This window comes from Phaeobacter sp. NW0010-22 (assembly GCF_040365955.1).
Classification (GTDB): domain Bacteria; phylum Pseudomonadota; class Alphaproteobacteria; order Rhodobacterales; family Rhodobacteraceae; genus OMPR01.
The window spans coordinates 339,560-395,108 of record NZ_BAABWT010000003.1 but is presented as its reverse complement, the minus strand read 5'-3'; the positions used below and the strand labels follow the sequence as shown (position 1 = coordinate 395,108).

Below are 55,549 nucleotides of genomic sequence, written 5' to 3'. Positions count from 1 at the left end.
GCGCGGCGCTCAACGCTTGCCTCAAATGCTGTTCGAAGTCGTGCAACATCTGCTGCGTCTGCTCTTCGGTTGCGTGAGATTGGCTCTCGACCTTCGCTTGCAGGTTTTGCAGCAAAGTATTCATCTGCGGTCCAGTCTTCATGGAATATACGGTCCTCTAATCGGAGTGTATTTTGGCTGTCTGATGTTCCTGCAATCCGCATGGTGATGCGTGTATCGCGACGACGCGGCTTGCCGCCTTTGGCCTCAAGGGCATCGGCCTTGTTGCGTTTCTCAATCTGTTTTTCAGTCAGGGGTTTGAATTCGAAGTCATCCAGTTCGGCCAGGGCAGCACGAACATCAGCGTGGTTGCGGATTTCACCCGCTTCGATTTTCTGGGCGATTAAGATCTGGATGGCTTCTTTGATCTGTCTCCGGTCATCGAGATCAAACACCGGTTTGACCATCCGTTTGCGTCCCGGCTCTTCCGGACTGACCCAGCCTTCGCGCGCGTTCCAGTAGTCTCGAAAGGCGTTGAAGTACTTCTCAGATCCCGGAGGCGCAGGATTGAATGAGCGGTTGCCGTAAAGTTCCACGCGCGGGATCAGGAAGTGCAGTTCAACATTGCCCATGTGCTGGTGGCGGACCCAAAGGATATTGGCTTGATCCCCTGCCAATCCCGCAAAGGCGGCTTTCTCAAAGTCTTGCATGACTGCCGCCTGCTGGCTGTCAGTGGGATCATCATCCGCATGGAACGCCACCAAACCGGACGTGTACCTCCACTTCCGCGTATTGTTGTCGATCAGATGGCGGGTCAGGTTGGGATCACCGGCAAGCAGATCTGGCAGCACATCCCGCCGGACAGTTTGATTGGGAATACGCTTGCGGTCTTCGGTGTAGGCCGTGACTTCCGCCGCCAGCAAGTATTCCACCGCCGCAGCCCCAGAGCCATCCCCGTGATCGAAGAAGCGCACCATCATCGGGAATGATCCTCAACAATCGCAGCCAGCTGACGCGTGACCGCCAACAGAAGTGTGCGGACCGCAATCAGATCAATAGCGCGCCCTGCCTTGCGGTCTATGTTGAGCGCATGGGAGATTTGATTGAGGTTGCTCCCCACACGCCCGACCGCTGCCAGAAGCGTGGGGTCAACATCGGGTGGCTGCGCGCGCCGCCGCATGGGTTCAGAAGACAAAACATGACGGGTGTAGTCAGAGAGGGAACGCTCTTCAGCACGAGCTTTATGAAGCCAGCTGACACGTTCCTCTTCGGTGCACCGAACACGCAAAACAAGCTCACGTTTGATGTGTTTCTTGGGTTCGCGTCTAACCATGGCAACCACTTTCAGCGCGTCCACGCGCCGGGTTTGGGGTGAAGGGGAAAGGGCCTGCCCATTCCCTTCCAAGGTGCACGTGGCGTAGCCACACGCGTAACCTTGCTCCTCGAAGCATGGGCAACAGGTTTACGACCACTGTATTCATAGCGCGCTCCTCTCATTGGCCTCTTGCCTCACGTGCAATCTCACTGTTCAGTGTTGACGCCAAAGGGCGCAACGGCGTGACCGTTGCAGGAAGATGCGCGCCTGTGTTTTTATCTTTCTTGTTCTCTTTCTTTTGTGTGGGCACGGTGCCGACATGGTCCGGGGAAGGTGTTTGCACTGTGGGGCCACCGTGCTCCCCGATGCATTTGTCCAGCTTCAGCCCCCCGGATTCCGGGTGCAGAATGGCGAAGTCTTCTCTTACCTCGGGGGCATTTAGAGCAATTTCTGATCGAATTTCAGCAAGTAAGTCAGGGTACAGTATCTCCGCGTCAGTCACGCAAGTTTGCAGGTGAGCGTAGTAATTTGCGGTATGAGGCTTGTTGCGATCAAAGGATTTGGCCTTCACCAGCGAACCGACAACAAATTCAGAAACAGCGCGGGCTGACATCGCATTTCGCGGCAATGGATCTCGCAAGAAACTCTTCACGACTTTCGAAAGATGATCCGCGTTGCCAGGTACAAAGAACTTGTAAAACCACCCGACCAGCCGAACAAATTCGGTTTGATGATCATATTCAACCAGACCAACCCCAACCAACCGCTCCATTGACGATGTTGCTATCTCCCGGTCGATCCCGCTGTGTGAACACAGATGCTCAATCGGATAGAAGAAACAGCCTGTGTAGGTGGTCGACGGCGACGTCGTCATGACGAAATAGGCCAATCGAGCAATGTCGTTTTTCGGGAGGGAGCGGATTCTGGGGTCATTGTGAATGTCACTTTTGACCATTGTGAAGCTGACTTTTGACATAGGAGTTTCCTCGCCTCTCCGCGCTGGAACACGATTATTCTTCGCCTCCAGATACTGGGTGATTTGATGTGTCGAAGAACTGTTGGAACGTAGACGGCTACGCGGTTTCAGTGGTCACGGTTCTATTGGCCTCGACCCAATCATTGAGATCTCCACCTAGGTATTTCACAGCCCGACCAAATTTCACGAAAGGCGGGCCGACCCGGCGATGGCGCCATTGCGCGCGTTTATTGCGTGAGGCAATTAGATTCAGCTCTGCATCACGGTCATCATAAACGCGTTCGTTTTCAAATAGTTGTGGTGTCATTTCTTACTTCCCTCGAACGATTGCGAACTAAAACCAGATAAACGCAATCCAATTCTTGGGTCACGAACGGAACCCAACCAAACCGTGCCTATTTGTTCCGATCTGAATCCATCCCGTTGAGAAAATGCCGCGCCTCCACCAACAAATCGGCATCCTCAGACAGCTTCGCCGCTTCACCGGCGTAATGATAAAATCCGGCTTCAATTCCAAGCTTGTCAAAAACCTGCTCCAAGCAACGGCAAAACCGCCCGGTTGGGTTTAGGTTTTCGTCTTTCCCGGTCGTGACACGGACATTTGAGTGATGCTCAAAAATGGCTCTCAAACACACGGCAGTCCGCAGGGCGTGGAATTTCCCTTGAAACTGTTTGGCCTTGAGCGCCTCTGAGTAAAGTTCGAGCAAATGATCAATCAGGTTGATCAAAACCAGGTCATCACAACGATCGCGCGCCTGATTGAGATAAAGAGAAGCGATACAGTTCAGTTCAGACAAATTCTTGAGGGCGTAGGCCCGGTCTGATGCACTGGCTATTGGGTCTTTTTGCTCCGATTTTACTGATCTCAGTATCAGTTTTCTCGACGCCTTAAGGTGCTCAATGATCTTGCGACTTCGGCCCACCTTATACCCCGGGCCACCTGTGACCAGAATGGGGTCTTCGTAAAGGTTGCAAATCAGCCTGCCGGGCACACGTCGCCAATCAGATTGCAGATCGGTGCCCATCCAGAAATCAATCCCAGAGGTCAGGTCATCACACAGGCACACATGCATATAGTGAATGCGCTGTTCGGCCTGCGAGATGATCTGATGAAAGGGCAAACTCACTGGAGGCTCACCCAGCGACATGAGCACACCAGCTTTGCATCAGCTCTCGGCGTTTTTCCAGCAGATCCGAGCGTGCGTAAGCCCGCTCGACATCAGACCCGACTTGGTGCGCTAAACTCAATTCAGCAACTTCACGAGAAACGCCTGGTTGCTCAGCGGCCCAATCGCGGAACGTCGATCGAAACCCGTGAACCGTAATGCCCTCAACTTTCATGCGCCGCAGCAGCATGAGCATCGCCATATTGCTCATAGGCTTGTGGCGCTTCTGGCCCTCAAACACGACTTCAGAGCGCATCGCTTTGAGTGGCTCGATAATCGTCAACATTTCTGGGGTTAAGGGCACGCGGTGTTCTTGGTCGGCCTTCATCCGATCAGCCGGAACAATCCAAAGCTGTTGGTCAAAGTCAAACTCTTCCCAACGTGCGTGAAGCACCTCGCTTGTGCGGCTGGCAGTGAGGCAAGTGAACATAAGCGCCTTTGCGGCCATGGCATTTTTCGTCACCAGTTCCGCATAGAAGGTGGGCACATCCTGCCAATGCATGGCCTTGTGGTGCTGCACCTTGTGTTTGACCTGTGGTAGCACGCGTGCATCGCGGATGGTTGTGACGGGGTTTTCGCCATCCCTAAAGCCTTTGGATTTCGCGACGTCCAGCACAGCTTTCATCCGCTGTGCCAAACGCTTGGCTGTCTCGTGCTTTGTCGTCCACACGGGAAGCAGCACTTGAAGTACCTCGGGCTGACCAACCTCCGAAACCGGCAACCGTCCTATTTTGGGAAAAGCATACTCAGCCAAAGTGTTGATCCACTGCTGCCCGTGCTTTGGGTTCTTCCATGTCGGAAGACGCTCTATGTGAACTTGTCGGGCGATCTCTTCGAAGCAGGGGATTTCCTGCCGGCCGTTGTAGCGCGGGTTGATCCCTCGTTTTGCCAACCTTCGGTATTCCAACGCGCGGTCACGTGCTTCGTTCAATGTCACGACGTCAGCGCCGCCAAGCCCGAAATCGGTACGCAGAGGCTTGCCTTCGCGGTTGCGTTGGCCCTTCACTGTGACACGTACGATCCACCGCCTCGCGCCGGATAGATCGACCACGAGATACAGCCCGCTACCGTCGCCGTGGCGACCGGGGCCGAGGGTGCGAACCAAATTCTTCGTCAGCTTTCCGCTAAGTGCCGCCATTAAAATACCACGATTTATACCACGCAATGAATGAAAACGAGTCTAATCGAAGAGAAGTGAAAAGCAACAGCGAATACAGATAGATCAACAAAAACAGCCCCATAAGGGGTTGAATGAGTGCCAACAGAACTAAATGAAAATGGTGGGTGGCGGAGACGAAGGGATTCGAACCCTCGAGACCCTTCCGGGCCTACTCCCTTAGCAGGGGAGCGCCTTCGACCACTCGGCCACGTCTCCGCTGACGGGTATATCCGCGCAAGCAACGGATATTCAAGACCAATTTCACTCTGGCCGGAACTTTTTTCTAGAACGCGCAAACCCCTTGAAATCAAACGGAATAGCACTGATTGCCTCTTGATCAGAAAGGCGGGAACCAAAATTTGAGGCGTCATCCGAACGCTGGTCGGTTGGACAAACACTGAATCATTCGCAAAATGGGGGCAGGATCCGAACGCGCCCTCTCTGGGCAAGAGGCAGCGATCTTCGCGCAAGTGTGGGAGATGACAGCTGGTTGACCGCCTTTATTTCACCAGGGTTAATAGATCGCGTCGGCGGTCTATTAACCCTATCGAATTCAGGGACAAACATGCGGATTTTCTGGCTTTTAAAGCACCCTATCCCGGCCCAAAGGCGCGGGGGACTTTCCGCACAAACTTGTCAGAGACAGGGTTTGCGTTCAATATGGGGGCTATCGAGCATGCAAAACAGTGCTCATAGATTGCGAAAAACACGGTTCAGACGGTACTGTCGCGACGTGTCAAATAGGACATATACCGCAAGACCAAGTTCGCCTTTTTGGGGTGGTATTAGATGATTAAGTTTATCGGTGAATTTCCAACAACGCTTGTTTCAGTGTGCGTAATTGCAGGGATATCGGCAACGTCTGTCAATTCAGAATCAACAGTTCATGATGCCCATATCGCAATTGAAAACTCCGCCGTTCTGACAAAACAAGAAGCGAACCAGATCTATTTGGATCTCATGGATCGTATGCGCACTGGCTATGCGTCTGCGCAGTTAGATATTGTCTCGAATTATCAGGATTGGCCAAAATACAATGATGCCCCGTATATTTCCGCAACCCACGGCCAGAGGTATGTGAATAGCTACGCAAATAAAATGGCGCGTGATTACGGAACATTGAATGATGGGGATACTTTGCCCGCTGGATCGGTGCTGGCCAAAGACAGTATAACCGTTACTGATGAAGACCATATTTTCCCTGGTGCGCTCTTTGTTATGGAAAAACTACCAGACGGTGCGCACCCCCAAACCGGTGATTGGCGCTATGTCATGGTTATGCCCGATGGCTCTTTGTTTGGCGACACAATCGGCAGCCGAAGCCAAGAGATGGTCTATTGCCATGAATGCCACGAAGCCGTCGCAAGCCGGGATTATACGTTTTTTGTCCCGTCCGACCATCGTTTGACTAAGTAATTTTGGGGCGGCGCGAACCGTCAGAAACCGAGGCATCAATTTGTCTCGCTTTAGGGGCAATAGGTTGCCGCTGTGAGCTGGGTTTCGCGGGCAGAATGTTGAGCGTCGATTATATGGCTCAGAGGTGACCGTGATCGAAATAGAAGTCGGCCCAGATCGGGCCGACAACTGTTCAATTAGGCTTTTAACATGTCAAAAGTTGAGCGGTTTGATCCGGGTACCCTCAACCGTCCAGTTTGCCATCAGCCCTTTTTCGTCAAACACGAAGGCGACAGTGTCCGTCTTTAGGTTGGTGGTATCAGCTTCGGCCGTCAAACCGGCATTAAAGACAGCGATCGAGCCATCAACGCCCAGTTCATAGCCCTTGCTGTTGGTGAACTTGTTCAACGCGTCTTGATCCATGAACATCACCACATACCCATAAGTCTGCGCTCCGGCCTGGGCACCAAACGACAGGGAAGACGTGCGATAATACCCAAGCACATTTTCTTTGTCATAGAGCACACCATTGCCCCCTTCGCCTCCGACGCCAAGACCTACCTTGGTGATCTCAGGGAAAACCAAAGCGGCGAACGCATCTTCGGCATACCGCGCTGCCCGGTCATTGTCTGAGATGAGCGAGTTCCAACTTGCAACCGCGCCCATTTCCAATGAACTCTGTTGGGCGGCATCCGCCATGCCAACAGCCGCAAGGCTGTGCGCTTCGCAGTCGCGTGTCGCCGCCATCGCCTTCAGCGTTCCATCAAGGCTCAGCGCCAGTGGGTTGTCGCTATCCGGGTTAATCGTCAGCACGTACCGACGTGCCAACGCCTCACCAAAGGCTTCGTTGTTTGCCTCTGCGTAGCCACCACGAAAGCCACCTGATCTAAAGTCGCCCTTCGCGGTGCCGTAGAAACGCTCGCCATCAACGTCGAATGTGACATCCTTCGAGACGCCGCCGATCACGTTAACGTCTTTATCCTTGGTATAAACCGCAACATATCCGAATTCACTGCCTGCCTCTGTTTTCCCAATGCGGAACAGAAAACCATTTTCATTGACTTTTTCCATGACGCATCCGGAGCGTTCCACGTCGCGCAAAATGCTCCAGCCTTCGACGTTGTCAACATAGGCCTCATCTTCAGCAATTGCGGGTTGGGCAGCCAACGGCAGGCCAAGAACAAGCGCAATTGTTCGCATTGAAAACTTCATATTTTTTTCTCCTTGAGTATAGTCAATAATCGAAAGTACTGGATCTGATTAACCGCTGCGTACATTAGGGCGGTTGCACGGCTAAACAAGCGCTGCGAAAAAAAACAGACTGTATTTCTATGTCAGCCCCGGAACTCCTTTGAAAGTTATTTCCGGTTTAGAGGCTTTGAAATGTGCAGATACTGTTTTGAAAGGAGGCTGGAAATACTATCATTCAGCTCTGTTTATGGACGCTAAGATATTAATCAAAAAGGATATTAGGAAAAACGGAATCTGGTCAGTAATCTTCGATAATATTGACCGTATTAGACTTGGGGGAGATGAGAGAATGAGGCATTCTGTCAAAAGGTAATTTTTGACCTTAACACTGTTGGCCGGGACGCTGCTGGGACATCAGGTACAGGTCAAAGAGCCCACGCCGGGCTTCAATACAAAAATTCCCGAAGGCCTTTTAACTCCTGAAAAATCCACCACCAGAGCGAGAGATATCGAATTCTTCGATGGTATCCCCACCGCCTCGCTAGAGGCCATCCGTCGCAGCCAACAGGTCAATGGGGAGACCAACCCTTATCAGGTTCGAATTTTTGATCAGCTGATGGACAGCAATTCCCTATTTCTCACCGGCAATACTGACACGGTCTACATGAGCGCAGTTCTCGATCTGAAAAAGGATGGTGCAACAGAGAACACCCCCGCAATGACGTGGAAACGCGTCGGTAAAGGGTCGCAATATGCCTTGGGGGGTCTTGGACAAAAATGGCGATTATCTGGATGGCAGCAAAAGCTACAAGTTGACACTGCCTGCTGATCCCCCGCGAAAAATTTCGCCTTGATCGTGCTCTATGACCCGCAAACCCGATCTCAGCTTCAGACGAGCCAACCTTTCCCAAGCTACAACAGCGAAAAGCACAAAGACGTGTATGCCAAAAACGAAGATGGCTCGGTGGATATCTACTTCGGTCCTGAGCCGCCCGAGGGGAAAGAGTCCAATTGGCTCCAGACCATACCAGACAAGGGCTTCTTTACCATCCTGCGCCTCTACAGCCCCACAGAGCCGTGGTTCGATAAAACCTGGCGTCCAGGTGATATTGAGCTGCTAGAATAGTTGAAATGGCCTTAGGGCGCGGCTTTGTCTGCGCCCTAGGCCCGATCACTCCGGCAGGCGATGAATCTGTACAGACGGGCAGGCGGCTCTTGCGATGTCGCACACATGGGCATGGTGCGTCAGATAAATCACCTGACCCGTTTCGCTCATCTTTGCCAGCAACCCCACAGTTTCAGCGGCGCGCGCGTCATCAAAACTTTCCATGATGTCATCGGCAATGAACGGCACCGGTCCGTTGTTGCGCACAAATTCATGATAACCGGCAATCCGCAGCGCCAGATACAGTTGTGCGCGGGTGCCGTCTGACAGCTGTGTTGCTTCTTTCGACCCCCCCTCTGCAGCCACCGCCACAAGCACTTCGCGGGTGCCATCGGGCTGCGCAGCAAGGCCAGAATACCGACCCTGCGACATGGTTCTAAACGCATCGGACGCACGTTCTAACATCCCGCTGCGGTGGGTGTCGCGATACTGTTTCAACGCAGACTCAACGGCCAATAACCCCAGTCGTTGTTGCAGGTGTTGCTGCGCCCCGTCTTTCATTTCCAACAACAAGGTCTGGCGTTGTTCATCCAGCCGGGCAACGGCGCCGTCGCCGCCAACGTTTTCCAAATCATCCTCGGCCTTGCGAAAGGCGGTATGCGCCTCTTCCTGATTGGTCCGCAGGGTTCTAAGGTCTGTCTTTAAACTCTCGGCGCGTGCTTCCAGTGTGGTCTCATCCACATCCGTCAGGGTCTCCAATGCTTCGGCAATTGTGCCGGTGTGCATCTGGGCGCATAGATCCTCGGCGCAGGCCCGGCGGTCTGCCACCAACTTGGCCCGCTCCCCCGATTGGGTCAGTGCCTCTCGCGCCTGTTGCCACGTTTGAACATTGAAAAAACGGGCAAATTCCTGTGTTCGGGTCTGGTGAATCTTGGCGCGCTGCGCAAGATCAGTATGCCCTTGCCGTGCCGCTCCCAACCGCTTGTGCAGATCTGCGCACTGCGTCTGGTGGGTTTCAGCACTGCGCAATCGCTGCTTAATATCGCGCCACAGATCATCTGTGGGGCCGTCGCGTGTGGCCCCAAGGCGCACTGACAACGTCTGAACGGTTTGGGCAAACAGATCGCGATTGGCCTGCATCGCAACGATCCGCCGGTCCAGATCCGCCGCCCGGTCGAAATGACGGCGCAGTTGGTCCAGCTCGTCCAGAATGGCGCGCATCTCCGGCACGCCGGGTGGGGCGTCTGCCATCCAGGTTTTAGCACAGGTCGCCGCCCAATCTGCCTGCCAGACCTCCATCGTGGCCTGCGCATCACTCAGGGCTTTGTCACGCCGCGCCAGCTCTTGGCGGGCTTGCGTATCCGCTTCGCTGAACCCTTGGATTTGGGTGGCGCGGTCCAACAGGGATTGCGCCGTTTCAACCGCATAGGCCAGACCCACTGTGTCATCCATAACCCGCCCGACCTGCGTTAACGCAGCCATCAAACCCGCACGCGCGCGCTCCATTGCCTCTGTCGCCTGCACTACCCGACGCCCGGCCTCATCACGGGTGCGCAACGCGTCACGAGCGGCATCCAACCGGGTCAACCACGCCTGAAGCCCCGCGACCGTCATGTCCGCGGGCAACAACCGTGACACCTCCGACACCATCCGACCAAGCGTCTCTGCCAAACCATCAGAGTGCACCTGCACAGCCCTCAGACGCGCCTCGCTCGCCGCGATCCGGTCCTGCGTTTCGACCCGCACCCGTTCCGCATCTTGGGCCAGCTCGGCCCGTGCCCGCTGGTCGCCAACCGTGGCCGACATCTGATCATCCAGCCGCATCGCCGCCTCGAACTGATCTGCCGTCTCAGGGTTTAAAGCCGCACGATGCTGCGCCCAATCCGCCTCGCGTTGGGCTCGCACCTGTGCTGCGTCTTCCAAGGTGACAATCGGGCTGGCACTGGCCGCATCCTGACGCGCCTTGTGTTGCGTCATTTCCGCCTTCAGCCGCTCCAGCGTCTCTTGCTCCCGCTCGATCTGGCGGGCAGTCCCGGCGATCTCTTCGCCCAAGGTTTCAAGCTGCGCCCGATCCGGCGCAATCACTTCCGCAACCGTCGCATCCTCCTTAAACGCCGCCCCCAAAGCCGCGCGTTTTTCGTGCCAGACCGCCTCGGCCTCGGCCAGTGCGGCGCGCGCGCGATCACAGGCTCCCACGGGGTCATCGCGACGGATGCTCTGCACCAGCCCACCCAGACCGGCCAAATCTGTGGTCCCACCCCCGGCCGACTTCAGACGCTGCGCGGTGCGCTCTGTCTCTGCCTTGGCGCGCTCGTGTTCTTCGACCGCGCCGGAGCGTTTGGTCTCAAGACCGGAGTATTCCTCGATCAACCCACGCAATCTCCCAATCACCGCAACTTCGGGCAGGACCTGCGCAGGATCCCCGCCAGATTGCCCCAATCGCGCCAGACAATCGCGCACCGAACTTGTCTCGCCATCCCGTTCTTTTAAACGCTTTGGCAGGTCAGCGGATGCGGTGTCATAGGCCGATTTCAGAGGCTCCATAGCCACGATTTCGTCACTTAGATCCAAAATCTGCGGGTCTTGCGGTATCTTTTCCAAATCGCCCTGCAATGCAGCAACAGCCGCTGCGGCCGTCTCCAGCAGCGTCGCCATCTCTGTCTCTGCGCGATCCAAGGTGGGCAGCTCGGCCAACCAACCCTCGGGCGCCTCAGGCAAATCGCCAAAACCGGCAATCTGACTGTCCAACCGCTCCAAACGTCCCGCAACTGGCAACGCGCCCGACAGACGCTCGGTTTCAATGACCTTGGCTTGGGCCGCTTCGGCCTCTTTGCGCGCGGCTTGCCACGCGGCGCGCGCACCATCGCGGTCCTTGGCCAACCGGGCATATTCCGCCGCCGCCGTGTCCAACGCCTTCATCTGATCGCCCAGATCATCAAACTCGGCCCGCAGCGTGCGCAACCGCCCCTTGCGGCCCGTTGCGTTCAGGAATTCCAACGACCCTTCGCGCAGGGCATCCAGCTGCGTGCCCAGATCAGTCAACCCAGCGCTGGCCTGAAACAATAGCTCTCCCAGATCCCCCTCACTGGCTAAGATACTTTCCCCACCGGCGTCCAACGTCTGCCCATTCAGCGAAAACATCGCGGCATAGGCGGCGCGATCAAGACCGCGCAATCCACCCTGCAGCAGCGCCTCGGCCACCGGCGAGCCCTGCGCATCCAGCAAGGAATTGTCGCGTTTCTTGACTCGGATCAGCTGATGCAGGCCACCGTCAATTTCAAGCGTCGCGCCAAGCTGCATCGACGAAAACGGATGCAAAAAACCCATGGTACTGCGCACCGGGATCTGGAACAGCAGATCCAGCCACCCGGACAACAACGTTGATTTCCCGGCCTCGTTTGGGCCGTAAATGATATGCAGATCCGGTTTGCCAGCCTCGGGTGCGGCAAACGGCAGGCTCAGATCGGTGAATTTCCCATATCGGGTCAGGTCAAATTGGTTCAGACGCATGGCTTATTCCTCGGCCTCTTCCAGCCGGGCCAGCACATCTTTTGCCCCCTGTTTCATGGCCGTTTCCAAAGCGTGCGCAACCTCATCCTGACTGTCCCCAAGAAGCCCGCGCAATTCACGTGGCAAATGCTTGACGATCAAATCCATCTCGGCCTGAACACGCGGATCATCTGCACTCAACGTGCCCGCTGCAACCAGCGTGGCCATATCGCTGACGGCGCCACCCGTGGCGCGGGCCTCTCCGACCTGCAGATCAATTTCGATCTTATCAATCCAAAGCGTGCCGATCTGTTCCGCGAAATTCTGCGCCTCGTTGCGCAATAAATCCGCATCGCGATTGGTCCGCCATGCCAACGGAGATTGACCAACAAACATGGGACGCACGATCAGGTTTTCGCCATCATGTGCCTGCCGCGCCGCGCGCAATCCCTGTTTCAACGCCGCAACCAGATCGACCCAATCGGTGATCCCGGTGCATTCAATGGCAAGCCGTTCGAATTGCGCGACTGCCACCTCTTTCGTTTCCAAACGCACGTCGCCGGCGTCATCCACACAAACCAAGGTGACCGATTTCGCCCCTGCTTCGCCAATGTCACGCCCTTGCGGGATGCCGGGCATCACCACATGGGTCGGCCCCGGATAGACGGCGCGCTTGTGAATATGGCCCAAGGCCCAATAATCGAATCCTGTTTTCTGCAAATCCGCCAACGAACAGGGCGCATAGGGATCATGCCCAGATGCCCCGTCCAGACTGGTATGCAACAGCCCGATGTTAAAAGCCCCCGATACCGGCGGGGCGAAATTGTTCAACAGGCTTTCAGGGGCGTGGGGCAGTCGGAACGAAATGCCATGCACCGCAACCGCATGGCCATTCCACTCGGTCTCAACCACCTCTGCACGCCCGGCAAACACCTTGACCGTATCCGGCAACACCAGCTCACGTGAGATCTTCGACGACGCATCATGATTGCCCCGGATCAAAAACGCCGGAATATCCGCCGCCGCCAGCCGCTCCATCTCTTGCGCCAGAAACCGCGCGGTTTTCATCGAAGTCTGGCTGCCGTCATACAAGTCTCCGGCAATCACCAGCGCCTGAACGCTCTCAGAGATGCACAGATCCACAATCCGCGACAGGGTGGTGCGCGTGGCATTGCCAACCAGCTCGGCCAAGCCCGCATCCCGCAACGCCAGCGATTTCAGGGGCGAGTCGAGGTGAATGTCAGCGGTATGAACAAATTTGAAGGCCAAGAGCATGTCCCAAAAGAAATAGATTTGTGTCAGAGTGTGACGGCGCACAGACCCCTTGGTCAAGCTGGGAATACCCCAAAAATCAAACGCCTAGCGCAAGTGGAACGGTTTTAGTCACGGCAGCTCCTGCGGCAGGGCCAATTTGGACATGCTTTGCGAAACCTGCGCCAGAAACTGCTCGCCAATGGCGGAAATCGGACGCCCCCGCGCGGTCAGAATGACCACGTCCAACCGGATCTGTGGCTCAAACCGGCGCAGCAGATACCCCTGCCGATCATCACTGGACAGGGTGAATGGGTCCACCAAAGTGACGCCCAGCCCCTGTTTCACCATGTTCAGCGCATTGCGGAACAGATCCGTGTGGCAGCGCACCCGCATATTGGCTCCATCCCGCTGAAACGCCTCGCGGGCACGGCGATTGACCATGTGATCGGCGCCCATGACGATAAAGGGTTCATTGTCCAACAAGGCAGGTGTCAGCACATCGTGCTTGGCCAAAGGGCTGTCGTGGGGCAAGGCGCACATGATTTCAAAGAAAAACGGCACCTGATCCAACCCATCATGGCGCACGGGTAATTCGCATATCCCGATCTCGAACAATCCGGCCATGACCCACTCTTGGATCTTGGTGGAATATTGGGATTGGAACGACACCGTCAGGTTGGGTTTGCTCTGGGCAAAACGGGCGATTTCACCGGGCATGAACCCAAAGGCCATCGCATGGTTTGTCGCCACCTGCAGCTGTCCTGCCTTTTGGTTCTGTAAATCGACAACAGCCTGATTTACATGATCTAATCCACGAACAACCGTGTCGATTTCTTCGTACAGAACCATCGATTCCGGGGTCGGCAACAACCGTCCGCGGCTGCGTTCAAACAGCTTTAACTTGGTCTTACGCTCAAGTTGCCCCAACAGGTTGGAGATCGCGGGCTGTGACACCCCCAATTGTTCCGCTGCCCCGGTGACGGTGCCGGTTTCAATGATGGCGTGGAACGCCTGATAATGACGAAAGTAGGAGGACATATCAGGCTCTATATCATCAAAACTGATACCTTGGCAAAATATTAGTATTGGAAATGATGACCTGAGTTGCGCAAGCTTTGTCCAACGTCGCTTAGGGGGGACCATGACGGACCTATTGCAAACCATCACCGGATTCGATTTGTGGCACCTTGCCTTGCCGGTGGTTTCAGCCCGTGATCACGGCATTGGCCGGGTCGAAGGATCGTGTGAGATCGTCGTTTTGCGCCTGACCGCTGAGGGTGGCGCACAGGGATTTGGCGAGGCCTCGCCGTGGTCGGTGTTCACCGGCACGCCCGAAGCAACCTATGCCGCCCTTGATCGCTATATCCGCCCACTGGTCGTGGGCAAGCGGGTGGCCGACCGTGCCAAAATCATGGAACAGGCCAGCCGCGCCGTCGCCCATTGTACCGAGGCCAAGGCGGCGCTCGAGACGGCTCTGTTGGACCTGTCGGGTCACATTACCGCGCAACCGGTCTGGGCCTTTCTGGGCGGCAAAGCCCGCGATACCATCCCGCTCAGCTGTTCCATCGCCAACCCCGATTTCGACGCCGACATCGCCTTGATGCAACGGCTGCGTGACGACAATGTGGGTCTGATCAAGCTCAAAACCGGCTTCAAAGATCACGCCTTTGACGTCATGCGTCTGGAACGCATCGCGCAGGATTTCCCCGAATTCAACGTCCGGGTGGATTACAACCAAGGGCTGGAAATCGAACAGGCCATCCCGCAGGTGCTGGATGTGGCGCAGTTCAAACCCGATTTCATCGAACAACCCGTCCGCCATCACCATTATGACATGATGGCCCAGTTGCGCGGCATGATGGATATCCCACTCCTGGCGGACGAAAGCGTGTTCGGCCCCGAAGATATGACCCGCGCCGCCCGCGAAGGCATCTGTGACGGTGTCTCGATCAAAATCATGAAATCCGGTGGCCTGACGCGGGCCCAATCGGTGGCTCGCATCGCCGCCGCCAACGGTCTGATGGCCTATGGCGGGGACATGTTTGAGGCCGGACTGGCCCATCTTGCTGGCACTCACATGATCGCAGCTACACCGGAAATCACACTGGGGTGTGAGTTCTATCAAGCCAGCTATTTCCTGGTCGAAGACATTCTGGAAACCCCGTTCCACGTGGAAAACGGGCAGGTCATCGTGCCCGATGCACCGGGTCTGGGCCTGCGCCCTGATCTGTCAAAGCTGGATCACTACGCCAAGCAGAGGTCTTTCTGATGCGCGCTGTCTGGTCAATAGGCCGTCGCGGCGCGCGCCGCTTGGTCGTATTGGCCGGACATCAGCCGCAACAACCCCGAAATCCGGCCCAGCTGATCCGGGTCAATCCCGACCTCTTTCATGTTTTCCAACAGCAGCGTCTCACGGATTTCACGATAGGTTTCGCAGGCTTGCGCCCCTTTGCCCGTCGCCTCAACCGTTTTTTCCTTGCCCAAACGGCCCGCCGTAACCAACCCGGCTTTGGCCAGCTTTTTGATCGCATAGTTGACCGTGTGCGTGTCTTCGACGTTCAGAACCAAACAGATATCAGCCAGCTTTTTGGGGCGGTTCCGGTGGTGCACCGTATGCAGCACCAGAACGTCCAGCGACGACAGCTCAGGGTATCCGGCGGCGGCCATTGCCCGAACGGTCCATCGCTCAAAAGCATGGCTTGCAATGATCAGTCCGAATTCAAATTCAGACAGTTCAGGAATCTTTCCATCGGCCAGATGAGCCGAGGACACGATGGGACCAAGGGGAACGTTTGACATGATCCAAATCTACGGAACAATGATAAAATGTCAACATTTTGTTGACGTATCGCAAATGTGTGTCACTCTACGCGCCATGGAATCGCGTTTTCTGCCTGCACGCGCAGGCCAGGAGGGGAAATGACCCAAGAACCTAAAACCATAGCCATCATCGGGGCCGGGATTGTCGGTGTTTCAACTGCAATCTGGCTGCAACGCGATGGGCATAAGGTTGTCTTGATCGACCGCGCCGGCCCCGCCGAAGGGGCAAGCTATGGCAACGGGGGCGTTCTGGCCTCTTGTTCAATCGTGCCTGTGACCGGGCCGGGTCTGCTTGCCAAGGCCCCGAAAATGCTGCTTAGCCCCGATCAGCCGCTGTTTCTGAAATGGAGCTATGTGCCCAAACTGCTGCCGTGGTTGCGCAAATATATGAGCCACGCCAACGCCGCCGACACCACCCGGATCGCCAAAGCGTTGACGCCGATTGTGGGCGACGGCCTGAACGACCACCTCGCGCTGTCGGCGGGGACTGGGGCGGAAAAGTGGATCAAACCCTCCGATTATATGTTCATCTATGATGACCGCGCGCACTTTGAAACTGACGCATTCGGCTGGAAACTGCGCCGCGATAACGGCTTCACTTGGGAAGAGTTCGAAGGCCAGGCGTTCCACGACCTTGATCCCTCCTTTTCACCGGACCTGAATTTTGCCACCCGGCTCAAGGATCACGGGTTGATCGCGGATCCGGGGCAATACGTCAAAGACCTCGCCACCCATGTCGAATCTCAGGGCGGGACCTTCATGCGCGCCGACGTGACTGACATTGCCCGTGAAAACGGCCATGTCACTGGCGTGCGGGCAGGGGGCGAAACCATTGATTGCGATGCGGTTGTGGTGGCCACCGGCGTCTGGTCCGGACCTCTGGCCGACATTCTGGGTCTGGATGTCCCGCTCGAGGCCGAGCGCGGCTATCATCTGGAATTCTGGGAACCAAACATGATGCCCACAACCCCGGTCATGGTCGCGGGCGGTAAATTCGTCGCCACACCGATGGATGGCCGATTGCGTTTGGCTGGCGTTGTCGAATTCGGCGGGATCGAGGCCGGACCCTCCAAGGCTCCGCTGGATCTGCTGCGCCGGAATGCGGCCAAAGCCTTTCCCGGTTTGCGCGCCAAACATATCACTGAATGGATGGGCCATCGCCCCGCCACCAGCGATTCGATCCCCGTCATCGGCGAGGCTCCGGGCCTCAAAGGCGCATTTACAGGTTTCGGGCATCACCACATTGGCCTCACCGGAGGCCCAAAAACAGGGCGCTTGCTGGCCCAACTCATCTCGGGGCGGCAACCAAACGTTGACCTGAGCGCCTATTCACCGGCACGCTTCACGAAGGCCGGGCACTAAAGATCAGGCAATCCAACAGAACCCATAGGGAGAAGAACCATGAAAAAACTCACGAAATTGCTGGCCGCCACGGCCCTGACCGCTGCGATCGCATCGCCTGCGGCTGCCGAAGTCTGGGACATGCCGATGGCCTATTCGGCGTCCAACTTCCACTCGGCCACAGGCGCTGAATTTGCCCAGTGCGTCACCACCGGCACCGGCGGCGAAATCGAAATCAACACCCACCCGTCGGGCTCGCTGTTCAAAGGCGCCGACATCAAACGCGCGATCCAAACCGGTCAGGCCCCCATCGGCGAGCGTCTGCTCTCTGGTCACCAGAACGAAAACGCGCTGTTTGGCTTTGACTCGATCCCCTTCCTTGCGACCTCATTTGACGACAGCGACAAGCTGTGGAAAGCGGCCAAGCCTGCGATTGAAAAACTGCTGTCCGAGCAGAACCTGACCCTGCTTTATGCTGTGCCATGGCCTCCACAGGGTCTCTATTTCAAGGACGAAGTGACCTCGGTTGCCGAAATGAAAGGCATCAAGTTCCGCAGCTACAACAACGCAACGTCGCGTCTGGCTGAACTGACCGGCATGCTGCCCGTCACGATTGAGGCCGCTGAAATCAGCCAAGCCTTCGCCACAGGCGTTGCTGAATCCATGGTGTCGTCTGGCTCCACCGGCTATGACCGCAAAGTTTGGGAAAGCCTTGGCTTTTTCTACGAAGTGGACGCTTGGCTGCCCCGCAACTACGTGATGGTAAACTCGGAAAAATGGGCCGCAACGGCTGATGGCCACAAGAACGTCATCAAAGGCTGTGCGGAACTGGCAGAATACGCAGGCAACTGGCGTGCCAAAGAATACACCGGCTTCACGCTGCAAGGTCTGCGTGACGGTGGCATGAGCGTTGGTCCAGCATCTGACCAGATGACGGGCGAGCTGAAAGAAATCGGCGTGACCATGACCAACGAATGGCTCGAAGCCGCAGGTGACGAAGGCAAAGCCATCGTCGATGCCTTCAACGCAATGCAGTAATTAAAAGTCGTCGGGCGGCGCGTCACGTGCCGCCCGATTTGCATCCAATAGGAGGGTGACACAATGGGTGTCCTGCGCGGCCTACGGGCTGGACTCGACTTTATCTATCGCTTCGCTGAATTCCTCGCGGCCCTCTGCATGATCGCCATCCTTGGCTTGATCGTTTTGCAGATGCTGGCCCGATGGTCATCCGAGGTTTTCCCGGGCGCGCCAGAGTATGCGGCCTATTTCATGGCGGCAGCCTCTTTCATGGGCTTCGGCGCAGCACTGAACCGCGGGGCGCACATCCGCGTGTCCCTGTTGTTGAACGCGGTTGGGCCAAACGCCAAACGCTATGTCGATATCTGGTGTTTCACCGTTGCCGCGGCGACCATGTGGTACTTTTGCTGGCACGCCCGGCAATTCGTCTATTGGTCTTGGAAATTCAACGATGTCAGTCAGGCGCAGGACAAAACTGCGCTGTGGATACCGCAGTCGGTGATGATCATCGGCGGGGTCATTCTGGCCATCGCCCTGACAGATCATCTGTTGCACCTGATCTTCACAGGCAAGCATCGCATCCAAAACGACAACATCGAAACGCAGGAGGTCTGAGAAAATGGACTATGTCTTTCTTGTCCTGATCTTTCTGGGCGTTCTTTTCATGCTCTTGGGCAGCGGTGTCTGGGTCGGTATCGCCATGATGGGCGTGTCGTGGGTTGCGCTCGAGATGTTCTCGAACTCCACCACCATCGGCCAGGATATGGTCAGCCAGATCTGGTCTGCCTCCAAATCCTGGGAACTTGCGGCGCTGCCCATGTTCATCTGGATGGGGGAAATCCTGTTCCGTACTCGCCTGTCCGAGGACATGTTCAAAGGTCTATCCCCTTGGATGGCGAAACTGCCCGGCGGTCTTGTGCACGCCAATATCGTCGGCTGTACCGTCTTTGCCGCCGTCTCTGGCAGTTCGGCCGCGACACTGACCACCGTTGGCAAAATGTCGATCCCGGAACTGCGCAAGCGGAACTACCCCGAACAAATGACCATCGGCACGCTGGCCGGGGCCGCGACACTGGGCCTGATGATCCCGCCCTCGCTGACGCTGATCGTCTACGGTGTGACCATTGATGGCGTGTCGATCATCAAGCTGTTCTTCGCAGGCGTGATCCCGGGGCTCGTACTGGCGTCCATGTTCATGATCTACGTGGCGGTCTACTCCAAACTCTCCAAAAGCTGGAACCCCGACCAAGAAGACGGCATGTCCTTTATGGACAAGCTCAAGAACTCGCGCTTTCTGATCCCGGTGATCCTGCTGGTTCTGGTGGTGATCGGGTCGATGTACCTTGGCTTTGCCACCCCGACCGAGGCTGCTGCCATTGGTGTTGTCGGCGCGTGGACGCTGGCCCTGATCCAAGGCTCGCTGACTTGGACGACCTTCAAGGAAAGCACCATCGGCGCTGTTCGGACCTCGGCGATGATCGCTCTGATCCTTGCTGGCTCGGCCTTCCTGAAATTCGCGATGGCCAAAACCGGCCTGCCCAAGGAATTGGCCGAACTGATTGCCAGCTGGGAATTCTCCAAATTCTGGCTGCTGATGGTCCTCTTGGTGTTCTACATCATTCTGGGCTGTTTTCTGGACGGGATTTCCACCGTGGTGCTGACCATGGCGGTGCTGGAGCCGGTTGTGCGCAGCGCGGGCATCGATTTGATCTGGTTTGGTATCTTCATCGTGGTGGTCGTCGAAATGGCGCAGATCACTCCGCCGATCGGGTTCAACCTCTTTGTGATGCAAGGTATGACGCATCATGAAATGGGCTTTATCGCCCGGGCCGCATTCCCGATGTTCCTGATTATGGTTGTGATGGTCTTTGTCCTGATCGCCTTCCCGGAACTGGCTACATGGCTACCGGATAACCTCAGGTCCGGACCCAACGGGTGATTGGGTAAGGAGCGGATACCATGCACCTCGGACTGGCGTTTATCGCCCGTCATGGCAAGTTTGGCCTGATTATCGGGCTGGTGGCCGGGCTGTTATTGCCCGGCCTCGCCGCTGTGATGCGCCCGTGGATCCCGGAAATGGTGGCACTGCTGCTGTTTCTGACCGCCTTTCGCATCGGCCCGGTTGAGGCGGTCGAAAGCCTCGATGCCCTGACCCGCACCGCCGCAACCGCGCTGGTGCTGCAACTGGTTCTGCCGCTGGGGTTCATTGCCTGCCTCTGGTTGTTTGGCCTGTCGCTGACACCTCTGGCCATGGCGGCCGTACTGGTTCTGGCCGCGCCTTCGGTCACCGGATCGGCCAACTTTTCGATCCTTCTGGGCCATGATCCGGCCCCGGCGCTGCGCCTGTTGATCCTTGGAACAGCTATCCTGCCGCTGACCTGTATCCCTGTGTTCTTTTTCCTGCCCGAATTGGGTGGCGTGGGCGAAGTGCTGCGCGCCGCGGCCCGCTTGCTCAGTGTCATCCTGACCGCCGCTGTGTTGGGCTTTGCCCTGCGATACTGGGGCTTTCGCACTTTGTCAGACCGCAACCGCGCCTCGGTTGATGGGGTGACAGTGATCGCGCTGGCGGTGATCGTGATCGCCCTGATGTCCGCCATCCGCCCTGCATGGGACCGCGACCCGTGGGAGCTGGGCTTTTGGCTGCTTGCGGCCTTTGGCATCAATTTCGGCGCGCAGATCGTGACCTATCTGGGCCTCAGCGCGCTGGGCCGCCGCGACGCGGTGCCCGTCAGCATCGTATCGGGCAACCGCAACTTTGCCCTGTTCCTTGTGGCGCTGCCACCCGAGACGACCGAACCCCTTTTGGTTTTCCTTGGCTGCTATCAATTCCCAATGTACCTGACCCCAACACTCTTGCGGAGACTCTATGCCCCACGCCCCTCAGCCATCTGACTCCTATCCGCTGGTGCGCAATGTCGGGCTGGACGGCATGCTGGTCAGCTTTGCCGATACCATGACCGAACCCTCAAACCGCGCGGCCCTCGCGTTTCGCGGCGCGCTCGAGGGCGCAGGGTGGGACGGGGTGATCGAGACCTCAACCTCGCTGGCCTCGGCCTATATCCGGTTCGACCCGCTACAGATCCCCCATGCCGAAATTGCCTCTCGCCTGAACGCGCTGCTCGCCACCCGCGACTGGTCCGCCGAGGCGCTGCCCACCGGGCGCAAACTCTGGCGGGTGCCGACGGTCTATGGCACAGACCTTGCGCCCCAACTCGAAGATGCGGCTGCGGCCGCGGGCCTGTCGGCCTCTGACGCCATCACCCGGTTGGCGGCCTCCCGTGTCCGGGTGCTCACCATTGGGTTCGCGCCGGGTCAGCCGTACCTCGGGCCGCTGGGTCCCGAATTCAACATCCCCCGCCTGCAAGAGCTGAACCCGATGGTGCCCGAGGGCGCGCTGGTGTTGGCGATTTCGCAATTCGTGCTGTTCTCTGGTCCAACCCCCACAGGCTGGCGTCACGTGGGCCAAACCGCATTCCGTTGTTTCCGTCCGGAATTGGAGCAGAGCTTTGCGCTCAACCCCGGGGACGAGATGATGTTTCATCCCATCACCAAACCCGAACTGGAACAGATCCGCGCCAACAACGCAGACGGCACCGGCGGCGCGACGTGTGAGGAGATCACGACATGAGCTTGATCGTCCACCGCATCGGTCCCGCTTGCACCATTCAGGATCAGGGCCGCCAAGGGTATCTGGATCAGGGTCTGTCCCGATCTGGCGCAGCGGATCTGTTGGCCTTGTTTGAGGGCGCGGCCCTGCTGGGCCAAAGCCCGACATTTGCCGCGTTGGAAATGGCCGGAATGGGCGGCGAATTCGAGGCCAGCCAAGACACCGCCATCGCCCTGACCGGCGCCCCGATGCAGGCCAGCATCGACGGCAGTGCAATCGCGTGGAACGCCTCGCACCAACTGCTCAAAGGGCAGCGCCTGTCGCTGGGGGCTGTGCTCAAGGGGGGGTATGGCTATCTGCATCTGGCAGGTGGCATAGACACCCCCGTTGTTCTGGGATCGCGCGCCGTACACCTGACCGCCAAAGTGGGGCAGGGGGTGCAGGTCGGGGACAGGCTACCAGCAGGTGCTGAGACCGCGCGCACCGGCATGAAACTCACCCCCTCTGCGCGCCTGACAGGCGGCACGCTGCGGATCGTGCCCAGCTTTCAAACTGCGCTGTTTGCGCAAGAGACACTGGATCGGTTCGAGGCCACCGAATTCACCCGTGGCCCGCGCGCCAACCGCATGGGCATGCAGATGGAGAGCGCAGGCGAAGGCTTTGCCGCCGCCGGTCAGCTCAACATCCTATCCGAGGTCATCACCCAAGGGGACATCCAGATGACTGGCACCGGCAACCCCTTTATCCTGCTGCCCGAATGCCAGACCACCGGCGGATATCCAAGGATCGGCACCGTTCTCCCCTGCGATCTGCCCCGCGCCGCGCAAACGCCAGCGGGCGCGCCCATCCGGTTTCAGTTTGTCACGCTCGAAGATGCGGCCACCGCCCAAGCCAGCTTTGCCAAAGAGCTGACAAAACTGCCGGGCAAGGTCGAACCCCTGATCCGCGATCCCCATGACATTCCCGATTTGTTATCCTACCAATTGATAGGCGGGATGATCTCCGCGTCTGAAAAGGAAACCTGAGCCATGACATCCGTCGATCTGAACGCCGATATGGGCGAAAGCTTTGGCCCGTGGAATATGGGCGATGACTCCAGCCTGCTGAAAACCATCACCAGCGCCAATATCGCCTGCGGCTTTCACGCGGGCGACCCGGACGTGATGGCCAAAACCATGACGCTGGCCGCTGAAAACGGCGTCGGCATCGGTGCCCACCCCGGTTTCCCGGACCTGCAAGGGTTCGGCCGGCGCAATATGAAAGTGCCGCATGATACCCTACGCAACATGGTGCGGTATCAATTGGGCGCGGCGCAGGGCATGGCCGATGCGCTGGGCATTACGGTGCGCCACCTGAAACTGCACGGCGCACTGGCCAACATGTGTTCCGTGGACGCTGATATGGCGCGGGCATGCTATCAGGGCGCGCTGGACGTGGACCCGGACATCATAATCATGGTGCTGGCCGCCACCAAGCAAGAGGCCACCGTGCGCGACTTAGGTTGCAAATGGGTGGGCGAAATCTTTGCCGACCGCGCCTACAACGATGACGGCACACTGGTGGATCGATCCCTGCCCGGCGCGGTGATCCACGATCCGGCCATCGCCGGTCCGCGCATTCTGGAGATGGTGCGCGCCGGCGCAATCATCACCGAAAGCGGCAAACACATCGAAACCTCGATCGACACCATCTGCCTGCACGGCGACACCCCAACAGCGGTGCAACTGGCCAAATCCGTGCGCGACAGCCTGACAACAGGTGGAATTTCAGTCACCAAATTCGAACTCTAAATACATACCCGGCATTTCCCCCCCAAAGAAGTGCTGAATATGAGACTTAGACGATACAGAACACTCTGTTTTCTCGTTTCTCAGCCGGTTTCTGGTAATTTCCTTGCTTTTGGCAAGGGAGGGGTTTCGTATGTCACATCAAATGTAGCAATTTGAGATTAGTGATAACGACGGGATGACCCAAAAACCAAGCAATATGCCCCACCTGACAACTTTGATGTTTGGGGACGGAACGCCGCGTAAGGCGTTTTTGACTGCTTTGGGCGTGGGTACGTTATTGACAGTCATTAATCACGGGGACGTGCTTCTTTCGGGACAAGCTCCACCTTTGCACAAGGTGGTTTTGACATATTGTGTCCCGTATTGCGTCACGACTTGGGGTGCGGTGACAGGAAAACGCGCGCAGTTGGCCCGATTTGAGATGAGGCAACGTTAATAATCTTTGGGGGGAATGATTATAATGAATGCAGAACAGTTTTTTAGTGAAAAAAGTATCCTAGATTTAAGTTTTTTCAATTTCCGAAGCGCGATCACAGCAGCTTACTTTGCCAATCAAGATTTGGAAATTTTACGCGTGAACGATAACTTTAAATCGTTCTTCCCAATCTTGGGAAATGTCACAAACGCGTCTTTGCTGGATGTGCTTGAGCAATTGCACATTCCGGGCAAACAGATTGACACCTTCGTGACCGAATTGGAGGGCAAAGGGTTCGTTTTGTTGCCCGAAGTTCATGTCACCATTGAAGGGCAGGAAAAAATATACTCTTTGCTGTCAACACATACGAAGGATTTGGATTTTTCTTACCTAAACGGGGTTCAAGGTCAGTTCGTCGATCGCACTCTGGAATGGCAACTGAAAAAAGAACGCGAAGATTTGCTAGAGCAAAAACTTCGCGACCGGGAAATCATCGAAGAAAAAAGCCAACAGCTAGAGCACCTTGCCACGCGGTTGGCCAAGTATCTTTCGCCACAAATCTACAGCAGTATTTTCTCGCAATCTGATGACGTCGTAAATCGACATGCCCGTAAAAACCTGACACTTTTCTTTTCTGATATCGTCCAATTCACCGACCTGAGCGATACGCTGGAACCCGAACGCTTGGCATTGGTGATCAATTCCTATCTCTCCGAGATGACCAAGATCGCGATCGAATGTGGCGGGACGATCGACAAATTTATCGGTGACGCCGTTCTGGTCTTTTTTGGCGACCCCGAAAGCGAGGGCGAGGTCAAAGATGCGCTCAAATGCGTGGATATGGCCCTGCGCATGCAGGAACGGGCGGCAGAACTGCAAGGGTACTGGCGTAAACTCGGCGTGCCGAATGGTCTTCGGGTTCGCATGGGGATTGCGACAGGGTTTTGTACAGTTGGTAACTTCGGTTCGGATCAACGATTGGATTATACCGTTCTGGGCAGCCCGGTGAACCTCGCTGCGCGCTTACAGGGGGCGGCTGACCCCGATACGATATTGATGGATCAGAGCACCCAATCCCTGGTCTCGAATGCGGTGGATGCGACGTTCAAAGGTGAAATGACACCCCGAGGATTTTCCAGAACAGTCAGTTATTATGAGGTCGAAGGGCTCAAACCAAATTCCGACATTCGGACAACACAGGCGTTCAGCCATTTCGGGGAACACGTCGAAGTCAACGTGATCGACAGTTCCAATATCCGGGCGGCCATCGAAGAGTTGCGTCAAATTCAAACGCAGTTCGAAAAGCAACTGCAGAACACTTGAACATGACTTCAAGTACAAACGCAAAGTGGTCATGGCTCTGGCCTGTTTTCAGATCCTGTGAATGTCAGATCACAAGGCGGGTCATTTGTTCTGGTATTGATGCGCCTTCAGGTATCGGCTTTTGAGAGCAACCACTTTGAAAACACCCCCAATCCCTTGGGGCTGCGTCCCGGCACGGTCACGATATAATAACCCAGCCGTTCCTGTTTCAACGCGCAGATCCGCACCAGCGACCCGTTTTGTATTTCGCGCTCAACCAGCGACCGGGGCTGGACTGTGACGCCAAGCCCAGCGAGCGTGGCCGACATCACCAAGTCTCCGGTATTCAGTAGGGTCAGGTTCAAGGCGTCCATCGACACCCCCTCCTGCGCGATCAGCGCACTGCGTTCCAACATGAACGATTCCATGACCCACGGCAGGTCCTGCACGTCGCTCAAACAGGTGGTGGTACGCCCCTTCAGCAGATCGGGATGCGCCACCACCCAGAAATCCCCGTCGGTCAACAGCTCGATCTCCAATCCCGGCCAATCACCATCCCCATAGCGAATGGCCAGATCAAACCCGCCCCGGCGCATATCCACCAGATCGGTGCTGGGGTTGATGTTCAGCGTCACTTCAGGATGACGGGCCCAGAACTCTCCGATCTGGGGCATCAACCAGTGTGACGCGAACGAGGGCGTTACCGAGATATGCAGCGGCCGATCCTCTGTCAGGCGTCGCAGGTCCTCAACCCCATCTGAAATGGTTTCAAACCCAGCACTCAGGGCATCGGCCAACCGCTGGCCCTCAGGGCTAAGGATCAACCCACGCCCCTGTCGCACTACCAACGCTTCGCCGAACTCCGCCTCCAAGCTGCGCACATGCTGGGCAATGGCCGCATGGGTCACATTCAGCTCGCGCGCGGCTTTGCTAAAGCTCTGCCCGCGTGCTGTGGCTTCGAATGCGCGCAACGCGGCCAGTGAAGGGATCCGGGACCAGTTCATCTATATGATAGCTCACCTAACATTTCAGAAATCATACTGATTTGCCCCATCGGACATCAATCCCCTAATTTAAAGACAGACCATACCCCGAAGAAGGAGCTTCGATATGTTAGGAATTTTTGCATCCGTGATCAAAACCTCAACCGGTCAAGAGGCTTGGGATCCCCACCACACCCCCGCACCCCGCGCGCATCCTGTATTGGAACACGAACGTCGCAAAGGGCTGGAACTGCGCCGGTTTCTCAAAATTGACCGGACCCGCTGCAGCTGAGCACGCGGAAAAACCGCCGCGCACCCACGCCCCGTAGACAAAGAAAAAGGCCATGGCTTGGGACCATGGCCTATTTGCACGAGGTGGTAGGTGTCGGGTCTTAAGAGGGCCCGATCATGAAACAGGTGACATTGCGGGCTTTCAAACGACGGCAGGCCAGATCCGCTTGATCGCGCGTCATGCCCTGGAACGTGGCCTCAAACCCGCGATTGGATTGGCTGACCTTGCGCAGGGACCCATCCAAGGTGGACATTTCCGCCAAAGCCGTGCGCAACAGCACCTTTTCGGCCTGATAACGGTTGGTATATCGCCCAACATTGATGCCCCAAAGGTGACCGCCCGAGGTACTCAGCCGGGTCACGACCTCTTGCTCGGGTTCGGGCATAACCGCTTTGCCCTGACCTGTTGTCGACAACAGGGCTAGGTTTTCGGGCCGCATCGCAGGGCGTGTGCCTCCGCTTCCGGCCTCGGTTTGGGCAACAATGTCTGAATTCGCCATCGCTGCATCAATTCCGGCCTGAATGCGGTCTGTTTGCTTTGCTGCATTTGCGGCAACACTGTCAGCCACCAGAACCCCACCGGGGCGCAGCTTCGGGCGCAGGCTGGATTTCGGCGCACCAGCCACACGCACAGTCTTGCTGACCGTGGCGTTGGTGTTGCCCACATAAGCCGGGCGGTTCGGCTTGCTGATCGGTGCTCGGGACGGCGCGCGCCGGAACCCAAGATCCAACAATTCAGCCACCCGTGCGTTCCGGGACGATGTTGATTTGCCACCGAAAACCGTCGCAATCACCCGCTCATTCCCGCGCTTGGCAGAGGCAACCAGATTGAACCCGGCCGCTTGCGTGTAACCCGTCTTGATGCCATCCGCGCCCTGATAAGCAGCGAGCAGGCGCCGGTTGGTGTTGTTCACGGATTTGATGCCCGCATTGGTCGAACGCCGCGAGAACAAATTGTAATACTGTGGATAGTCATACAGCAGATGCCGCCCCAACGCGGTCATATCCCGCGCGGTACTCATATGGCCCTTTTCCGTCAGACCATGAGCGTTTTTGAACGTGGTCCGGGTCATGCCCAAGGCCTTGGCCGTGCGGGTCATCCGCCGGGCAAAGGCCGCCTCGGACCCCGAAATCGCAATGCCAATCGCGGTGGCGGCATCATTGGCGGATTTAACCGCTGCCGCCCGGATCAGATAGCGAAACGCGATCTTTTGACCGGCGCGCAATCCCAACTTCGACGGCGGCTCTGCCGCGGCGGCTTTAGGGATCCGTACCTTGGTGTCCAAGGTGATTTCACCATTCCGCACCGCCTCAAAGGCGATGTAGAGTGTCATCATTTTGGTCAGCGACGCGGGATGCAAACGGGTGTCGGCATTGCGTGCGTGCAAAACCTCGCCTGTTCTGGCGTCAATGACCATTGCCGCATAGGGGGCTGCCGATGCGCGTGACACGAGCATCAGACACAGCATAACTGCGGTGAGAATAAATAGGCCCAAACGGGCCGGCTGAATGCGCCGAACCTGCACGATGATTGCCTCTGTCTGCCTCTGGCCGCCGATTTTCCGGCTGACTCTGGAATTATTACCCACAGGCTAACACAGCATTTCCTCAAAATAAACCCGTAGGTTGTGGGCGTTTACGGAAAACTAGAGTTTCATATGTCTATATTTAGGGGGACGCCTAGCCTGACCCCCTAAACCGGCGATTGTGGCAAAACTGTGGCGTGACCTAGATCACACTTTAGGGTCGTGTTCGGTGGTCAGGTAAGACTCGGTCGTATACGTGATCCCCAACGAGAAAAAGCACTTCTGCGGGATCTGCGCCCGGATTGCAGTTTCCAGATCCGCCATCAGCTTTTGCGTAAATGCAGCATCACGATGGGCCTTGGTCAGCATCGAAATCGATACCAGCAAATGAGTGTGGTGATATTGCAGCGCCGGATACGCGCGGCCCTTGCACTCCCCCGATCCGCCATCGTTGCGCAGAATGACCTGCTCAATCTCGGCCAGAATGACGGGGGCATCAATCATCAGATCTTCGGAATATTTTATTTCCGCGTGGGGCATGAAATTCTCTCCTCTATGCTTGCGTGCCTATCGAACAACCCCACCGGGCCGCAAGTCACCCCAGATCCTGAACCAGATCCGCCAACCCGCCCAAATCGGCGAGTTCGTGATATTTCGGCGCACCAATGGGCGGCTCTGCATGCTCGATCTCCCAGACCAAACCATGGGGCACATAGACACCCCATCCCCCGGCGTTGATCGCAGGCACCACATCCGAACGCATCGAATTGCCCACCATCATCGCCCGGTCGGCCCCATCGCCGTGGCGCTCAAACACCGTCCGATACACCGCATCGGTCTTTTCTGACACGATCTCAACACCATCAAACAGATCACCCAAGCCAGACTGGGCCAGCTTGCGTTCCTGATCAATCAAATCGCCCTTGGTGACCAAAATCACCCGATGACTGTCCGCCACCGCTTCGACCGCTTGCTGGGCATGGGGCAGCAACTCAATCGGATGGGCGAGCATGTCCTGTCCCGCTTCGATCAACTCGCGGATCACGGCGGCAGGCACCCGGTCTTCGGTGACCTCGATAGCGGTTTCGATCATCGACAGAACGAACCCCTTCACCCCATACCCATAGTGCCCGATATTCTTGCGCTCTGCCGCCAGCAACCGCTCGGCCAGATGTTCGGGCGCGGCGTGATCCGCCAGCAATCCAGCGAACCGATCCTGCGTCAGACGAAAGAACCGTTCGTTGTGCCACAAGGTGTCATCTGCATCAAAGCCGACGGTGGTCAGATTACGTCCCATGCAATGCCTGTGCGCTTTCTCTTTTATATTCGCCCGCGAAGGCTATATAAGGCCCAAGATTAAACCAAAGTTCAAACCGGATATTTCTGCACGATGCTGCTACAGCCCCTCATGATGTCGGACAAATCGGACGACGACGGCGATACCTCTGTCATTACGGCGACGCGCCCCAAGACCCAGCGCCCGCCGCTGTACAAGGTCATGTTGCTCAACGACGATTACACCCCGATGGAGTTCGTGGTGCACGTTCTGGAACGGTTCTTTGGCCTGAATCACGCTGAATCTTTTGAAATTATGCTCGTCGTGCATAAAAAGGGTCTCGCTATTGTTGGCGTCTTCAGCCACGAAATCGCCGAAACCAAAGTGGGGCAGGTGATGGATTTCGCCCGTCGCCACCAGCACCCGCTACAATGCACCATGGAACGAGAAGAATAGGGGACACATGTCCGTCCGTCTGACACTGGCGCTCGATTCGGGCGACCTTCAGCTGTCCGGGGTTACCTCGGTCGTGCTGCCCACACCTGATCACGACCTCAGCGCCCTGCCCAAATCGGCAGAGGTGGTGCAGCCGTTCAAACCGTTCCACGACCATTTCGTGTCGCAGGGGTTTGAATGTGTGCCTGAAACAACCGCGCCCTGCGATACGGCGATTGTGTTCCTGCCCCGCGCCAAGGCACAGGCCCGCGCTGCTGTGGCTGCCGCCTGTCAGCGCTGTTCCGGTCTTGTGGTGATTGATGGTGCCAAAACTGACGGCATCGACAGCATCCTCAAGGAACTGCGCAAGCGCGTTGAAATCTTTGGCCCCATGTCCAAAGCGCATGGTAAGATTTTCTGGTTCCAATCGGCTCCAGAGATCGTGGCCGATTGGGTCGCGCCCAGCGAACAGATCGTTGATGGCTTTCATACCGCGCCCGGCGTGTTTTCCGCAGATGGCATTGACCCGGCATCCGCCCTGTTGATCGACTCCCTGCCGCAGAAACTCGGGACCCGCGTCGCTGATCTGGGCGCCGGCTGGGGCTTTCTGTCGGCGCGCCTGCTGCAAGATCCCAAAATCGAATCCGTCGATCTGGTCGAGGCAGATCATGCCGCCCTGACCTGCGCACAGACCAACATTACTGATGATCGCGCCCGCTTCCACTGGGCCGATGCCCTGACGTGGCAGCCCAAAGAGCAATTCAATACCGTGGTGATGAACCCGCCGTTCCACACCTCGCGTGCGGCTGAACCGACGCTGGGGCAGGGCTTTATCCAAACCGCCGCGCGCATTCTAACCACCTCGGGCACGCTCTGGTTGGTGGCCAATCGCCACCTGCCGTACGAAACGGTGTTGGGGCAACATTTCGCCTCTGTGCAAGAAACCGCCGGTGACAATCGGTTCAAGGTGCTGCGGGCGCAACGACCCACTCGCAAGCGTCGCTGATCCCCGCTAACCTGCGCGTCAACACAGGGAGTCTGCCATGTCTTTTTCCATCGCTGGCAAAACCGCCATCGTGACCGGGGCCGCCAATGGCATCGGCCTCGCCATTGGGCGTCACTTTGTCGAAAAAGGCGTGAATGTGATGTTCGCGGATATGGACGAAAAGCGTCTGATCGCTGAGCTGGGCGAACAGGCGGAAGAGGGCAATATCCGCTATTTCGCCGGGGATCTGCGCGAAAAGCTGACCATCGCCAACCTGTTGTCCGCCACCCTCGATGCCTTTGACGAAGTCGATATTCTGGTCAACGGATCGCGTCAGGTTGTGCCCTCTGATCCGCTGGATACCGATGACGACTCGGTGACCAAACTGCTGAACCAGAACCTGATGCCCGCCCTGCGCCTCAGTCAACTGGTGGCCAAGCGCATGATCAAACAAACCAAAGAAGACGAAGAGGATGCGCCTGCCGGGTCGATCATCAACCTCTCGTCCATTGCCGCGCGGCGCACGCATCCCGATCTGATGGCCTATTCCGTCTCAACGGCGGCACTGGATCAGATGACGCGCTCGCTGGCCGTGGCTCTGGCCCCCAAGCGCATCCGTGTCAATTCCATCGCGATCGGTTCGGTGATGAGCGCCTCGCTCAAATCCACGCTCAAAGACAACCGTGAATTTCGCACCGACATCGAAAACCACACGCCCCTGTCACGCATCGCATCGCCAACCGAGCTGACCGAAACCGCGCAGTTTCTGGCCTCGGACGCGTCGGGCTTTATGACTGGGCAGATCATGACACTGGACGGCGGTCGCACCCTGCTGGACCCCGTTGCCGCGCCAGCCCACTAATTTCCCACCAAAAGGACCGCTTATGACCGCGCCCATGGAAACCGAAAAAGCCACCGCCGCCGCATGGTTCCGCCAGCTGCGCGATGACATCGTGGCGTCGTTCGAAGCGCTCGAAGACAGCCATGCCACCGGCCCTCTGTCCGACGCAGAACCGGGCCGGTTCGAAGTCACAACAACCAAACGCGCCTCCGACGATGGCTCTGACGCAGGGGGCGGACTGATGTCCGTCATGCGCGGCGGCCGCGTGTTCGAAAAGGTCGGCGTGAACGTATCCGAGGTGCACGGCACCCTAGGCGAACGCGCCCAAAACGCTATGGCGGCGCGCAAGGGCATCCCCGGCATGAAAGACGACCCGCGCTTCTGGGCCTCGGGCATTTCGCTGGTGGCGCATATGCAGAACCCCCACGCCCCTGCGGTCCACATGAACACCCGCATGTTCTGGACCCCACATGCATGGTGGTTCGGCGGCGGCTCTGACCTGAACCCCTGCATCGAATACGACGAAGACACCGCGCATTTCCACGCCACGCAAAAATCCCACCTCGACCCGCACGGGCTGGCGCATTACCCGCGTCTCAAAGACTGGGCCGACGAATATTTCTACATCCCGCACCGCAATCGCGCGCGCGGCGTCGGTGGCATCTTCATGGATGACTACTGCACTGATGATTGGGCAAATGACTTTGCCCTGACGCAGGATATCGGCCGCGCCTTCTTGCCCGCCTTTGTCCCCCTGATCGAAAAACGCCGGGTTCAGGATTGGTCCGACGCCGACAAAGACGCGCAGCTGGTGCATCGCGGCCTCTACGCCGAATACAACCTCGTCTATGATCGCGGCACCAAATTCGGGCTCGAGACCGGCCACGACGCCAACGCCGTGTTGATGAGCCTGCCCCCCATGGCCAAGTGGGTCTAACCCCACCGCGCAGGCGCCCAAGCCTGCGCACTCCAACGTTCCTGTTTTCAACCCGTTTGCGCAACCGCGTCGGTGCAATCCGTGTGCCTTGGGACGGACAACCAACCGCGCCTGATCGCTGCGCAATTGTGTCCCTATTTACCTAAATGCATCCGCCGACAGGCTAGCGCCGCTCTACGCTTGTGCCTAGAATATAGGCAATTCCCTTTCCCCGAGCGGAGCTTTTCAAATGTCCATTAGAACCACCAACGGCCACAGCCACCGTTTTGACAGCGTGCTGGACACCATCGGCAACACCCCGACCATCCGGATCAACCGCATCGCGCCTGCGCATGTGAATGTCTTTGTGAAAACCGAATCCGCCAACCCCGGTGGCTCGGTCAAGGATCGCCTCGCTCTCAACATTATCGAAGCCGCCGAACGCGATGGCCGCCTGCGCCCCGGCCAAACCGTGGTCGAGGCAACGTCCGGCAACACCGGCATCGGCCTCGCTATGGTCTGCGCCGCCAAAGGCTATCCGCTGGTCATCACTATGGCCGACAGCTTTTCGATCGAACGCCGCCGCCTGATGCGCTTCTTCGGCGCCAAGGTCGTCCTGACCCCCAAGGCGCTCAAAGGCATGGGCATGTACAACAAGGCCAAAGAACTGGCCGAGGCCAACGGCTGGTTCCTCGCCAGTCAGTTCGAAACCACAGACAATGCCGACATTCACGAACACACCACCGCGCGCGAAATCCTTGCCGATTTCCAAGGCCAGCGGCTGGATTACTGGGTTACGGGCTATGGCACCGGCGGCACCGTCTCTGGCGTCGGTCGGGTGCTGAAACAAACCCGACCCGAGACCAAGATCATCCTAGCCGAACCCGGCAATGCGGGGTTGATCGCTTCGGGGCAAACCACCCCGCGCAACGACCAGAACCAAGCCACCGAAAGCCACCCGGCCTTTCAACCCCATCCGATCCAGGGCTGGACCCCGGATTTCATCCCCTATGTGTTGCAGGAAACGCTGGATCATGGCTATCACGACGCCTTGCTGCCCGTGCCCGGCCCTGATGGCATCGCATGGTCCAAACGTCTGGCCGCAGAAGAGGGGATCTTTACCGGCATCTCGGCCGGCGCCACCTTTGCCGCCGCCATGCAGATCGCTGAAACCGCCCCCGAAGGCGCGAACATTCTGGTGATGCTGCCCGACACCGGCGAACGCTACCTCTCCACTCCCCTGTTCGAAGACATCCCCGAGGACATGGACGACGAAGAGATGGCGATCTCCCTCTCAACCCCCTCGGCTCAACTCTGATCCGAGACGCGCAACGCCAGAAACCTTGCCTCGACAGAGGGGGGGCAGACCCCGATCACATGGCCGCGTCCTGCAACATTGATCCAAACCGGTCGCGAGCCACAATATCCAAGATCGCATGTGTGGGACGTTTCTGCCGTTTGCTGCGGTTATGGCAACGTCTGCTTTGGAGGGGTCTTAAACTTGGGCAGCCCAAGCAAAAAATGCCATGCTGGCAATGAAAACCCCCGTTGCCATCGGACAACGGGGGTTCGGTTTATTCAACATCAAGGGCTGAATTAGATCATCCTTCGCGTTCCAGCTTCTTGCGTGCCAGCTTGCGGGCACGACGGATCGCTTCTGCTTTCTGACGCGCGTTTTTCTCGGAAGGCTTCTCGAAATGTTGCTTGAGCTTCATTTCACGGAATACGCCTTCCTTTTGGAGCTTTTTCTTTAGAACTCGGAGGGCTTGATCGACATTGTTGTCGCGAACACTGACCTGCATGTGGTTTACACCAACTCTCTTGTTTGGGTTGCGGTGATTTGAATATATTGGCTAGGTAGCAATCTTAGACCGTCTTGTACAGCAAAGCTGGCTATGGGGATGAAACTACCAGTCTCTGGAATTGCGCCAAGGTCCGTTTAACTTATCATAAAAACATCATATCGCGTTGTTTTACCGATAATTTGGTGAGAGCATTTCTGAACGCCCTCAAGAGGAGCAGCCTTAGAGGGCCACTTTAGAACCACTCGTTTACGCGCATGTTTGATCGCCAATCGTACGAGATCAGCAGCGTCATCGTCGGAGCCGACGATCTCGCGGACTTGACGTAGCTCCTGCTTCACCAGTGCCGAATTTTTTCGTTCAGGATGCATCGGATCAATCAGAATTGCTTCGCCTGCCAGTTCTGGGATCAGATCCAGTGCGTCTCCCTTCAGAAGGGTCATGCGACCAATAATTTCGCGAAGCTGACCACCTTCTCTTGCTGCGCGTTTCATGCCTTGTTCTAACAATGCATGCATTTTCTCTGAGCGTTCGATCAAAGTGACCTGCGCACCTAAAGACGCTAAAAGAAATGAGTCCCGGCCCAATCCGGCAGTCGCATCGACGATCATGGGGGTTTTACCCGCCCGCAGCCCCATGGCCTTGGGTAAATCTTGCCCACGACCCCCACCGAACCGAAGTCGGTGGGCGACTGAACCTGTGACAAAATCAATGCGAAGCTCTCCTGCAACCTGGTTCAAATTTTGTTTATTCTCCATCCCCGAAGAGCATTGATGCTCGTGCGCCTCGATCTGTAGCGCAATTCTGTATTTCCCACAGCCCCCAAAAGCGGCCATTGGTGCAGTGCGCAGCATCCAGCACTCTTTCTACCCTTTTGCCACATGGCACGCAGTGCAGCTTGACCCACTGTGAATGTAAGCCAATGGTCTAACGAAATCGCCAAACAGCCTAGACGTCAAACGCCATATTCCGTGAGCCCAATCTCGAATTCCGCCACATCCCCCTATCATTCCCAGCCGCATCGCGTATGGGAAGGGGACACTTGTAGGAGAGATTGACCGATGGACACCACTCAGAGCGTCCCTGAACGGGTTGCAGCGGCACAGGCCGCCGCGAAGCCTTCCGAAGATCGCATCGCAGAAATTTTCGATCTGGGTGACGCGCAAACGCTCTCCGTTTCTCTCGCCGAAGACCTGCGCGCAGCCACCGTTGCGCTGGAATTGGCGACTGTCGATATCTATTCCGCCTTTGAATCTCAGATGCAGCACCACTTCAAACGTGGCCCGTTTTCTCGCAAGTTGAAAAACCTTCTGATTGACGCGGGCAAAACCGATCTCGCGGATCGGGTGCACCACTACTATCTGGCCGCTAACGTGCTGAAACACGGCAAGGGCGCAAGCCACCGCGAACTTCTCAACGCGCCGACGTCTCTCTATGCGGTGAAAGCGGTCCAGGACGTGGCGGTTGATGATGACCACCCGGCCACCGGTTTGATTGATGTCACCGGACCGGATTTTTTTGCGGGGCTCACCAAAACCATTCTCGAGGCGTATCAGTTTCTGGAAAAGAAATAGACCCATCTGAATGGGGCAGCGGTCAGCCTCTTGGTTCAAACCGCTCCATGCCCTCTTTGATGATCCGCCACCGCATCAATTCCTCGGCCACTTGATAGGCTTTGTAATCCATTGATCGGTTGGTGGCGTTGTCCAACAGTTTGACATCTCGCACGGGAACCAGCCCGGCGACCTCGCGCCCGTTTTTCAGAATCAAAAACCGGTCTTGATGGTAATCGGCGTCATGGACAAATTTGCCCAGATTGTCGCGCAGTCGGGTTATGGAACACAGCTTGATCATGGCAGCCTCGGGATCGGGATCAGAGACGGCAGAGTCGCAAAATTCGGTTAACAGGGTCTCGCCGCACCGTGCGTAACCCCTTGGAAACGGGTTTTGTACGAAATCACGGGGAAATTCCCCAAAACGTCAGAAACGGTCGATTTTGACAGTGGTTCTGAGGGGGCAAATCGTACGAAATCGCCCCCGAACTCCCCAATCAGGCGGATCGCCACCCGGCCTCGCGCATGGCTTGACCATATCCATCCGCCAGTTTCATCTGCCCGCCTAACCCTTTAGACAGCAGCGCTTTGTGCATTTTAGGCAGATTGTGACAGGGCACATGCATCACCATGTGGTGTTCCAAATGGTAGTTCACCCAATATGGTGCGACAAACAACCGGGCAACGAGGTTTGCCTTAGTGGTACGCACATTCTGTAGTGGGTCTTCCGACTGCTCGGTTGCGCCATGTTCGGCAATGTTGCGCACGCGCAGCACGAATTGGAACCATGTCAGATAGGGCAGCAGCCAAAATGCCAGCCCCCACCACCAATCACCGATCACGCCCATCGCAATGATAACAAACAGAAAAACCGGGAGGCTCTTCCACAATTGTGGGGCCTTAAAGCTTTGGGCAAAGTCCGACGCCGCAGCTTCCATCGCGTCTTTGTCCCCCGCCAACTGGAACGACATCATGATCTGTCCCATCAGTTGTTTGACCCCGGTTTGACCGGTTAAGTCTCTGGAGAATTTACGTTTTAATGACGCGTGAGAGGTCGGGAACTTGGATGACAACACCAGATCCGGGTCTTTGTCCGTCTGAGTGAAACGGTGGTGCGTGAGGTGATAATGACGATAGGCCGAAAGCTCAGCCAAAATCGGGCGGCCACACAGCCACTCACCAACTAGGTCATTGATCTTACGAGATTTAAACAATGCATTATGCGCCGCCTCATGCATCAAAATAGCCAATCCCAACTGCCGCGATCCGATCACCAACACCGCAATAACAAAGGTCAGCGGATTGGGCCAAACCGCAAACAGAGACAACGCCAAAGCAATGGTGCCCCAGCAATGCAGCACCAACCAATACCCCATCGCGTCAGAACGTTCGGCCAAAGGGCGGATTTCTTCAGTGGATAAATAAGCCTTACCTGGTGTCATGGATGGGTCCTCCTCTTGCCGCAAAGCGTCTCAGAGAGGGACCTATCCTGTCAAACTGACCATGGCGTCAAAACTTTTGTGACGTCACGCCCTCCAGTCGAAAAAGCCTTCTCCGGCCTTGTTTAAAAGGCCTTTGGCTATCGCACGGCCCAGCTCGGCTCCGTCTTCGATTGGGCAGGTTTGGTCGTCACTGATCGATTCTGAACCGTCTGGACGCAGAACCTCACCGCGCAACCGCAGCGTATCGCCATCCAACTCCGCAAGCCCCGCAATCGGTGTTTCGCAAGAGCCGTCCAGCGCCGCCAGAAACGCCCGTTCCGCAGCCAGTCTCTGGCCCGTTGTTGTGTCATGGATCGCGGCCAACATGTCCGCAACGCGGCTGTCATCCAAACGCCGCTCAATACCAATCGCACCCTGCGCGACGGCAGGTAGCATATCGTCTGTTTCAATCGGGGTTGCGGGCACATCATCCATCGCCAGACGGTTCAAACCGGCGGCAGCAAGGAAGGTGCATTCTGCAACGCCTTCCGAAAGCTTTTTCAATCGCGTCTGAACATTTCCTCTGAATTCAACGACTTGCAGATCAGGTCGACGGTTCAGCAGCTGCGCCCGACGCCGCAAGGAAGAGGTGCCAACAACCGCGCCTTCGGCCAATTCGATCAGCGCCGATTTGCTGTGGGAGACAAACGCATCACGCACATCTTCGCGCGGCAGATAGGTGTCCAGCAGCAATCCATCGGGTTGCAGAACAGGCATGTCTTTCATCGAATGTACGGCAATGTCGATCGCGCCAGACAGCAGATCCTCTTCGATTTCTTTGGTGAACAACCCCTTGCCGCCGATTTCTTTCAGCGGGCGGTCCGCGTCAATCATCGCCCGGTTATCCCCGGTGGTTTTGATCACGACGATCTCAAACGCTTCGGGCGGCAGATCGAAAGCAGCGGCCAAACGGGCGCGTGTCTCATACGCCTGAGCCAACGCCAGAGGCGAGCCACGGGTGCCGATTTTCAGAGGCGAAGCGGGGGAGGGAAGAGTTACTGTCATACCGACAGCTTTAGTCGCGTCACATTGCCCTGACAATGGGGGCTGTGCTTGACAAATTGCCGCCGAAGCGGGACGCGTGTGCGCAAACCGGAATTTGGGGGCAGATATGGCCGAGACGAAAAAACTGCTGCGCGCACTGGCGGGTGAAACGCAAGATGTGCCGCCGATCTGGATGATGCGGCAGGCCGGGCGCTATCTGCCCGAATACCGCGCGACCCGTGCGCAAGCCGGGGATTTCTTGTCGCTGTGCTACAATCCCGAATTGGCGGCCGAGGTGACATTGCAACCCATCCGTCGCTATGGGTTCGATGCGGCGATCCTGTTCGCGGATATTTTGCTGATTCCTCAGGCGCTTGGGGCTGATCTATGGTTTGTCACGGGCGAAGGCCCACGGCTGTCGACGATCACCAGCCAAGCGGATTTTGATGTACTGAAGCCTGCAACGGACATCCACGAAACGCTGTCGCCGATCTATGAAACGGTCAAGATCCTGTCGCGCGAACTGCCATCGGATACCGCTTTGATTGGGTTTGCTGGGGCACCTTGGACTGTCGCAACCTACATGATTGCAGGGCGCGGAACCCCCGACCAAGGGCCAGCCCATGCCCTGCGCGAAGGCAATGTTGCCTTGTTCGAGGCGCTGTTGGACCGGATCACCGTTGCCACCATTGATTATCTGTCGATGCAGATCGAAGCCGGTGCTGAAGTGGTCAAAATCTTTGACAGCTGGGCCGGATCACTCAAGGGCGACGCGTTTGAGAAATACGCGTTAGAGCCGTGCCGCGTCATCACCAAGGCCCTGAAAGAGCGCCACCCGACTGTGCCCGTAATCGGGTTCCCGCGCGAAGCTGGTGAAAAATACGTGGGCTTTGGCAAGGCAACCGGTGTGGACTGTGTCGCGTTGGACAATTCGGTTGATCCACTCTGGGCCGCTCAGAATGTGCAGGTTGATGGCTGTGTACAAGGGAACCTTGCGTCCCGCCACATGGTGACCGGTGGGCAAGCCTTGGTCGATGAAACCAACGCCATTGTCGATGCATTTTCCAAGGGGCCACACATTTTCAATCTGGGTCATGGCATCACACCGGATGCGGACCCTGAAAATGTGCAGCTGATGATCGACACGGTTCGGTCACGCTAAGCGAAACGATCAAAGGTCAGCCGGATAGGCTGGCCTTTAGTTCTTTCAGGATATCTTCTGAGTTTTGTCCGCGTGCCGGGCTAGGCTTTGGTTGCCAGTTTTGCGTTGAAAAACGCGGTGCAGCTGCCGCTTGTAGGGTTCCACCAACATCTCGCCAAACCTGTCGCGCTTGATTCATCTCGTGGTCTGCGGCCTGGGTTGGGGACAACACAGGGGCGACGCAGGCATCTGTCCCGACGAACATCGCCTCCCAATGGGCGCGAGGGTGCTGAGCGAACAGGTCCGCCAGACGTTTAGTCAAAGCGGGCCAAAGCTTTTTGTTCATTTGCTGCTTGAATTCAGGATCTTCTGTCAGTTCCAGAATTTGCAGGAACAGCGCGTAAAATTGCGGTTCCAGACATTGAACGCTCATGAAACCTCCATCGGCACAGGCGTAGGTGTGGCTCCAATGTGGGCCGTCCAGCAAGCTGTGACCACGTGTATCCGAAAGCTGCCCAATTTGGCGCAGTCCGATCAGCAGGTTCATCATGTGGGCCGATCCGTCATAGATGGCGGCATCCACAACGGTCCCTTCACCGGTCCGTCCGGCACTGATCAACGCTGCGAGCATACCCGCAACCAGATACATCGCCCCACCGCCGATATCTCCAACCAAAGTTGCGGGCGGCATGGGAACGTCCCCGGGGGCAGAACTGTACCACATGGCCCCGGACATTGAGATATAGTTCATGTCATGCCCGGCTGCCTGAGACAGTGGACCGCTCTGCCCCCAACCTGTCATACGCCCAAACACCAGCTTGGGATTGATCGCGTGGCACACGTCAGGACCTAGGCCCAGTTTCTCCATCACGCCGGGTCGGAACCCCTCGATAAGACCATCGGCGCTTGCGATCAGGTCTTTGGCTGTTTGCAGATCATCAGCGTTTTTCAGGTCCAACGCGATTGACCGCTTACCCCGGTCCAGCAATGCGCCCCCTGCGTCCCCCGTAAGCGAAGACCCACCCTTGCGATGAATCACGATTACCTCGGCGCCCAGATCGGCCAACGTCATGGCGGCAAACGGGCCAGGGCCTAGTCCCTCAATCTCGATGATCCGAATTCCGTTCAACATGGTGCTCTCCCTTTTCTTGCGGGCAAGGTTTCGGGGCGGCGCGACAAAGGCAAGGGGTGGGTGGTGCGACGTGGCGTCCTGATCTTTGGCGTCTAGGCAGAACGAGGCCGGCGTGATCTTTTCGGACCAAGAGGGAGGACAGACATGTCGACAGTGAGCTTTGAAAAAGACGGACGGATCGGGCGGGTGACCTTGAACCGGCCAGACGTGATGAATGCGATCAACGATGAATTGCCACGCGATTTGGCGGCTGCAATTGCAGAGGCTGATGCGGACCCGGATGTGCATGTGATTGTTCTGTCTGGCAACGGGCCCGCGTTCTGTGCGGGATATGATCTGACGTTTTATGCCGAAGGAAACGGGTCGGGGGATGTGACCCAACCGATGCCGTGGGACCCGATCAAGGATTACCGGTTCATGTGGCAAAACACGCAGCATTTCATGTCGCTTTGGCGGGCGGCTAAGCCAGTGATCTGCAAGGTGCACGGGTTTGCTGTGGCTGGGGGATCAGACATTGCGCTGTGTGCTGATCTGACGATCATGGCTGAGGATGCGCAAATAGGGTACATGCCTGCCCGTGTCTGGGGCTGTCCAACCACGGCGATGTGGGTGTATCGGCTTGGAGCTGAGCGTGCCAAGCGGATGTTGTTCACGGGCGATAAGATTTCGGGGCGCGAGGCTGCGGATATGGGCTTGGTGCTCAAGGCGGTTCCGGCGGATCAATTGGACGATGCGGTCGAAGAAATGGCGGGTAGGATGGCGACCGTCCCGATCAATCAGCTTGCGATGCAAAAAATGGTGATCAATCAGGCGATTGAGTCGACAGGAATGATGGAAACTCAACGGCTTGCGACTATTTTTGACGGCATCACGCGGCATTCCCCCGAGGGGATCAATTTCAAGACCCGCTCGGAACAAGTTGGCTGGAAACAGGCGGTAACCGAACGCGATCAGGGCACCTTTGACTGGACCGAAAACGAAGAGATCCCCAAACGCAACCGCTGATCAGGCGTTATGCAGGAAACAACTGGTCCAACAAGGCGATGATTTCATCGCGTTGGGTCAGCTGTTCAATCCAATCCTCGGGAATGCCGGTCTGACCGCCAACGCCATGGACTGCCCCCATCACGGCGCCCAGCAGGATCGCGCGGCCACAGGAATCGCCCCCGGCATAGATGTTCTGCTCGATCGCCTCTCTGTAGGAGGGCGCAATGGACAGTGTATGAACCACGCTGGGCACGCCATAGGCAAGATCGCAGCTCATTCCTATCGTTCGGGTGATGTCGCAGGTGGATTGGCCAATCATGTCACCCAGCGGAGCAAGGGCGTCATGGACATCATCTGGAGCCGATACGTCGATTTCTTTCAGCGCATCGGAGATCTTACCGCCGTTCACAATAGCACGCATCAGGTCCGCTGCGGTTGTGCCAAAGGAAATGGCTGTGGCGCAATCGTTTGTGACGCGGATGGCGGATGTGACTTGCTCGGCAAAGCCCTCGGAGCCTGCGGTCAGGGCGACAAGTGCTGGTAATTTCGAAATGGCAGGCAGTTGCCGGTCGTCCGCACCCAGAAATTCGGGCGCGTTGTCAGCTGCTGATGCGCGGGATATATTGTCCAGCGTGTCGCGGGTTGGATGGTCAATGTATCCAACGTAGGCCCCGCCATATCCGAAATGGGCTTGGAATGCCGCTTGGTAGTGATCCTTGTCATACTGCCCTGTTTCAGCCAGAGACCGCAGCATGACCAAGGCTTGTTCACCATATTGAGACAAGGCACCGGCCGATTTGGTTGGATGGGCAAAATATCCGGGCACGTCTTGGTAGTCATTCAGGCTGGCAGGGTGAAATGCGGCCGTCTTTGGTGCAACTTGTGCGATGCGATCCTGATCATAGAGCCAATGCAGCCCAAGGGATGCGGCATCAGCGACCAACGCGCCGATGACAAGGTTGCGTTGGCGAGAGATCAGATTCTGGGTCATAAAGAAGTCCTTACGTGGGTTCCTCTTGATGTGGGGTGCCGTAGCGCTGCGACAAGATCCGTTGATCAATAAGGCAGCTTGACCCGTGTACGGGCGATTTGGCGTTGTTTTTGTTTTTCCCGAAAATAGACGAACAAGCCAGAGCCCATGATCAAAGCCATGCCGACCCAGACTTCCCAGTCCGGGATATCAGACCACAGCAACCAACCCCAAAATACAGCCAAAGGCAGCCCGATATATTCAAAGGGGGCAACGGTTGCGGCACTGGACAAGCGATATGCTTGACTCAGGCAATACCCGATCACTGTTGTGTTCACGCCCAGCCCGAACAGAAATAACCAGTCATAGGCTGATGGCATGGACCATGCGCGCAGCAAAAAGAACAACGCAGGACTGTCAAGGTTTTCAGCCATCGCGCCGTCCCCCGCGACCAGATAAAAGCCAAGGGACACGGGAATAAACATTGCCTGGATATAAACAGCTAAAGCCGAAGCTTTGGTTGTCGCGCCCAGCTTTCGTGTCAACAATTGCATCAACGCATAGGCCAATGCGGCCAGTACCGGCAGCAACAAGACTGCCCGGCTGGTTTCAAGCGCTTCGCCACTGTCCCAAGGGCGCTGCATGATCAGGACCCCAACGAAGCCAGCAAATACGGCCCCGATACGCAGCATACCGACCTTTTCCCCAAGCAAAGGGATGGACAGCAATGTGATAAAAAGAGGCGCGGCAAAAAATAGGGCCGTCACATCAGCCAAAGGCGCAGCTGCAAGAGCTACGAAAAAAGCCATGTTTGATACGACAACCAACAATCCGCGTAACAGATGCATAAAGGGGTGGTTGGTTTTAAGGATCGACAGACCGCCTTCAAAATGCACCAGAACCAGGCTGAGACAAATCCCGATGACCGACCGGATCAGCACGATCTCATGCAGGGGGTAGCCCCCGGACAATTGCTTGATCAGCAGATCATTGATCGAAATTGCGGCCATGCCGACAAGAATGAATGCAATGCCCCGCGTGGATGGGGGCAGCGTGTGATCTGTCATGTGGTAACTCCTGGGGTCGACACGTCGAAGAATTACGTGTGCCCATGGCGGCATGGCTATCACAGCTACGACTTATGTCTATGCATGTTTGTTATATCAGCCCGCTTGTGCCCTTGGCGGGTGGCCATGGCTGCTTTAGATGTAGGACAAGGACAACCCAGGGGAGGACTTGCAGCGATGCAGATGACAGGCGAACGCGACATTCAGGCCGATGTGGCCACGGTTTATCAGGCCCTGTTGGACGCTGAGGTGTTAAAAGCCTGTGTTCCCGGCGCGCAAGAGGTCGTTGGAACCCCTGAAGACGGATATACAGCTACCGTTGTGCAAAAAGTAGGGCCGGTGAAGGCGACGTTCAAAGGCTCGGTTACGATGTCCGATATGATCACAAACGAAAGCCTGACCATCGCGGGTGAAGGCAAAGGCGGCGCCGCTGGGTTTGCCAAGGGTGGTGCACAGGTGAGGCTCACGCCAACCGAAGCGGGTGGCACGCTGCTCAGCTATGATGTCGAGGCCAAGGTCGGTGGCAAGCTGGCGCAACTTGGCAGCCGTCTGATCGATGGATTCGCCAAGAAAATGGCCGATCAGTTTTTTGGCAATTTCCAAGAAGTCCTTGAAGGGCCTGCTGAAGACGAGGCAGGAAATGACCCTGAAGAGGGCGGCAAGAAAAAAGGCTGGTTGGGGAAACTGACCGGTCGCGCCTGAACCCTGCGTACATGCGCAGTTAAATGTGCATTCAAGCTCTGTCCCCGTTCCTGCGCACAGGTTAGTCTGTTGCGGAACATGGGGAACGGGCATGACGACAATTCTCTCTATCAAGGACCTCCGAAAATCCTACGAGGGTGGTTTTGAGGCGCTAAAAGGTCTTACGTTGGACATTGAGCAAGGTGAAATCCTTGCGTTGCTTGGCCCAAATGGGGCTGGCAAAACAACGTTGATTTCGACCATTTGTGGGATCACCTCAGCGACCTCGGGCAATGTCACGGTTGGCGGTCACGATATTCAACAGGATTTTCGCGCCGCACGCCGGATGATTGGATTGGTACCGCAGGAAATCGCACTGGAACCTTTTGAAACGGTTGCAAACACCGTTCGGTTTTCCAGAGGGCTGTTTGGCAAGCCTAAGGATGACGCACGGATTGAAGAAATTCTTCGCAAGTTGTCGTTGTGGGACAAACGCAAAAACGCGGTCAAGGAGCTGTCCGGAGGTATGAAACGCCGGGTGCTGATCGCCAAGGCGCTGGCCCACGAACCCCGCGTCTTGTTTCTGGATGAACCCACCGCCGGCGTCGACGTTGAGCTGCGCAAAGACATGTGGGAAATCGTTGCAGAGCTAAAGCAACAGGGCGTGACCATCATCCTGACCACCCATTACATCGAAGAGGCCGAGGCCATTGCCGATCGTATTGGGGTGATCAACAACGGTGAGCTTCTGTTGGTTGAGCAGAAAGCCACGCTAATGGCGCAGATGGGTAAAAAGCAGATAGAAGTGCAACTGGCTGAACCTTTGACCTCCATCCCCGCTGCATTGAAACAACATGATCTGACGCTGACCGAAGATGGCGGTATCGTTTATACATATGACACGCATGGTGAACGGACCGGGATCACGACATTGCTGAACGATGTGGCACAAGCAGGGCTGACTCTGCGAGATGTTCAAACACGCCAAAGCAGTCTCGAAGAAATTTTCGTCACCCTTGTGTCGGGAGGAAAGTCATGAATTGGACTGCAATTGCTGCCATCTACCGGTTTGAGATGGCACGGTTTTTCCGAACACTCGCGCAGAGCTTTTTCTCACCCGTGTTGTCGACGTCTTTGTATTTCGTGGTGTTTGGAACCGCGATTGGCAGCCGCATACAAGAGGTCGAGGGAGTCTCTTACGGGGCCTTCATCGTGCCCGGTTTGATCATGTTGTCGGTTGTCATGCTGGCAATTTCCAATGCCTCATTTGGGATCTATTTCCCCAAATTCCTAGGTACAATTTATGAGTTGCTGTCCGCCCCGGTCAATTTCATCGAGATTGTTATTGGCTATGTGGGGGCCGCGGCGACCAAGGCGTTGTTCGTTGGCTTGGTGATTCTGATAACATCAATGTTCTTCGTCGATATCCGAATTGAGCACCCCGTCGCGATGGCCGCCTTTTTGGTTCTGACCTGTCTGAGTTTTGCATTGTTGGGGTTCATCATTGGAATATGGGCCAGTAATTTTGAACAGATGTCACTGATCCCTCAACTTGTTGTGACACCGCTAATTTTTTTGGGGGGGACATTCTACTCGATTTCGATGCTGCCCCCGATGTGGCAGACGATAACTTTGTTTAACCCGGTCGTTTACCTAATCTCTGGTTTCCGGTGGTCATTCTTCGGAACGGCTGATGTGCCTATCGGCCTGAGTTTGTTGGCTATTGCCGGCTTTACAGCGATTTGTCTTGGAGTGATCTGGTGGATCTTCAAAACGGGCTGGCGGATTCGCAGCTGAGCGACCTACTTTTAAGGCGTTGCATTTTTGCCCAGCCCCCACGTGAATCTGGCTGCCGTCACGTTTCTGACGGGGGCTGCGTCTTGTTTGTCTTAGGGGGGCATTCTACATCGGCAGCATGAAACTTAGCCTCCCGTTTTTCAACAAGCCGCCTTTGGTGGCTGTCGTGCGCCTGTCGGGCGCTATTGGAATGTCTGGCCGGTCGTCGTTGAACGACGCCTCGTTGGCCCCGGTTTTTGAGAAAGCGTTCCGCAAGGGGAAACCTGCGGCTGTGGCGCTGGAGATAAACTCGCCGGGGGGATCCCCTGTGCAAAGTTCGCTGATCGGGGCCCGGATCCGGCGCTTGTCCGATGAGTTGGAGGTCCCGGTTATCGCTTTTGTCGAAGACGTTGCCGCATCAGGTGGATATTGGCTGGCGGCCGCTGCTGATGAGATTTGGGCAGATGACAGTTCGGTTGTGGGTTCAATTGGCGTTATTTCGTCTGGCTTTGGCGCACATGTGTTTCTGGCACGTCAGGGACTAGAGCGCCGTGTTCATACGGCGGGAAAATCCAAGTCGATGCTGGACCCGTTCAGCCCACAAAAAGAGGACGATGTTGCCCGTCTCAAGGTTTTGCTGGGTGATATCCACGAGAATTTTATCAATCACGTGAAGCGTCGCCGGGGCGACAAGCTGGATTCGGCTGCTGAACTGTTCACGGGCGAAATCTGGTTGGCCAAGCGAGCGACTGAATTGGGATTGATTGATGGGATTGCCCACTTGAAGCCGAAGCTGAAAGAGCGGTTTGGCGACAAGGTTCGGACACGTCGGTATGGTGTGCGTCGGCCTTTTTGGTCCCGGTTCGGTGCAGAACTGACACAAGACGCGTTTGCGGGTATCGAAGAACGCGCAGCATATGCGCGGTTTGGTCTTTGATATGATTTTGAAAGTCGTCACTTTATTCCTTGTCGGTATGGCTGCCCTAGCCATGTTCGGAAAGCTCCGTTTCCCGGGGCAAAAACGTTTGGCTTCGGCCAAATGTCCGCGGTGCGGGCGTTATCGTATCGGCAAAGGCCCCTGTGCCTGTGGACATGGAGGTCAAAAATGATGGCTTGGGTACTTTCGGGGCTAGGTTTGGTGATCTTGCTGTTGGCTGGGGACGCCTTGGTGCGTGGGGCCGTGAACCTGAGCTTGCGGCTTGGGGTTCCAGCTTTGATCGTCAGCCTGACGATTGTTGCCTTTGGAACATCCGCACCCGAACTTTTGATTGCCATCAAAGCCGTGCAGGAAAATGCGCCGGGTATTGCGTTGGGGAACGTCGTCGGATCGAACACAGCTAATGTTTTGTTGGTGCTGGGCATTCCGGCATTATTGGCCACGCTCCACACCAGTGAGTGCAACACGCGCCGTAACTATGTCTTTATGCTGCTGGCGACGTTGCTGTTTATTGCATTGGCCTTCTGCGGCACCTTCACGCTGTTAAGTGGCGCTATCTTGCTTGGCGCGCTGAGTTTAGTTTTGATTAACGCATTTCGCCAAGCCCGTGCGCACCGCCGGGCCTGTGGGAACGCCAGCGAAGACGAGGAAGAACTGGAAGGGCTGGAAGAAGCTGACCCTGACATGCCGTATTGGAAGGTGTCCATCTATCTGCTTCTTGGCCTTATTGGTTTGCCAATGGGCGCCCACTTGTTGGTTGATAATGCGACCGTGATTGCGCGCACCTATGGGGTGAGCGAGACCGTAATTGGCCTGACGCTGGTTGCTGTGGGGACGTCTTTGCCGGAATTGGCCACGACTGTGATGGCTGCCTTGCGGCGGCAAGCGGATGTGGCTCTGGGCAATGTGATCGGCTCGAATATGTTCAATCTCTTGGCTATTGTCGGGATCGCAACGTTGTTTGGTGAAATCTCGGTTGATCCTGAATTCCTTGAGTTCGATCTGTGGGTTATGCTAGGCGCGACGCTGCTGCTGGTTCCGTTTGTTTTCTTCAAACGTGACATAACAAAAATCTGGGGTGTGATCCTGACGGTGCTGTATTTCACCTATGTGATTTCCGTATTGGTTTAACCCCGTCCATCAACGGGAGATCTTTTTCATGCCTCAAGCTCTTGTGACAGGTGCAGGAATTCGATTGGGTCGGGCTATGGCGCTGTATCTTGCACGCCGAGGGTTTGATGTAGCAGTCCACTATGCCAGCTCAGCAGCGCCTGCAGAAGAGACCGTGAACGAGATCCGCGCTATGGGGCGCAAAGCCGTCACTTTGCAGGCTGATTTGTTGGACGAAACGCAGGTCCAGGCCCTGTTGCCAGATGCGGCCGAGGCACTGGGCGGGCCGATTACATGCTTGGTCAACAACGCCTCCATATTTGAGTATGATACACTCACTTCTGCGACGCGCGAAACTTGGGACCGTCATTTGGATAGCAACCTGCGCGCGCCTTTTGTGCTCACGCAGACCATGGCTGCTCAGGGGCTGGAACCTGCAATCGACCAAAGCGGCGAGCCCTATGCCACCGGGTTGATCGTCAATATGGTCGATATGCGGGTACGAAAACTGACCCCAGAATTTATGACTTATTCGCTTGCTAAGATGGGGCTGTGGACATTGACCCAAACAGCTGCACAGGCGCTGACCCCGGCCATTCGTGTGAACGCTATTGGGCCTGGACCCACGTTGCAGGGCCATCGACAGTCGTTGGAGCACTTTACAGCTCAGCGCCAGAATACGATTTCGGGACGCGGTGCCAACGCTTCTGATATTACGGCGGCTTTGGGGTATTTCATGGATGCCCCTGCGGTAACTGGACAGTTGCTTTGCGTGGATGGGGGGCAGCACTTGGGGTGGAAAACACCCGATGTTCTAGGCCCAGAATGAGACAACTTTTCGAAAGTTTTGCACCGGGTTAATTTGTGTTACGAAAGCGTTACAAAAAGATCTTTGTTTTCAGATACTTGCTACACTTGGATTAAATATGTTTTTGTTATCAATGATTTAAGGTTGTGCCTAATTATTAGGCAAATTGCTGTGAGGCCAAGAAACTAAGGAGATTCTGAACGGGATCAGAAGTTATCTGCAGAGTTATCCACACGTTTGGTGGACTTATTTTCTCTTGAAAGAGGCTCGCCAAGATTGCAGACAATCCAAGAATCAGATCTGAAAAAATGACAGACCAACCCGAGCCCACTCAAGCCCCCGAAGTCACAGGATATGCCCGGATTCAGGGGTATTTAAAGACGTTAGACAGCTCGCCCGGGGTTTATCGGATGCTGGATAGCGAAAGCCGGGTTCTTTACGTTGGCAAAGCACGCAATCTGCGCGCACGGGTCTCGAATTACTCACGCCCCGGGCATTCCGGGCGCATCGAACGCATGATCGCGGCGACGGCCTCGATGATGTTTTTGACAACGCGCACTGAAACCGAAGCTTTGTTGCTTGAACAGAACCTGATCAAGCAGCTCAAGCCGAAATACAATGTTCTGCTGCGGGATGATAAGAGCTTTCCAAACATATTGGTGGCTAAGGATCACAGCTTTCCACAGATCAAAAAGCATCGGGGGGCGAAAAAGGAAAAGGGTACCTATTTCGGTCCGTTTGCCAGCGCGGGAGCAGTCAATCGGACGCTCAACCAACTGCAAAAGGCGTTCTTGTTGCGGAATTGTTCGGATTCTATGTTTTCGGGGCGGACACGTGCTTGTTTGCTGCACCAGATCAAACGTTGTTCGGGACCCTGCGTGGGGCTGATCACGGCAGAAGCCTATGCTGAAAGCGTGCATGACGCCGAACGGTTCCTGTCGGGGCGGTCTACCAAAATCCAAGAAGAGTTGGCGGTTCAGATGCAAGAAGCATCCGAAGCGATGGAATTTGAACGCGCGGCCGGGCTGCGGGATCGGATCCGGGCCCTGACACAGGTGCAAACCACGCAAGGCATCAACCCGCGTGGCGTTACAGAGGCCGACGTGATCGGGTTGCATATGGACAGTGGCCAAGCTTGTGTGCAGGTCTTTTTCATCCGAGCCAATCAGAACTGGGGCAATCAGGATTTCTATCCTCGGGTGGGCCCTGATGTGTCAGCGGCTGAGGTGATGGAAGCCTTCCTTGGTCAGTTCTATGACAACAAAGAACCGCCGCGGCAGTTAATCCTGTCCGATGGAATAGAGAACTCGGACCTGATGGAGCAAGCCTTGGCTGAAAAGGCGGAGCGTAAGGTGGAAATCCTTGTTCCGCAAAGGGGCGAAAAGGCCGAGCTGATCTCAGGCGCGGTCCGAAACGCGCGCGAATCTTTGGCGCGGCGCATGTCTGAAAGCGCGACACAGGCCAAGCTGTTGCGGGGAGTGGCCGAGGCGTTTCAGCTTGAAGGACCCCCGCAACGAATCGAAGTGTACGACAACTCGCATATCCAAGGCACGAATGCTGTGGGCGGTATGATCGTTGCGGGGCCGGATGGGTTCATGAAAAACGCCTATCGCAAGTTCAACATCCGCGGCGACGACCTGACGCCCGGCGATGACTTTGGCATGATGAAAGAGGTGCTGAACCGGCGCTTTACCCGATTGCAAAAGGAAGACCCGGATCGGGACAAGGGGCTTTGGCCGGATTTGTTACTGATTGATGGCGGGGCAGGGCAGGTCAGTGCGGTTGCAGAAATCATGGCAGCGCACGGGGTTCAGGATATTGCCATGATCGGTGTCGCCAAGGGCGTAGACCGGGACCACGGGAAGGAAGAATTCCATCGATTGGGCGAACGCGCCTTTGCGCTACAGCGTAATGATCCCGTGCTCTATTTTGTTCAGCGGCTCAGAGACGAGGCGCACCGTTTTGCGATTGGCACCCACCGGGCCAAACGCGCCAAGGCGATTGGAGCCACGCCACTGGATGAGGTGCCCGGCGTTGGGGCCACGCGCAAACGGGCCCTTTTGGCGCATTTTGGCAGCGCCAAGGCCGTGAGCCGGGCGAATTTGGTAGACCTCAAAGCGGTTGATGGCATATCCGATGCTCTGGCAGAGACGATCTATGATTTCTTTCACGACAAGGGCTAAGGCCATGTGGCTCGCATGATGTTTCTCAAAACTCCGAACCAGAGAGTCGTTGTGGGGGTGGAATTTGCCGCACCCGGCTTTCATGTTTCCCTGTCGCAATGTAGGGTCCGGTCATGACGTGGAACTTACCTAATATCCTGACCGCACTGCGCCTGATTGCTGCCCCTGGCGTGGCTCTGATGTTCTTGTATTTCACTCGGCCCTACGCCGATTGGCTTGCTTTGATGTTGTTTGTTGTTGCGGCCATAACCGATTGGTTTGATGGCTATCTGGCGCGTGCCTGGAAACAGGAAACCAAGTTGGGTGCGATGTTGGATCCGATCGCGGACAAAGCGATGGTTGTGATCGCCCTGATGGTGATCGTGGGCTATTCGTCGATGTCCCCTTGGTTGGTGCTGCCAGCGACTGTGATCCTGTTTCGCGAGGTCTTTGTGTCCGGCCTGCGGGAATATCTGGGCGATACAGCTGGGACGCTCAAAGTAACCAATCTGGCCAAATGGAAAACCACGGCTCAAATGGTGGCGATTGCTGTTCTGTTTGGACAGGGTGTTTTTGAGCACTATTTGGGCATGAGCGCTTGGGGCATGGATGCGCAGTTGATTGATGACATCCTCATGGGGCGCGAAGAAGATTTGCAAGGGCTGCGTTGGAAATTGGCGGGCATGGAATACACGTGGTGGCTTGGTTTGTCGTTATTGTGGGTTGCTGCCGGTCTGACAGCCATCACCGGCGTAGACTATTTCCGCAAAGCCTTGCCACACGTAAGAGAGAGTTGACGCATGGATGTGCTCTATTTCGCTTGGGTTCGGGAACGTATTGGCCTGCCCAAGGAACAGGTCGAAACCAACGCAATTACCGTGACAGACTTGATTGAAGAGCTGCGCGCAAAAGAAGAACGCTACGAAGTTGCCTTTTCTGACCTCAGCGCATTGCGTGTTGCATTGGATCAGGAGCTGTCGGATTTCGACGCGCCGTTGGCGGGTGTCCGTGAAGTCGCGTTTTTCCCGCCCATGACAGGGGGCTGACCCCATGCGTGTGCTTGTCCAAGACGCGCCCTTTGATTTCGGGGGCGAAGCCAATGCGTTTGCTGATGCTGCGGGAACTTCCGACGGTGCAATTGTGACATTCACAGGTGTCGTACGCGATTTGGCGCGTGGTGATCTGGATGTGATGGAGATCGAGCATTACCCAGGAATGACCGAAAAAGCACTGATCAAGATTGCTGAAGAGGCCATGCAACGTTGGTCTCTGGGGGATGTCTTGGTCATTCACCGGTACGGTCGGTTGGCACCCGGTGATAAGATTATGATGGTTGCTACAGCCGCACCTCATCGCAAAGACGCGTTTGAAGCTGCAGAATATCTGATGGATTATCTGAAATCTCGTGCGCCGTTCTGGAAGAAAGAAATCACCGGGCAGAGGGCTGATTGGGTTGCTGCCAAAGACGCGGACGAAAACGCGCTCAAGCGCTGGTAAGTTACAAAATAGGTTTTGTTTGAGCGACGCGAAGATCCCTTCGCGTCGCTTTCTTGTTGTCCGGTCCAGTTGACCTTAGAAATAGCGCAGCCAGATATACACGTTGGCGATCATCAGTGTCAGGATCATGATTGGAAACGCAATTTTGACAAAGGCGATGAACCCAATGGGTTGTTTGGCTTTCTCAGCGAATGCCGCCACCGTTAGGTTGGCAGATGCCCCTAGCAGGGTACCGTTGCCGCCCAAACACGCACCGAGCGCTAGCGACCACCACAAGGGTTCGATTGCCTCGGGGCCGCCGAACGTGTCCGCAGTGGATTCAATCAAGGGGATCATGGTGGCAACAAACGGAATGTTGTCCAGAATAGCTGACAATATGCCCGATGCCCAAAAGATGAAGAAGGATGTCATCATCAGATCGCCTTGGGTCAGTTCCAGCACCTTTTCCCCAAAGAAAGCCAGCAGGCCAACATGTTCGACACCGGCCACGATCACAAACAGCCCACCGAAGAAAAAGATGGTGACCCATTCGACTTCGCCAAAGATGTGGTGCACGCTCTCGGATTGCTCTTCGCCGTCTTGGTGGCCATAGGCCAGCAACATCAACAAAGCCGCCCCAGCAAGCGCTGAGGTGCCGGGCTGAACACCATAACCGTGCCCAACCACAAACCCAAAGATCACTAAGCCAAGAACGCCCAGAGATTTGAACATCATGGGCTTGTCTGTGATCGCTTCGTTTTCTTTGAACTTCATGATTCGAGCGCTGGCTTCGGCGGGGATCGCAGCCAGTTCTTTTCGGTTCATGAGGTAAATGATTCCTGTCAGAACCACCAAGCAAATAGCGGAAATCGGGGCAAGGTTAACAACAAACTCATTGAAGCTGAGGCCGGCTGCGGAACCGATAATGATATTGGGCGGGTCACCGATCAAAGTGGCGGTGCCCCCCACATTCGAGGCTAGAATTTCAGCGATGAAAAAGGGAAAGACACGGGTTTCAAGCGCATCCGTGATCAGCAAGGTGATCGGTGCAATCAGTAGCACTGTGGTCACGTTATCCAGCAAGGCGGAAAACACAGCGGTGATCAGCGTGAGCATGATCAAGATGCCAGTGGGATTCGCATTGACCGTTTTGGCAGCTTTGATCGCGACATATTGGAATAGGCCACATTTGCTGGTGATGCCCACGATGACCATCATTCCTATGAGAAGGGCGAGTGTGTTTGAATCCACCCCTCCAATGGCTTGTTCCTGATTGATAATGCCGAAAAGAACCATCAATGAGGCCCCCAGCATTGCAAGAATGGCGCGGTTTACCTTTTCTGTGATGAGAACGGCATAGACCAAGATCAAGATGCCTGTTGCGATCCAAACTGGGTCAACACCCAAGAGATCGGGAACGGAGAGGGTGGCCCCTCCGTGTGAATTAGATTGAGTTGTCACGGGTTTTGTCCGGTTTTCTTGTTAGCTCAGAACGTTATCGAGCAAGGAGTTTGCGCTTACGGTCCCTACAAAACGGTTGGTTTCTGGCTCCACCAAAATGACGTGTCGCTTAAATTTGTAGACCAGAAAAATCCCCTCCATCACAGGGGTGTCGGGGGCGGTTACTGGGATGTTGGCCGGATTAGACATGTTGTCCGACACTTTTTCGTCTTTCAAACGCTCAAGCTGAGCATCAAAATCAGAATTGCTGAGGCTCATGAAGCCCAGGCTTTCCATTGGCACGCGGGTGCTATCTGCGCCCATGCCAATTGTCGCTGCGCGGGGCAGGATTAGTTTCAAGAGAGTTGGTGCGGTAAACACGCCTTTGTAAAAGCCATTTTCATCGACCACCGGCAGGAAGCGGGCACGGCTGTCTTTGATGGTGTTAAACGCGGCCGCAATGCTGTCGTTGGGGTGAATGGTTCTTTGCTTGTGCGGCGGAACCATTACGTCAATGCATTTCAAACCCATATCAGGACCTTTATTGGGTACGCACATACCGTTCAAAAGCAGATCATCCCAAATTTGAGAGAGCCACCAGAAAAGGTGCGTATCACAAGGATTAGATTATGGGGCTCTTCTTTTCATTCTGGGATGGATTTGCCCAGACCAAATGTCTGAATTCCTGAGAGTTTTTTCATATGTGTGGTACGTCAAAATCCTGCTCAATTAATGAGATCTAGGGTCTTGTTCTGACAGTGAATAAACGGTTCAACCCTGTTGCGTTCGGAGTTCTTCAGCATCTTGGCGGGCGGCGCGCAGGCCATCCATGGCAGCTGCCAGTTCTGCTTCGGTTTGAGTCAGCTGATTTGTAAGCTCTGCTTCACGTTGCTGCAGGTATGTGATGGCCTGATCGCGGGTTTCTTCCGCTTCGTGCAGTTCCTGGCTCATCCGATCCAGATCGGCAACGTCGCTTTGCCGGACGCGTGTCACGCGGTGGACCAGCCAGTTGGCAAACCAACCCATGACAAATGCAACAAAGAGGATGATCGCAGTGGCGATGATGAATTCGGTACGGTTCATTACTGATCCTCTCCAGCGGTTTCCGGTGCGTTGTCTTCTGCCGGGTTGGTATCTTGGTTTGCGGGTGTTTCGGGGGCGCCGTCAACCGCACCTGCGGGTTGCTCTGCGATCGCGTCCAGCGTCGTTTCGGTTTCTTCCAGGTCGGCGGGGCGAATGTATCTGAACGTAATGCGGCGGTTTTCCTCACGACCCTCTTCGGTGTCGTTGTCGCCGATTGGCTGTGTTTCCCCATAACCGACGGCGCCGTAGCTCGACGTCAAAATGCGGCGGGCGCGAAGCTCGTTGAGGACTGATTGCGCACGGGATTGGCTGAGCTGTTGGTTCATTGTCGCGCGGCCCTGACTATCCGTATGCCCCTGAATTTCCATTCTGATCGGGCCACATA

Annotated in this window: 59 protein-coding genes, 1 tRNA gene and 1 pseudogene (2 of these 61 cut by a window edge); 33 read left to right on the top strand and 28 right to left on the bottom strand. The window is 56.2% G+C overall.

From position 1 onward, the window contains the following. The 7 genes from ABWV33_RS08830 to ABWV33_RS08800 all read right to left on the bottom strand — a co-directional run. Positions 1-959, bottom strand: the 5' portion of a protein-coding gene (locus tag ABWV33_RS08830; protein WP_353330146.1) for a relaxase family protein. 736 nt of this gene lie to the left of the window's left edge; 959 of the gene's 1,695 nt are visible here — the first part of the coding sequence; its start codon is at positions 957-959; its stop codon lies beyond the left edge, outside the window. Next, on the bottom strand, positions 956-1,312 hold the full coding sequence (locus tag ABWV33_RS08825) for a plasmid mobilization protein (protein WP_353330144.1): 357 nt from the start codon (positions 1,310-1,312) through the stop codon (positions 956-958). The genes ABWV33_RS08830 and ABWV33_RS08825 overlap by 4 nt, the downstream gene beginning before the upstream one ends. A gap of 160 nt (positions 1,313-1,472) precedes the next feature. Further along, on the bottom strand, positions 1,473-2,270 hold the full coding sequence (locus ABWV33_RS08820) for a hypothetical protein (RefSeq protein ID WP_353330142.1): 798 nt from the start codon (positions 2,268-2,270) through the stop codon (positions 1,473-1,475). Between the two features lie 97 nt (positions 2,271-2,367). Beyond that, a complete protein-coding gene (locus tag ABWV33_RS08815) occupies positions 2,368-2,577 on the bottom strand; it encodes a MerR family transcriptional regulator (protein ID WP_282157207.1) in 210 nt (69 codons plus the stop codon). 88 nt (positions 2,578-2,665) lie between these two features. After that, positions 2,666-3,397 (bottom strand): hypothetical protein, encoded by a 732-nt coding sequence (locus ABWV33_RS08810; RefSeq protein ID WP_353330140.1) that lies wholly within the window; start codon positions 3,395-3,397, stop codon positions 2,666-2,668. A gap of 7 nt (positions 3,398-3,404) precedes the next feature. Further along, positions 3,405-4,574: a tyrosine-type recombinase/integrase gene (locus ABWV33_RS08805; RefSeq protein ID WP_353330138.1), complete on the bottom strand. Its 1,170-nt coding sequence runs from the start codon at positions 4,572-4,574 to the stop codon at positions 3,405-3,407. A gap of 147 nt (positions 4,575-4,721) precedes the next feature. Continuing rightward, positions 4,722-4,811, bottom strand: a tRNA-Ser gene (locus ABWV33_RS08800). A 573-nt stretch (positions 4,812-5,384) separates the two neighbouring features. On the opposite strand from ABWV33_RS08800, the gene ABWV33_RS08795 reads away from it, so the two are divergent. Then, a complete protein-coding gene (locus ABWV33_RS08795; protein WP_353330136.1) occupies positions 5,385-6,011 on the top strand; it encodes a cytochrome P460 family protein in 627 nt (208 codons plus the stop codon). 192 nt (positions 6,012-6,203) lie between these two features. On the opposite strand, the gene ABWV33_RS08790 is transcribed toward ABWV33_RS08795, so the two are convergent. Further along, positions 6,204-7,202: a lipid-binding SYLF domain-containing protein gene (locus ABWV33_RS08790; protein ID WP_353330134.1), complete on the bottom strand. Its 999-nt coding sequence runs from the start codon at positions 7,200-7,202 to the stop codon at positions 6,204-6,206. Positions 7,203-7,557: 355 nt separating this feature from the next. Here ABWV33_RS08790 and ABWV33_RS08785 point away from each other — a divergent pair, with 355 nt between their 5' ends. After that, a complete protein-coding gene (locus ABWV33_RS08785; protein WP_353330132.1) occupies positions 7,558-8,010 on the top strand; it encodes a hypothetical protein in 453 nt (150 codons plus the stop codon). 18 nt (positions 8,011-8,028) lie between these two features. Continuing rightward, positions 8,029-8,307 (top strand): annotated as a pseudogene (locus ABWV33_RS08780) (DUF1214 domain-containing protein); the annotation flags it as partial. 45 nt (positions 8,308-8,352) lie between these two features. On the opposite strand, the gene ABWV33_RS08775 reads toward ABWV33_RS08780, so the two are convergent. The 3 genes from ABWV33_RS08775 to ABWV33_RS08765 form a co-directional block, all read right to left on the bottom strand. Beyond that, the gene (locus tag ABWV33_RS08775) at positions 8,353-11,796 is read right to left on the bottom strand and encodes an AAA family ATPase (RefSeq protein ID WP_353330130.1); all 3,444 of its coding nucleotides are present in this window, start codon (positions 11,794-11,796) and stop codon (positions 8,353-8,355) included. Between the two features lie 3 nt (positions 11,797-11,799). Continuing rightward, positions 11,800-13,044, bottom strand: a complete 1,245-nt coding sequence (locus tag ABWV33_RS08770; protein ID WP_353330128.1) for a metallophosphoesterase family protein — start codon at positions 13,042-13,044, stop codon at positions 11,800-11,802. Positions 13,045-13,158: 114 nt separating this feature from the next. Continuing rightward, entirely contained in the window at positions 13,159-14,067 is a 909-nt protein-coding gene (locus ABWV33_RS08765; protein WP_353330126.1) for a LysR family transcriptional regulator, read from the bottom strand. Positions 14,068-14,170: 103 nt separating this feature from the next. Between ABWV33_RS08765 and ABWV33_RS08760 the strand changes: the two genes are divergently transcribed. Next, the gene (locus ABWV33_RS08760) at positions 14,171-15,298 is read left to right on the top strand and encodes an enolase C-terminal domain-like protein (protein ID WP_353330124.1); all 1,128 of its coding nucleotides are present in this window, start codon (positions 14,171-14,173) and stop codon (positions 15,296-15,298) included. 14 nt (positions 15,299-15,312) lie between these two features. Here ABWV33_RS08760 and ABWV33_RS08755 read toward each other — a convergent pair whose 3' ends face one another. After that, positions 15,313-15,828, bottom strand: a complete 516-nt coding sequence (locus tag ABWV33_RS08755) for a winged helix DNA-binding protein (RefSeq protein WP_353330122.1) — start codon at positions 15,826-15,828, stop codon at positions 15,313-15,315. 120 nt (positions 15,829-15,948) lie between these two features. Between ABWV33_RS08755 and ABWV33_RS08750 the strand changes: the two genes are divergently transcribed. The 10 genes from ABWV33_RS08750 (at position 15,949) to ABWV33_RS08705 (ending at position 25,342) form a co-directional block, all read left to right on the top strand. Further along, positions 15,949-17,211: an NAD(P)/FAD-dependent oxidoreductase gene (locus ABWV33_RS08750; RefSeq protein WP_353330120.1), complete on the top strand. Its 1,263-nt coding sequence runs from the start codon at positions 15,949-15,951 to the stop codon at positions 17,209-17,211. A 39-nt stretch (positions 17,212-17,250) separates the two neighbouring features. Continuing rightward, positions 17,251-18,228 carry a TRAP transporter substrate-binding protein gene (locus ABWV33_RS08745; protein ID WP_353330118.1) on the top strand — a complete coding sequence of 326 codons (978 nt, stop codon included), beginning with the start codon at positions 17,251-17,253 and terminating at the stop codon, positions 18,226-18,228. A 63-nt stretch (positions 18,229-18,291) separates the two neighbouring features. Then, positions 18,292-18,822, top strand: coding sequence for a TRAP transporter small permease (locus ABWV33_RS08740; protein WP_353330116.1), 531 nt, complete (start codon positions 18,292-18,294; stop codon positions 18,820-18,822). 4 nt (positions 18,823-18,826) lie between these two features. Then, a complete protein-coding gene (locus ABWV33_RS08735) occupies positions 18,827-20,146 on the top strand; it encodes a TRAP transporter large permease (RefSeq protein ID WP_113822895.1) in 1,320 nt (439 codons plus the stop codon). A 20-nt stretch (positions 20,147-20,166) separates the two neighbouring features. Further along, positions 20,167-21,099: a hypothetical protein gene (locus ABWV33_RS08730; RefSeq protein WP_353330114.1), complete on the top strand. Its 933-nt coding sequence runs from the start codon at positions 20,167-20,169 to the stop codon at positions 21,097-21,099. Then, positions 21,074-21,835, top strand: coding sequence for a 5-oxoprolinase subunit B family protein (locus ABWV33_RS08725; protein ID WP_353330112.1), 762 nt, complete (start codon positions 21,074-21,076; stop codon positions 21,833-21,835). Before ABWV33_RS08730 ends, ABWV33_RS08725 begins: the two co-directional genes overlap by 26 nt. After that, positions 21,832-22,839, top strand: a complete 1,008-nt coding sequence (locus ABWV33_RS08720) for a 5-oxoprolinase subunit C family protein (RefSeq protein WP_353330110.1) — start codon at positions 21,832-21,834, stop codon at positions 22,837-22,839. Before ABWV33_RS08725 ends, ABWV33_RS08720 begins: the two co-directional genes overlap by 4 nt. Positions 22,840-22,842: 3 nt before the next feature. After that, on the top strand, positions 22,843-23,604 hold the full coding sequence (locus ABWV33_RS08715; protein WP_353330108.1) for a LamB/YcsF family protein: 762 nt from the start codon (positions 22,843-22,845) through the stop codon (positions 23,602-23,604). A gap of 175 nt (positions 23,605-23,779) precedes the next feature. Further along, complete coding sequence (gene nrtS, locus ABWV33_RS08710; RefSeq protein ID WP_353330106.1) at positions 23,780-24,040, top strand: nitrate/nitrite transporter NrtS; 261 nt, start codon at positions 23,780-23,782, stop codon at positions 24,038-24,040. 138 nt (positions 24,041-24,178) lie between these two features. Beyond that, entirely contained in the window at positions 24,179-25,342 is a 1,164-nt protein-coding gene (locus ABWV33_RS08705; protein ID WP_353330104.1) for an adenylate/guanylate cyclase domain-containing protein, read from the top strand. Positions 25,343-25,449: 107 nt separating this feature from the next. Here ABWV33_RS08705 and ABWV33_RS08700 read toward each other — a convergent pair whose 3' ends face one another. After that, positions 25,450-26,325 (bottom strand): LysR family transcriptional regulator, encoded by an 876-nt coding sequence (locus ABWV33_RS08700; protein ID WP_353330102.1) that lies wholly within the window; start codon positions 26,323-26,325, stop codon positions 25,450-25,452. A 106-nt stretch (positions 26,326-26,431) separates the two neighbouring features. Here ABWV33_RS08700 and ABWV33_RS08695 point away from each other — a divergent pair, with 106 nt between their 5' ends. Then, the gene (locus ABWV33_RS08695; protein ID WP_162930675.1) at positions 26,432-26,596 is read left to right on the top strand and encodes a hypothetical protein; all 165 of its coding nucleotides are present in this window, start codon (positions 26,432-26,434) and stop codon (positions 26,594-26,596) included. Between the two features lie 100 nt (positions 26,597-26,696). On the opposite strand, the gene ABWV33_RS08690 is transcribed toward ABWV33_RS08695, so the two are convergent. From ABWV33_RS08690 to ABWV33_RS08680, 3 genes are all read right to left on the bottom strand, one after another. Continuing rightward, positions 26,697-28,064 carry a D-alanyl-D-alanine carboxypeptidase family protein gene (locus ABWV33_RS08690; protein WP_164618590.1) on the bottom strand — a complete coding sequence of 456 codons (1,368 nt, stop codon included), beginning with the start codon at positions 28,062-28,064 and terminating at the stop codon, positions 26,697-26,699. A gap of 264 nt (positions 28,065-28,328) precedes the next feature. Further along, entirely contained in the window at positions 28,329-28,661 is a 333-nt protein-coding gene (locus ABWV33_RS08685) for a hypothetical protein (protein ID WP_353330100.1), read from the bottom strand. A gap of 55 nt (positions 28,662-28,716) precedes the next feature. Further along, the gene (locus tag ABWV33_RS08680) at positions 28,717-29,418 is read right to left on the bottom strand and encodes an HAD family hydrolase (RefSeq protein ID WP_353330098.1); all 702 of its coding nucleotides are present in this window, start codon (positions 29,416-29,418) and stop codon (positions 28,717-28,719) included. Positions 29,419-29,511: 93 nt separating this feature from the next. On the opposite strand from ABWV33_RS08680, the gene clpS reads away from it, so the two are divergent. From clpS to cysK, 5 genes are all read left to right on the top strand, one after another. Next, on the top strand, positions 29,512-29,853 hold the full coding sequence (clpS, locus tag ABWV33_RS08675) for an ATP-dependent Clp protease adapter ClpS (RefSeq protein ID WP_113825529.1): 342 nt from the start codon (positions 29,512-29,514) through the stop codon (positions 29,851-29,853). 7 nt (positions 29,854-29,860) lie between these two features. After that, complete coding sequence (locus tag ABWV33_RS08670; protein WP_353330096.1) at positions 29,861-30,838, top strand: class I SAM-dependent methyltransferase; 978 nt, start codon at positions 29,861-29,863, stop codon at positions 30,836-30,838. A 37-nt stretch (positions 30,839-30,875) separates the two neighbouring features. Then, positions 30,876-31,679, top strand: a complete 804-nt coding sequence (locus ABWV33_RS08665) for an SDR family NAD(P)-dependent oxidoreductase (RefSeq protein ID WP_121998282.1) — start codon at positions 30,876-30,878, stop codon at positions 31,677-31,679. A gap of 22 nt (positions 31,680-31,701) precedes the next feature. Further along, positions 31,702-32,595, top strand: a complete 894-nt coding sequence (hemF, locus tag ABWV33_RS08660) for an oxygen-dependent coproporphyrinogen oxidase (RefSeq protein ID WP_353330094.1) — start codon at positions 31,702-31,704, stop codon at positions 32,593-32,595. 229 nt (positions 32,596-32,824) lie between these two features. Next, on the top strand, positions 32,825-33,892 hold the full coding sequence (gene cysK, locus ABWV33_RS08655; RefSeq protein WP_353330092.1) for a cysteine synthase A: 1,068 nt from the start codon (positions 32,825-32,827) through the stop codon (positions 33,890-33,892). Between the two features lie 283 nt (positions 33,893-34,175). On the opposite strand, the gene rpsU is transcribed toward cysK, so the two are convergent. Next, positions 34,176-34,376, bottom strand: coding sequence for a 30S ribosomal protein S21 (gene rpsU / locus ABWV33_RS08650; protein WP_040700433.1), 201 nt, complete (start codon positions 34,374-34,376; stop codon positions 34,176-34,178). A 137-nt stretch (positions 34,377-34,513) separates the two neighbouring features. Further along, positions 34,514-35,230 (bottom strand): class I SAM-dependent methyltransferase, encoded by a 717-nt coding sequence (locus tag ABWV33_RS08645; protein WP_353330090.1) that lies wholly within the window; start codon positions 35,228-35,230, stop codon positions 34,514-34,516. Positions 35,231-35,437: 207 nt separating this feature from the next. On the opposite strand from ABWV33_RS08645, the gene ABWV33_RS08640 reads away from it, so the two are divergent. Then, entirely contained in the window at positions 35,438-35,950 is a 513-nt protein-coding gene (locus ABWV33_RS08640; protein ID WP_353330088.1) for a hypothetical protein, read from the top strand. A gap of 22 nt (positions 35,951-35,972) precedes the next feature. Here the strand turns inward: ABWV33_RS08640 and ABWV33_RS08635 are convergent, their stop codons facing one another. From ABWV33_RS08635 to hemC, 3 genes are all read right to left on the bottom strand, one after another. After that, entirely contained in the window at positions 35,973-36,230 is a 258-nt protein-coding gene (locus ABWV33_RS08635; RefSeq protein ID WP_113825523.1) for a type II toxin-antitoxin system Phd/YefM family antitoxin, read from the bottom strand. Positions 36,231-36,426: 196 nt separating this feature from the next. Further along, the gene (locus tag ABWV33_RS08630; protein WP_353330086.1) at positions 36,427-37,371 is read right to left on the bottom strand and encodes a fatty acid desaturase family protein; all 945 of its coding nucleotides are present in this window, start codon (positions 37,369-37,371) and stop codon (positions 36,427-36,429) included. 84 nt (positions 37,372-37,455) lie between these two features. After that, positions 37,456-38,415 (bottom strand): hydroxymethylbilane synthase, encoded by a 960-nt coding sequence (gene hemC, locus ABWV33_RS08625; RefSeq protein ID WP_353330084.1) that lies wholly within the window; start codon positions 38,413-38,415, stop codon positions 37,456-37,458. Positions 38,416-38,521: 106 nt separating this feature from the next. Here hemC and hemE point away from each other — a divergent pair, with 106 nt between their 5' ends. Next, entirely contained in the window at positions 38,522-39,556 is a 1,035-nt protein-coding gene (gene hemE / locus ABWV33_RS08620) for a uroporphyrinogen decarboxylase (RefSeq protein WP_353330082.1), read from the top strand. Positions 39,557-39,572: 16 nt separating this feature from the next. On the opposite strand, the gene ABWV33_RS08615 is transcribed toward hemE, so the two are convergent. Further along, entirely contained in the window at positions 39,573-40,667 is a 1,095-nt protein-coding gene (locus ABWV33_RS08615) for a CaiB/BaiF CoA transferase family protein (protein ID WP_353330080.1), read from the bottom strand. A 144-nt stretch (positions 40,668-40,811) separates the two neighbouring features. Here ABWV33_RS08615 and ABWV33_RS08610 point away from each other — a divergent pair, with 144 nt between their 5' ends. After that, the gene (locus ABWV33_RS08610) at positions 40,812-41,672 is read left to right on the top strand and encodes a crotonase/enoyl-CoA hydratase family protein (RefSeq protein WP_113825518.1); all 861 of its coding nucleotides are present in this window, start codon (positions 40,812-40,814) and stop codon (positions 41,670-41,672) included. A gap of 7 nt (positions 41,673-41,679) precedes the next feature. Here ABWV33_RS08610 and ABWV33_RS08605 read toward each other — a convergent pair whose 3' ends face one another. Together ABWV33_RS08605 and ABWV33_RS08600 are read right to left on the bottom strand one after the other, a co-directional pair. Beyond that, on the bottom strand, positions 41,680-42,645 hold the full coding sequence (locus ABWV33_RS08605) for an ADP-ribosylglycohydrolase family protein (RefSeq protein ID WP_353330078.1): 966 nt from the start codon (positions 42,643-42,645) through the stop codon (positions 41,680-41,682). A gap of 65 nt (positions 42,646-42,710) precedes the next feature. After that, the gene (locus ABWV33_RS08600) at positions 42,711-43,691 is read right to left on the bottom strand and encodes a DMT family transporter (protein WP_353330076.1); all 981 of its coding nucleotides are present in this window, start codon (positions 43,689-43,691) and stop codon (positions 42,711-42,713) included. A 177-nt stretch (positions 43,692-43,868) separates the two neighbouring features. Here ABWV33_RS08600 and ABWV33_RS08595 point away from each other — a divergent pair, with 177 nt between their 5' ends. From ABWV33_RS08595 to ABWV33_RS08550, 10 genes are all read left to right on the top strand, one after another. Continuing rightward, a complete protein-coding gene (locus ABWV33_RS08595; RefSeq protein WP_353330074.1) occupies positions 43,869-44,393 on the top strand; it encodes an SRPBCC family protein in 525 nt (174 codons plus the stop codon). A 91-nt stretch (positions 44,394-44,484) separates the two neighbouring features. Further along, on the top strand, positions 44,485-45,411 hold the full coding sequence (locus tag ABWV33_RS08590; RefSeq protein ID WP_121998294.1) for an ABC transporter ATP-binding protein: 927 nt from the start codon (positions 44,485-44,487) through the stop codon (positions 45,409-45,411). Then, positions 45,408-46,169: an ABC transporter permease gene (locus ABWV33_RS08585; RefSeq protein ID WP_113825513.1), complete on the top strand. Its 762-nt coding sequence runs from the start codon at positions 45,408-45,410 to the stop codon at positions 46,167-46,169. Before ABWV33_RS08590 ends, ABWV33_RS08585 begins: the two co-directional genes overlap by 4 nt. 118 nt (positions 46,170-46,287) lie before the next feature. Then, positions 46,288-47,085, top strand: coding sequence for a S49 family peptidase (locus tag ABWV33_RS08580; protein ID WP_353330072.1), 798 nt, complete (start codon positions 46,288-46,290; stop codon positions 47,083-47,085). Between the two features lie 168 nt (positions 47,086-47,253). After that, positions 47,254-48,216 (top strand): calcium/sodium antiporter, encoded by a 963-nt coding sequence (locus ABWV33_RS08575; protein ID WP_353330070.1) that lies wholly within the window; start codon positions 47,254-47,256, stop codon positions 48,214-48,216. Between the two features lie 28 nt (positions 48,217-48,244). Beyond that, positions 48,245-49,024, top strand: a complete 780-nt coding sequence (locus ABWV33_RS08570) for an SDR family oxidoreductase (RefSeq protein ID WP_353330068.1) — start codon at positions 48,245-48,247, stop codon at positions 49,022-49,024. 287 nt (positions 49,025-49,311) lie between these two features. Next, entirely contained in the window at positions 49,312-51,186 is a 1,875-nt protein-coding gene (uvrC, locus tag ABWV33_RS08565) for an excinuclease ABC subunit UvrC (protein WP_353330066.1), read from the top strand. 113 nt (positions 51,187-51,299) lie between these two features. Next, entirely contained in the window at positions 51,300-51,962 is a 663-nt protein-coding gene (gene pgsA, locus ABWV33_RS08560; RefSeq protein WP_113825507.1) for a CDP-diacylglycerol--glycerol-3-phosphate 3-phosphatidyltransferase, read from the top strand. 3 nt (positions 51,963-51,965) lie between these two features. Further along, positions 51,966-52,211: a molybdopterin converting factor subunit 1 gene (gene moaD / locus ABWV33_RS08555; protein ID WP_353330064.1), complete on the top strand. Its 246-nt coding sequence runs from the start codon at positions 51,966-51,968 to the stop codon at positions 52,209-52,211. 4 nt (positions 52,212-52,215) lie between these two features. Then, positions 52,216-52,662, top strand: a complete 447-nt coding sequence (locus ABWV33_RS08550; protein ID WP_164618410.1) for a molybdenum cofactor biosynthesis protein MoaE — start codon at positions 52,216-52,218, stop codon at positions 52,660-52,662. A 75-nt stretch (positions 52,663-52,737) separates the two neighbouring features. On the opposite strand, the gene ABWV33_RS08545 is transcribed toward ABWV33_RS08550, so the two are convergent. From ABWV33_RS08545 to ABWV33_RS08530, 4 genes are all read right to left on the bottom strand, one after another. Next, positions 52,738-54,102: an ArsB/NhaD family transporter gene (locus ABWV33_RS08545; RefSeq protein ID WP_353330062.1), complete on the bottom strand. Its 1,365-nt coding sequence runs from the start codon at positions 54,100-54,102 to the stop codon at positions 52,738-52,740. 21 nt (positions 54,103-54,123) lie between these two features. Next, a complete protein-coding gene (locus ABWV33_RS08540) occupies positions 54,124-54,612 on the bottom strand; it encodes a CBS domain-containing protein (RefSeq protein WP_164618406.1) in 489 nt (162 codons plus the stop codon). Positions 54,613-54,852: 240 nt separating this feature from the next. Then, a complete protein-coding gene (locus ABWV33_RS08535; protein ID WP_113825502.1) occupies positions 54,853-55,164 on the bottom strand; it encodes a hypothetical protein in 312 nt (103 codons plus the stop codon). Then, positions 55,164-55,549: the 3' end of an OmpA family protein gene (locus ABWV33_RS08530; RefSeq protein WP_353330059.1), read on the bottom strand. Its footprint extends 1,567 nt past the window's final position; only the last 386 of its 1,953 coding nucleotides appear in the window; its start codon lies off the right edge, out of view — the gene reads right to left on this strand; the stop codon is at positions 55,164-55,166. The genes ABWV33_RS08535 and ABWV33_RS08530 overlap by 1 nt, the downstream gene beginning before the upstream one ends.

Excerpts from the sequence above, each read along its gene's own strand:
- ABWV33_RS08825 (WP_353330144.1), bottom strand. The coding sequence starts at position 1,312 with ATGGTTAGACGCGAACCCAAGAAACACATCAAACGTGAGCTTGTTTTG.
- ABWV33_RS08820 (WP_353330142.1), bottom strand. The coding sequence starts at position 2,270 with ATGTCAAAAGTCAGCTTCACAATGGTCAAAAGTGACATTCACAATGAC.
- ABWV33_RS08815 (WP_282157207.1), bottom strand. The coding sequence starts at position 2,577 with ATGACACCACAACTATTTGAAAACGAACGCGTTTATGATGACCGTGAT.
- ABWV33_RS08805 (WP_353330138.1), bottom strand. The coding sequence starts at position 4,574 with ATGGCGGCACTTAGCGGAAAGCTGACGAAGAATTTGGTTCGCACCCTC.
- ABWV33_RS08795 (WP_353330136.1), top strand. The coding sequence starts at position 5,385 with ATGATTAAGTTTATCGGTGAATTTCCAACAACGCTTGTTTCAGTGTGC.
- ABWV33_RS08790 (WP_353330134.1), bottom strand. The coding sequence starts at position 7,202 with ATGAAGTTTTCAATGCGAACAATTGCGCTTGTTCTTGGCCTGCCGTTG.
- ABWV33_RS08775 (WP_353330130.1), bottom strand. The coding sequence starts at position 11,796 with ATGCGTCTGAACCAATTTGACCTGACCCGATATGGGAAATTCACCGAT.
- ABWV33_RS08765 (WP_353330126.1), bottom strand. The coding sequence starts at position 14,067 with ATGTCCTCCTACTTTCGTCATTATCAGGCGTTCCACGCCATCATTGAA.
- ABWV33_RS08760 (WP_353330124.1), top strand. The coding sequence starts at position 14,171 with ATGACGGACCTATTGCAAACCATCACCGGATTCGATTTGTGGCACCTT.
- ABWV33_RS08755 (WP_353330122.1), bottom strand. The coding sequence starts at position 15,828 with ATGTCAAACGTTCCCCTTGGTCCCATCGTGTCCTCGGCTCATCTGGCC.
- ABWV33_RS08750 (WP_353330120.1), top strand. The coding sequence starts at position 15,949 with ATGACCCAAGAACCTAAAACCATAGCCATCATCGGGGCCGGGATTGTC.
- ABWV33_RS08745 (WP_353330118.1), top strand. The coding sequence starts at position 17,251 with ATGAAAAAACTCACGAAATTGCTGGCCGCCACGGCCCTGACCGCTGCG.
- ABWV33_RS08740 (WP_353330116.1), top strand. The coding sequence starts at position 18,292 with ATGGGTGTCCTGCGCGGCCTACGGGCTGGACTCGACTTTATCTATCGC.
- ABWV33_RS08735 (WP_113822895.1), top strand. The coding sequence starts at position 18,827 with ATGGACTATGTCTTTCTTGTCCTGATCTTTCTGGGCGTTCTTTTCATG.
- ABWV33_RS08730 (WP_353330114.1), top strand. The coding sequence starts at position 20,167 with ATGCACCTCGGACTGGCGTTTATCGCCCGTCATGGCAAGTTTGGCCTG.
- ABWV33_RS08725 (WP_353330112.1), top strand. The coding sequence starts at position 21,074 with ATGCCCCACGCCCCTCAGCCATCTGACTCCTATCCGCTGGTGCGCAAT.
- ABWV33_RS08720 (WP_353330110.1), top strand. The coding sequence starts at position 21,832 with ATGAGCTTGATCGTCCACCGCATCGGTCCCGCTTGCACCATTCAGGAT.
- ABWV33_RS08715 (WP_353330108.1), top strand. The coding sequence starts at position 22,843 with ATGACATCCGTCGATCTGAACGCCGATATGGGCGAAAGCTTTGGCCCG.
- nrtS (WP_353330106.1), top strand. The coding sequence starts at position 23,780 with ATGACCCAAAAACCAAGCAATATGCCCCACCTGACAACTTTGATGTTT.
- ABWV33_RS08700 (WP_353330102.1), bottom strand. The coding sequence starts at position 26,325 with ATGAACTGGTCCCGGATCCCTTCACTGGCCGCGTTGCGCGCATTCGAA.
- ABWV33_RS08695 (WP_162930675.1), top strand. The coding sequence starts at position 26,432 with ATGTTAGGAATTTTTGCATCCGTGATCAAAACCTCAACCGGTCAAGAG.
- ABWV33_RS08690 (WP_164618590.1), bottom strand. The coding sequence starts at position 28,064 with ATGCTGTGTCTGATGCTCGTGTCACGCGCATCGGCAGCCCCCTATGCG.
- ABWV33_RS08685 (WP_353330100.1), bottom strand. The coding sequence starts at position 28,661 with ATGCCCCACGCGGAAATAAAATATTCCGAAGATCTGATGATTGATGCC.
- ABWV33_RS08680 (WP_353330098.1), bottom strand. The coding sequence starts at position 29,418 with ATGGGACGTAATCTGACCACCGTCGGCTTTGATGCAGATGACACCTTG.
- clpS (WP_113825529.1), top strand. The coding sequence starts at position 29,512 with ATGCTGCTACAGCCCCTCATGATGTCGGACAAATCGGACGACGACGGC.
- ABWV33_RS08670 (WP_353330096.1), top strand. The coding sequence starts at position 29,861 with ATGTCCGTCCGTCTGACACTGGCGCTCGATTCGGGCGACCTTCAGCTG.
- ABWV33_RS08665 (WP_121998282.1), top strand. The coding sequence starts at position 30,876 with ATGTCTTTTTCCATCGCTGGCAAAACCGCCATCGTGACCGGGGCCGCC.
- hemF (WP_353330094.1), top strand. The coding sequence starts at position 31,702 with ATGACCGCGCCCATGGAAACCGAAAAAGCCACCGCCGCCGCATGGTTC.
- cysK (WP_353330092.1), top strand. The coding sequence starts at position 32,825 with ATGTCCATTAGAACCACCAACGGCCACAGCCACCGTTTTGACAGCGTG.
- rpsU (WP_040700433.1), bottom strand. The coding sequence starts at position 34,376 with ATGCAGGTCAGTGTTCGCGACAACAATGTCGATCAAGCCCTCCGAGTT.
- ABWV33_RS08645 (WP_353330090.1), bottom strand. The coding sequence starts at position 35,230 with ATGCTGCGCACTGCACCAATGGCCGCTTTTGGGGGCTGTGGGAAATAC.
- ABWV33_RS08640 (WP_353330088.1), top strand. The coding sequence starts at position 35,438 with ATGGACACCACTCAGAGCGTCCCTGAACGGGTTGCAGCGGCACAGGCC.
- ABWV33_RS08635 (WP_113825523.1), bottom strand. The coding sequence starts at position 36,230 with ATGATCAAGCTGTGTTCCATAACCCGACTGCGCGACAATCTGGGCAAA.
- ABWV33_RS08630 (WP_353330086.1), bottom strand. The coding sequence starts at position 37,371 with ATGACACCAGGTAAGGCTTATTTATCCACTGAAGAAATCCGCCCTTTG.
- hemC (WP_353330084.1), bottom strand. The coding sequence starts at position 38,415 with ATGACAGTAACTCTTCCCTCCCCCGCTTCGCCTCTGAAAATCGGCACC.
- hemE (WP_353330082.1), top strand. The coding sequence starts at position 38,522 with ATGGCCGAGACGAAAAAACTGCTGCGCGCACTGGCGGGTGAAACGCAA.
- ABWV33_RS08615 (WP_353330080.1), bottom strand. The coding sequence starts at position 40,667 with ATGTTGAACGGAATTCGGATCATCGAGATTGAGGGACTAGGCCCTGGC.
- ABWV33_RS08610 (WP_113825518.1), top strand. The coding sequence starts at position 40,812 with ATGTCGACAGTGAGCTTTGAAAAAGACGGACGGATCGGGCGGGTGACC.
- ABWV33_RS08605 (WP_353330078.1), bottom strand. The coding sequence starts at position 42,645 with ATGACCCAGAATCTGATCTCTCGCCAACGCAACCTTGTCATCGGCGCG.
- ABWV33_RS08600 (WP_353330076.1), bottom strand. The coding sequence starts at position 43,691 with ATGACAGATCACACGCTGCCCCCATCCACGCGGGGCATTGCATTCATT.
- ABWV33_RS08595 (WP_353330074.1), top strand. The coding sequence starts at position 43,869 with ATGCAGATGACAGGCGAACGCGACATTCAGGCCGATGTGGCCACGGTT.
- ABWV33_RS08590 (WP_121998294.1), top strand. The coding sequence starts at position 44,485 with ATGACGACAATTCTCTCTATCAAGGACCTCCGAAAATCCTACGAGGGT.
- ABWV33_RS08585 (WP_113825513.1), top strand. The coding sequence starts at position 45,408 with ATGAATTGGACTGCAATTGCTGCCATCTACCGGTTTGAGATGGCACGG.
- ABWV33_RS08580 (WP_353330072.1), top strand. The coding sequence starts at position 46,288 with ATGAAACTTAGCCTCCCGTTTTTCAACAAGCCGCCTTTGGTGGCTGTC.
- ABWV33_RS08575 (WP_353330070.1), top strand. The coding sequence starts at position 47,254 with ATGATGGCTTGGGTACTTTCGGGGCTAGGTTTGGTGATCTTGCTGTTG.
- ABWV33_RS08570 (WP_353330068.1), top strand. The coding sequence starts at position 48,245 with ATGCCTCAAGCTCTTGTGACAGGTGCAGGAATTCGATTGGGTCGGGCT.
- uvrC (WP_353330066.1), top strand. The coding sequence starts at position 49,312 with ATGACAGACCAACCCGAGCCCACTCAAGCCCCCGAAGTCACAGGATAT.
- pgsA (WP_113825507.1), top strand. The coding sequence starts at position 51,300 with ATGACGTGGAACTTACCTAATATCCTGACCGCACTGCGCCTGATTGCT.
- moaD (WP_353330064.1), top strand. The coding sequence starts at position 51,966 with ATGGATGTGCTCTATTTCGCTTGGGTTCGGGAACGTATTGGCCTGCCC.
- ABWV33_RS08550 (WP_164618410.1), top strand. The coding sequence starts at position 52,216 with ATGCGTGTGCTTGTCCAAGACGCGCCCTTTGATTTCGGGGGCGAAGCC.
- ABWV33_RS08540 (WP_164618406.1), bottom strand. The coding sequence starts at position 54,612 with ATGGGTTTGAAATGCATTGACGTAATGGTTCCGCCGCACAAGCAAAGA.
- ABWV33_RS08535 (WP_113825502.1), bottom strand. The coding sequence starts at position 55,164 with ATGAACCGTACCGAATTCATCATCGCCACTGCGATCATCCTCTTTGTT.